Origin of the sequence: Microcoleus sp. S28C3, assembly GCF_036700785.1 — a bacterium.
Lineage (GTDB): Bacteria > Cyanobacteriota > Cyanobacteriia > Cyanobacteriales > Microcoleaceae > Microcoleus > Microcoleus asticus.
In genome coordinates, this window is record NZ_JAUBPO010000033.1 from 1 (window position 1) to 57,671 (window position 57,671).

Annotated in this window: 43 protein-coding genes and 1 pseudogene (1 of these 44 running past the window's edge); 24 read left to right on the top strand and 20 right to left on the bottom strand. The window is 46.6% G+C overall.

Going from position 1 to position 57,671, the window contains the following annotated elements; translation table 11 throughout:
* Positions 1 to 80: 80 nt before the first annotated feature.
* On the bottom strand, positions 81 to 1,805 hold the full coding sequence (locus QUA13_RS12210; RefSeq protein ID WP_333198707.1) for an AAA-like domain-containing protein: 1,725 nt from the start codon (positions 1,803 to 1,805) through the stop codon (positions 81 to 83).
* A 303-nt stretch (positions 1,806 to 2,108) separates the two neighbouring features.
* Here QUA13_RS12210 and metK point away from each other — a divergent pair, with 303 nt between their 5' ends.
* From metK to QUA13_RS12245, 7 genes and pseudogenes are all read left to right on the top strand, one after another.
* Complete coding sequence (gene metK, locus QUA13_RS12215; RefSeq protein ID WP_333198709.1) at positions 2,109 to 3,371, top strand: methionine adenosyltransferase; 1,263 nt, start codon at positions 2,109 to 2,111, stop codon at positions 3,369 to 3,371.
* Positions 3,372 to 3,573: 202 nt separating this feature from the next.
* Positions 3,574 to 4,749, top strand: coding sequence for a family 10 glycosylhydrolase (locus QUA13_RS12220; protein WP_333198711.1), 1,176 nt, complete (start codon positions 3,574 to 3,576; stop codon positions 4,747 to 4,749).
* Positions 4,750 to 5,082: 333 nt separating this feature from the next.
* The gene (locus QUA13_RS12225) at positions 5,083 to 6,999 is read left to right on the top strand and encodes a HEAT repeat domain-containing protein (protein WP_333198712.1); all 1,917 of its coding nucleotides are present in this window, start codon (positions 5,083 to 5,085) and stop codon (positions 6,997 to 6,999) included.
* 574 nt (positions 7,000 to 7,573) lie between these two features.
* Entirely contained in the window at positions 7,574 to 9,538 is a 1,965-nt protein-coding gene (locus tag QUA13_RS12230; RefSeq protein ID WP_333198714.1) for a HAMP domain-containing sensor histidine kinase, read from the top strand.
* 287 nt (positions 9,539 to 9,825) lie between these two features.
* The gene (locus tag QUA13_RS12235) at positions 9,826 to 10,413 is read left to right on the top strand and encodes a type II toxin-antitoxin system antitoxin SocA domain-containing protein (protein WP_333198716.1); all 588 of its coding nucleotides are present in this window, start codon (positions 9,826 to 9,828) and stop codon (positions 10,411 to 10,413) included.
* The gene (locus QUA13_RS12240) at positions 10,385 to 10,762 is read left to right on the top strand and encodes a hypothetical protein (protein WP_333198718.1); all 378 of its coding nucleotides are present in this window, start codon (positions 10,385 to 10,387) and stop codon (positions 10,760 to 10,762) included. Before QUA13_RS12235 ends, QUA13_RS12240 begins: the two co-directional genes overlap by 29 nt.
* A gap of 206 nt (positions 10,763 to 10,968) precedes the next feature.
* A pseudogene (locus tag QUA13_RS12245) lies at positions 10,969 to 12,051 on the top strand (IS630 family transposase).
* Positions 12,052 to 12,135: 84 nt separating this feature from the next.
* Here QUA13_RS12245 and QUA13_RS12250 read toward each other — a convergent pair.
* The 4 genes from QUA13_RS12250 to mnmG form a co-directional block, all read right to left on the bottom strand.
* Positions 12,136 to 12,378, bottom strand: coding sequence for a hypothetical protein (locus tag QUA13_RS12250; RefSeq protein WP_333198720.1), 243 nt, complete (start codon positions 12,376 to 12,378; stop codon positions 12,136 to 12,138).
* Positions 12,379 to 12,501: 123 nt separating this feature from the next.
* Positions 12,502 to 12,741 carry a type II toxin-antitoxin system RelN family antitoxin gene (locus QUA13_RS12255; protein WP_333198722.1) on the bottom strand — a complete coding sequence of 80 codons (240 nt, stop codon included), beginning with the start codon at positions 12,739 to 12,741 and terminating at the stop codon, positions 12,502 to 12,504.
* Between the two features lie 45 nt (positions 12,742 to 12,786).
* Positions 12,787 to 12,987, bottom strand: a complete 201-nt coding sequence (locus QUA13_RS12260) for a hypothetical protein (protein WP_333198724.1) — start codon at positions 12,985 to 12,987, stop codon at positions 12,787 to 12,789.
* 242 nt (positions 12,988 to 13,229) lie between these two features.
* Positions 13,230 to 15,146, bottom strand: a complete 1,917-nt coding sequence (gene mnmG, locus QUA13_RS12265) for a tRNA uridine-5-carboxymethylaminomethyl(34) synthesis enzyme MnmG (protein ID WP_333198726.1) — start codon at positions 15,144 to 15,146, stop codon at positions 13,230 to 13,232.
* Positions 15,147 to 15,348: 202 nt separating this feature from the next.
* Between mnmG and QUA13_RS12270 the strand changes: the two genes are divergently transcribed.
* The 10 genes from QUA13_RS12270 (at position 15,349) to QUA13_RS12315 (ending at position 33,227) form a co-directional block, all read left to right on the top strand.
* A complete protein-coding gene (locus QUA13_RS12270) occupies positions 15,349 to 15,558 on the top strand; it encodes a hypothetical protein (protein ID WP_445242707.1) in 210 nt (69 codons plus the stop codon).
* 168 nt (positions 15,559 to 15,726) lie between these two features.
* Positions 15,727 to 16,056: a hypothetical protein gene (locus tag QUA13_RS12275; protein WP_172188121.1), complete on the top strand. Its 330-nt coding sequence runs from the start codon at positions 15,727 to 15,729 to the stop codon at positions 16,054 to 16,056.
* Positions 16,057 to 16,254: 198 nt separating this feature from the next.
* Positions 16,255 to 17,784 (top strand): photosystem II chlorophyll-binding protein CP47, encoded by a 1,530-nt coding sequence (psbB, locus tag QUA13_RS12280; protein WP_172188119.1) that lies wholly within the window; start codon positions 16,255 to 16,257, stop codon positions 17,782 to 17,784.
* A gap of 142 nt (positions 17,785 to 17,926) precedes the next feature.
* Positions 17,927 to 18,022, top strand: coding sequence for a photosystem II reaction center protein T (locus tag QUA13_RS12285; RefSeq protein WP_083622085.1), 96 nt, complete (start codon positions 17,927 to 17,929; stop codon positions 18,020 to 18,022).
* A gap of 194 nt (positions 18,023 to 18,216) precedes the next feature.
* Positions 18,217 to 18,774, top strand: a complete 558-nt coding sequence (gene nrdR, locus QUA13_RS12290) for a transcriptional regulator NrdR (RefSeq protein ID WP_333198728.1) — start codon at positions 18,217 to 18,219, stop codon at positions 18,772 to 18,774.
* Between the two features lie 832 nt (positions 18,775 to 19,606).
* Positions 19,607 to 20,761: a 30S ribosomal protein S1 gene (locus QUA13_RS12295; RefSeq protein ID WP_333198730.1), complete on the top strand. Its 1,155-nt coding sequence runs from the start codon at positions 19,607 to 19,609 to the stop codon at positions 20,759 to 20,761.
* A 468-nt stretch (positions 20,762 to 21,229) separates the two neighbouring features.
* Entirely contained in the window at positions 21,230 to 22,639 is a 1,410-nt protein-coding gene (locus tag QUA13_RS12300) for an adenylate/guanylate cyclase domain-containing protein (RefSeq protein WP_333198732.1), read from the top strand.
* Positions 22,640 to 22,869: 230 nt separating this feature from the next.
* Positions 22,870 to 27,093 carry a chemotaxis protein CheB gene (locus QUA13_RS12305; RefSeq protein ID WP_333198734.1) on the top strand — a complete coding sequence of 1,408 codons (4,224 nt, stop codon included), beginning with the start codon at positions 22,870 to 22,872 and terminating at the stop codon, positions 27,091 to 27,093.
* Between the two features lie 754 nt (positions 27,094 to 27,847).
* Positions 27,848 to 32,059, top strand: a complete 4,212-nt coding sequence (locus tag QUA13_RS12310) for a chemotaxis protein CheB (RefSeq protein WP_333198736.1) — start codon at positions 27,848 to 27,850, stop codon at positions 32,057 to 32,059.
* A gap of 427 nt (positions 32,060 to 32,486) precedes the next feature.
* Positions 32,487 to 33,227 carry an HAD family hydrolase gene (locus QUA13_RS12315; protein ID WP_333198738.1) on the top strand — a complete coding sequence of 247 codons (741 nt, stop codon included), beginning with the start codon at positions 32,487 to 32,489 and terminating at the stop codon, positions 33,225 to 33,227.
* Between the two features lie 101 nt (positions 33,228 to 33,328).
* Here the strand turns inward: QUA13_RS12315 and QUA13_RS12320 are convergent, their stop codons facing one another.
* Complete coding sequence (locus QUA13_RS12320) at positions 33,329 to 33,820, bottom strand: N-acetyltransferase family protein (RefSeq protein WP_333198740.1); 492 nt, start codon at positions 33,818 to 33,820, stop codon at positions 33,329 to 33,331.
* 46 nt (positions 33,821 to 33,866) lie between these two features.
* Entirely contained in the window at positions 33,867 to 34,940 is a 1,074-nt protein-coding gene (gene tsaD, locus QUA13_RS12325; protein ID WP_333198742.1) for a tRNA (adenosine(37)-N6)-threonylcarbamoyltransferase complex transferase subunit TsaD, read from the bottom strand.
* A gap of 331 nt (positions 34,941 to 35,271) precedes the next feature.
* Between tsaD and QUA13_RS12330 the strand changes: the two genes are divergently transcribed.
* From QUA13_RS12330 to ilvN, 4 genes are all read left to right on the top strand, one after another.
* Positions 35,272 to 35,760, top strand: a complete 489-nt coding sequence (locus tag QUA13_RS12330) for a Photosystem I reaction center subunit III (RefSeq protein ID WP_333198744.1) — start codon at positions 35,272 to 35,274, stop codon at positions 35,758 to 35,760.
* Positions 35,761 to 35,877: 117 nt separating this feature from the next.
* Positions 35,878 to 36,006 carry a photosystem I reaction center subunit IX gene (gene psaJ / locus QUA13_RS12335; protein ID WP_172188099.1) on the top strand — a complete coding sequence of 43 codons (129 nt, stop codon included), beginning with the start codon at positions 35,878 to 35,880 and terminating at the stop codon, positions 36,004 to 36,006.
* A gap of 287 nt (positions 36,007 to 36,293) precedes the next feature.
* Positions 36,294 to 37,106, top strand: a complete 813-nt coding sequence (locus tag QUA13_RS12340; protein ID WP_333198746.1) for a carbon-nitrogen hydrolase family protein — start codon at positions 36,294 to 36,296, stop codon at positions 37,104 to 37,106.
* A gap of 349 nt (positions 37,107 to 37,455) precedes the next feature.
* Positions 37,456 to 37,974, top strand: a complete 519-nt coding sequence (gene ilvN / locus QUA13_RS12345; protein ID WP_333189202.1) for an acetolactate synthase small subunit — start codon at positions 37,456 to 37,458, stop codon at positions 37,972 to 37,974.
* 124 nt (positions 37,975 to 38,098) lie between these two features.
* On the opposite strand, the gene QUA13_RS12350 is transcribed toward ilvN, so the two are convergent.
* Positions 38,099 to 41,647, bottom strand: a complete 3,549-nt coding sequence (locus tag QUA13_RS12350) for an EAL domain-containing protein (RefSeq protein WP_333198748.1) — start codon at positions 41,645 to 41,647, stop codon at positions 38,099 to 38,101.
* A 156-nt stretch (positions 41,648 to 41,803) separates the two neighbouring features.
* Entirely contained in the window at positions 41,804 to 43,156 is a 1,353-nt protein-coding gene (locus QUA13_RS12355; protein WP_333198750.1) for a transposase, read from the bottom strand.
* A 1-nt stretch (position 43,157) separates the two neighbouring features.
* On the opposite strand from QUA13_RS12355, the gene QUA13_RS12360 reads away from it, so the two are divergent.
* Positions 43,158 to 44,159 (top strand): zinc-dependent alcohol dehydrogenase family protein, encoded by a 1,002-nt coding sequence (locus QUA13_RS12360; RefSeq protein WP_333198770.1) that lies wholly within the window; start codon positions 43,158 to 43,160, stop codon positions 44,157 to 44,159.
* A 429-nt stretch (positions 44,160 to 44,588) separates the two neighbouring features.
* Here QUA13_RS12360 and argJ read toward each other — a convergent pair whose 3' ends face one another.
* The 5 genes from argJ to rpsF form a co-directional block, all read right to left on the bottom strand.
* Positions 44,589 to 45,830 (bottom strand): bifunctional ornithine acetyltransferase/N-acetylglutamate synthase, encoded by a 1,242-nt coding sequence (gene argJ, locus QUA13_RS12365; protein ID WP_333198772.1) that lies wholly within the window; start codon positions 45,828 to 45,830, stop codon positions 44,589 to 44,591.
* Between the two features lie 323 nt (positions 45,831 to 46,153).
* Entirely contained in the window at positions 46,154 to 46,294 is a 141-nt protein-coding gene (locus QUA13_RS12370; protein WP_172188083.1) for a hypothetical protein, read from the bottom strand.
* A gap of 61 nt (positions 46,295 to 46,355) precedes the next feature.
* On the bottom strand, positions 46,356 to 46,550 hold the full coding sequence (locus QUA13_RS12375) for a hypothetical protein (protein ID WP_172188081.1): 195 nt from the start codon (positions 46,548 to 46,550) through the stop codon (positions 46,356 to 46,358).
* 601 nt (positions 46,551 to 47,151) lie between these two features.
* Positions 47,152 to 48,684 (bottom strand): right-handed parallel beta-helix repeat-containing protein, encoded by a 1,533-nt coding sequence (locus QUA13_RS12380; protein WP_333198752.1) that lies wholly within the window; start codon positions 48,682 to 48,684, stop codon positions 47,152 to 47,154.
* A 433-nt stretch (positions 48,685 to 49,117) separates the two neighbouring features.
* Complete coding sequence (gene rpsF / locus QUA13_RS12385) at positions 49,118 to 49,453, bottom strand: 30S ribosomal protein S6 (RefSeq protein ID WP_006631907.1); 336 nt, start codon at positions 49,451 to 49,453, stop codon at positions 49,118 to 49,120.
* Between the two features lie 66 nt (positions 49,454 to 49,519).
* Between rpsF and QUA13_RS12390 the strand changes: the two genes are divergently transcribed.
* On the top strand, positions 49,520 to 50,386 hold the full coding sequence (locus QUA13_RS12390) for a carbohydrate ABC transporter permease (protein WP_333189193.1): 867 nt from the start codon (positions 49,520 to 49,522) through the stop codon (positions 50,384 to 50,386).
* A 372-nt stretch (positions 50,387 to 50,758) separates the two neighbouring features.
* On the opposite strand, the gene QUA13_RS12395 is transcribed toward QUA13_RS12390, so the two are convergent.
* Positions 50,759 to 53,314 carry an HDIG domain-containing metalloprotein gene (locus QUA13_RS12395; RefSeq protein WP_333198754.1) on the bottom strand — a complete coding sequence of 852 codons (2,556 nt, stop codon included), beginning with the start codon at positions 53,312 to 53,314 and terminating at the stop codon, positions 50,759 to 50,761.
* Between the two features lie 84 nt (positions 53,315 to 53,398).
* Here QUA13_RS12395 and QUA13_RS12400 point away from each other — a divergent pair, with 84 nt between their 5' ends.
* Positions 53,399 to 53,656 (top strand): hypothetical protein, encoded by a 258-nt coding sequence (locus QUA13_RS12400; RefSeq protein ID WP_333198757.1) that lies wholly within the window; start codon positions 53,399 to 53,401, stop codon positions 53,654 to 53,656.
* A 102-nt stretch (positions 53,657 to 53,758) separates the two neighbouring features.
* On the opposite strand, the gene QUA13_RS12405 is transcribed toward QUA13_RS12400, so the two are convergent.
* The 5 genes from QUA13_RS12405 to QUA13_RS12425 form a co-directional block, all read right to left on the bottom strand.
* Positions 53,759 to 54,907: an ADP-ribosylglycohydrolase family protein gene (locus tag QUA13_RS12405; RefSeq protein WP_333198759.1), complete on the bottom strand. Its 1,149-nt coding sequence runs from the start codon at positions 54,905 to 54,907 to the stop codon at positions 53,759 to 53,761.
* Positions 54,908 to 55,090: 183 nt separating this feature from the next.
* On the bottom strand, positions 55,091 to 55,531 hold the full coding sequence (aroQ, locus tag QUA13_RS12410; RefSeq protein WP_333198761.1) for a type II 3-dehydroquinate dehydratase: 441 nt from the start codon (positions 55,529 to 55,531) through the stop codon (positions 55,091 to 55,093).
* Positions 55,532 to 55,650: 119 nt separating this feature from the next.
* Positions 55,651 to 55,788 (bottom strand): hypothetical protein, encoded by a 138-nt coding sequence (locus QUA13_RS12415; RefSeq protein WP_006631912.1) that lies wholly within the window; start codon positions 55,786 to 55,788, stop codon positions 55,651 to 55,653.
* Positions 55,789 to 56,087: 299 nt separating this feature from the next.
* Positions 56,088 to 57,344: a competence/damage-inducible protein A gene (locus QUA13_RS12420; protein WP_333198763.1), complete on the bottom strand. Its 1,257-nt coding sequence runs from the start codon at positions 57,342 to 57,344 to the stop codon at positions 56,088 to 56,090.
* Positions 57,345 to 57,477: 133 nt separating this feature from the next.
* Positions 57,478 to 57,671 carry the end of a glycosyltransferase family 4 protein gene (locus QUA13_RS12425; RefSeq protein ID WP_172188067.1) on the bottom strand. Its footprint extends 862 nt past the window's final position, so the window shows 194 of its 1,056 coding nt (coding positions 863–1,056); the start codon falls outside the window, past its right edge; its stop codon occupies positions 57,478 to 57,480.

Genomic DNA, 57,671 nt, shown 5'->3' on the forward strand with positions numbered 1-57,671 from the left:
CCTGAAGTTTGTTCGCCATATTGGATTTCCTCTACTTTTACCCTAGATTTTAGTGTACCTTCATAGTGAATTGGTATTAGCTAATTAACAGCAGTAAATCGAAAATTTAAAAGCTTACTCATAGTGAGCCGATCGCGCCCCTGCCTTTTCGAGTGATAAAGAGCCTCATCAGCCGCCAGTACGAGCGTTGCTGCATCATTTTCCTGCCCCGGAACAACGCTGGCAATTCCCAAACTAATCGTTACCACAGAATTAGGCAGACCGTCAAATCTCTCCGGCTTAAAAAAAATCTTCAAATCTTTAACTTTCACTCTAATGTGTTCGGCAACAAGCAGAGCGCTCGCCGCATCAGTTTGAGGTAAAATCACAGCAAATTCCTCGCCCCCGTAGCGAGCCGCTACATCAGCAGAACGCTGGAGCGCTCGGCGAATTGTCTGAGCTACCTCTCGCAAACAATCATCTCCAGCTTGATGTCCGTAGGTATCATTATATATTTTGAAAAAATCGATGTCGCACATAATCAAAGATATCGGCGACCCATCGCGAGCCATCTGTTTCCATTCCGCTCGCAAGCAACTGTCAAAATGCCGTCTGTTGCCAATTTGAGTAAGTTCGTCCACATTCACCAAAGCTAGCAGCCTTTCATTTTCTTGCTGCAACTCCTCCCAACCAACAGTCGAGAAACAGTCCTCGCACAAATTTTGCTCTTGAAAATACAGGCGATATAATTTGCAAGATAAGCTACAGTTATTTCCCTCTAATTTGACAAGTCCCATGCTGTTTAACTGATAGGCGATAAAAGGTTCGATGTGAACGCTATTCTTAGCACCGACAACCTGTTGGAAGGCGGATGCCAGTGCCGGCTGCTGTTGAATGGCGATCGACTGATTTTGCAAGTAGTCGCTATAAATTCCGCTGTGAGTAGGAGCTGCTGTTAACAGTTCTGCCAACTCGGCTCGCCCCAGTTCCTCCCCAGGCTCGTCCCGATCGCCCGACTGGGGATTTTGCAGCAAAATTGCCAGGTGATAGAGCGCTAAATGCACTAAATAAGGATGCCCGCCTACCATGTTCATTAATTGCTCGATCGGATAGCTATCGCTCCAGTTCAGTCCGTATCTGCGCGCCAAATCTTGGACTTGTTCAGCAGTGAATTCTGAGAGTTTAATCGGCAGTCCTATATTAAATGGAGATTGATTAAGACTCAAAGCAATATAAATTTCTGTCGAGTGAATGACGACGATGCGGAGTTTTTGCCAAGTGAGAATGTGTCGAGATTGTTCGTACCAAGAACGCAGCAGTGGCAGAAATTCTTGAGCAATATTGGCGCGTTCAAATACTAGGTTTACTTCGTTGAGTACCAAGACAACCGGACTGTCAATTTGTTCGAGCAAATAGTTCTCAAAGTAAAGAGTGCAGCTTACCTTGCTGCCCATATCTTCATCCCAAAATTCATCGAGATTTGGTTCGAGTTTGAGTTGCCGAGCGACATTGACACAAAGCCAGCGCAAAAATTTATCTAAACTACCAAAAACCGCTGCGTCGGCTTGCTGAAAGTCTACATTTACTGTGCGGTATCCACGCTCGGCTGCCGCGTGAATTATGCGCAGCATCAGCGAACTTTTGCCCATTTTTCTGGGACCTTTAATGCGAATCAGGCTCCCTGGCTTGGTAATTTCTGCGCAAGCTCGGGCTTCGGCGGGCGATCGATCGATATAAAATGCAGAGTCAATCGGTATGGGGCCGCCGGGAAATTCTAGGTCTGCAACCGTTTGGATTAAGTTCGGTGATTTTTGGATTCCTGCCATAGTCCTTCCGCGAGGCGATACGCTGACTGTATCTTACCTTTGTCAGCTTAGGGGGGTAGACTAGCGGTGTGTCCCAGCTCGATCGAGAATCCTACAAAATCTAAGTTTTTAACGACTTCCCACGACTGACTTTGCTATAGTAGTGTGACTTTACCCAATCTCAAACCCTGCTTCAACACTTCTGCAGACCGACAAAAATTCGACGGCGGCCCAGACGCCATGATTCTTGGCCATTACCTGAAAAATAATTCGTCGGTCGTCGATGTCGCGCAGGCTTCGTCCCCATCAAAGGAGGAACAATCATTGTCACGTCGCTACCTGTTTACCTCTGAATCCGTCACTGAAGGCCATCCCGATAAAATCTGCGATCAAATTTCAGATACGATTTTAGACGCCTTACTGACTGAAGACCCCAAAAGCCGCGTCGCAGCCGAAGTAGTCGTCAACACCGGCTTGATGCTGCTGACGGGCGAAATTACCACTAAAGCTCAGGTAAATTACATAGAATTAGCCCGGAAAAAAATAGCCGATATTGGCTACATCCACGCTGACAACGGCTTTTCTGCCAATAGTTGCTCAGTCTTGGTAGCTCTTGATTCTCAGTCTCCCGATATTGCTCAAGGGGTGAATACAGCCCACGAAAGCCGGGAACAATCTAGCGAAGAGGAATTAGACGCCATTGGAGCCGGCGACCAAGGCTTGATGTTCGGCTTTGCTTGCAACGAAACGCCGGAATTGATGCCTCTGCCGATCAGTTTAGCGCACCGGATTTGCCGTCAACTGGCAGCAGTCCGCAAAACCGGTCAGTTATCTTACCTGCGTCCCGACGGCAAAAGCCAAGTTACGGTGATTTACGAGGACGGCAAACCCGTTGGCATAGATACGATTTTAATTTCTACCCAGCACACCGAAACGATCGGCGACCTCACAGAAACAGCCGAAGTTCAAGCCAAGATCAAACAAGACCTTTGGGCTGCTGTTGTCCAACCCGTGTTTGCCGATATTAGCGTGAAGCCGGATGCAGAAACTCGCTTCCTTGTCAACCCCACCGGCAAATTTGTGGTCGGCGGGCCTCAAGGGGATTCCGGTTTGACGGGCCGCAAAATTATTGTGGATACCTACGGCGGCTATTCCCGCCACGGCGGCGGCGCTTTTTCTGGGAAAGACCCCACCAAGGTAGACCGCAGCGCGGCTTATGCTTGTCGCTACGTTGCTAAAAATATCGTAGCTGCTGGTTTGGCACAAAAGTGCGAAGTGCAGTTGAGTTATGCGATCGGCGTTGCGCGGCCTGTTAGCATGATGATCGAAACTTTTGGCACTGGAAAAGTTGATGACGATCGCCTTTTGGAAGTTGTGAAGCAACATTTTGAACTGCGTCCTGCGGGAATCATTCAGGCATTTAACTTGCAGAATTTGCCTGCTGAAAGAGGCGGCCGTTTCTATCAAGATGTAGCAGCTTACGGTCACTTCGGACGCACTGATTTAGATTTGCCTTGGGAGGAAACTGATAAGGCGGAACTATTGAAAGAAGCTTTGAGCCAGAAGCTGTCGGGAGTAGCTGGATAGTACAATTTTGGGGTGCGCACTGCGCACCTTATCCATAATAATATCGGGTGCTACGAATCAAGATAGGGTGTGCACCGCGCACCTTATCTATAAATAATATCGGGTGTGCACCGCGCACCTTATCTATAAATAATATCGGGTGCTACAAATTAATAACGTAGCGTGCGCACTGCGCACCTTACAACAAAAATAGAATAAATAAATGCCATTTTTTACACCTTTCCAATCAGCAATTCGCAGTTTTGCTTCTTCGATCCAACAGCGGTTGGCGACGACTGGATTTTCTGCACCAAATCCAGCAACGCTGCCAAGTTCGTTTGCGACTAACAATCCTGGTGGAATTCGCGGCGTTTGGATACCCACCACTGACTGCAAAGTTCTCACATCAAAAGAGCGAATTGCTGAGGCAATGGACTTTCTCGCCGATACGGGATTTAATACGGTTTTTCCTATAATTTGGAGCCAGGGTTATACGGCTTATCCTTCTCAGATTATGCGAGAAAACTTTGGGGTGGAAATTGACTCGCGCTATCAAGGTCGCGACCCCTTAGCAGAAATATGCGTTGAGGCAAAAAGAGTTGGTTTAAAAGTGATTCCTTGTTTTGAATACGGATTTGTGAGTTCTTACAATCGCAAGGGCGGTCATTTGCTGGCGAAAAAACCTGAGTGGGCCGCCCGTGATTCCAGCGGCAATTTACTTAAGAAAAATAACTTTGACTGGATGAATTCTCTTGACCCGGAAGTGCAAAATTTTGTGCTGGGGTTGATGCTAGAAGTTGCTAAAAATTATCCGGTAAACGGCGTTCAAGGAGACGATCGCATTGCGTTTCCCGTAGAAGGCGGTTACGACGAAAAAACGGTTAAACGCTATCGAGAAGAGTGCGGTAAAGCAGCGCCGTCGAATTGTAAAGACAAACATTGGCTGCAATGGCGCGCTGATATTATTACTAAGTTTGTGGCTCGTTTACACCGAGAAGTAAAAGCTATTAATCCTGATTTGTTGCTGTCGATGTCGCCGAGTCCTTATGAGTGGGGACTGGAGGAATATTTGCAAGATTCTAAAGCTTGGGTTGACCAAAACTTGGTCGATTTGCTTCACCCGCAGTTTTATCGCCGCGATTTTAACGCTTACAAACAATTGGTAGATAAACTGATCGAGAGACAGCTTAGCGGGCAGCAAGTAAAGTGCGTGTCGCCCGGGATTTTGTTGACGAATCGAGGCAGCAAATATAGCATAACTCCCGAGCTGTTGTTGCAAGTAATTGCTTACAACCGCTCTCGCGGCATTCAAGGAGAAGTGATGTTTTTTTACGAAGGTTTGCGAGATAACGATAACGCTTTGGCTGAGGTTTTGAAAAAAGGGCCCTATGCTCGTTGAGAGATTGTCCCGCAATCAAGCTGTTTCCGGTTGGCTGCGGTCAACCGCGCCGATCGCTATTTCAAACCAACGAGCTATAAAATGATATAGCAGAGTTAGGCTATCTAACAACCCAGCGAGGCCAAGCAGCAAGCGCTACTAATTGTCAAGCCGATCGCCCAAAAAAACCCGATAATTAATAATTGGGGAGTTGCAAAAATAGTGGCATAAGACATATTTTAGAAGTGGTGCAAGCTTTTTTGAGAAGTAGCGTTTTGTAGACGCTATATTATTTTTTATACACACAATTTAAAATAGCAATCTCAAGCGCTCGCTAAAATATTAGGTAAATCAATGAACGCCGCAGCAACCCTCATCCAACAGCTACCCGATCTCAGCGATGCTCAATTCAATCAAAAATATTTGAAACAAAAAGAAGGGATGCGCACCTTGGCGACAATATTGCCACAAGTAGAAGAGCAAAGTCTGGCTTTGCGGGCAGTAAAATTAGCCCTAAAAGTAAATTTAAAACTCGGCTCCAAGCTAGCAGGAACGGTAAAGCCAGAATTTCAAACATCCACAATAAAATTAATCCAAAAAATCCCAACTTCGCCGCTGCTCAAAATTAAACTGCTGGCCCTAACAAGTTCGGATCTGGCAATTCCGATGCTGGTGGCAACATTGAACCACAAAGAAAGTGCAGTGCGCCTTCATGGCATTCGGGCGATCGGCAAAATCGGCTCCGAAGCAGCAGTAATTGAATTAGCCCGATCGCTCGAATCCGAAGATTCCCAAGTGCAAGCTTGGGCGGCTTGGGCTTTAGGAGAAATCAACTCGAAACCAGCAGCCTCCGCACTGCTCAAAGCCCTCAACCACAAAGCCTCCGGGGTGCGCGTCTGGGCTGTTTGGGCTTTGGGCAAAATTCACCCCAAAACGGCCGTCCCCGCGCTGCTCAAAGCCCTCAAACACCAAGACTCCGAAGTGCGCTGGCGGGCGGCGGTCAACTGCGGGAAAATCGGCGTTTCTGAGGTAGTTCCCGGGCTAATAAATGCCCTCAGAGACTCGAATCACATCGTCCGCGCTAGGGCCGCGACGGCTTTGGGGAAAATCGGCAATTGTGAGGCAGTACCCAGCTTAGTAGAATTGCTCCACGACGATCCCGACTCCTATGCAGTTTCTTTGAGGGCCGCCGAGGCCTTGGGACAAATCGGCACGGAAACGGCTGTGGCCGGCCTGCTGGAAGCCCTCAACCATGACGACTCAGACGTGCGCGGCAGTGCAGTTTCTGCCTTGGGGGAAATCAGCAGCGAGGTGGCTGTGGTGGCGGTAATGCGATCGCTCTCGGATCGAGACATTTTCGTGCGCGGCAGGGCGGCGGTTGCCCTGGGGAACATCAGTACAGCCGGAGATGCTAACTTGCAAAAAATGGTGACAGCGGGACTGGCGATCGCAATTGGCGACAGCGAATCTTATGTCCGGTGGAGAGTTGCTGCTGCTTTGGGGCAAATTGGGACAGAGGAAGCTGTGGCAGGTTTGGTGCGGCTGCTGGGGGACGAAACCTCTGGAGTGCGTCACAATGCTGTTAAATCCCTGGGTCAAATTGGCTCGACGGCGGCTATTTTGGCTCTGGAAACAGCTTTAAATCGCGAATTTGCTGACGTTCGCGCCCTGGCTGCCCAATACTTGGCCGATGCCAGCACTGAGGCAGAAACAGTTGATTTTGAACCATCAATTGCCGCAGATTTATCGGATCGAAAATTGCCGAAAATCCTGATTGCTTCGCAAGCAGAAGCCAGCGAATACAGTGTCGATCGCGCTGTGGGGCGCGAGATCGAATACCTGATCTCGATCGGCAGTCCGGGCGTAGCAGATCCCAGAAATTTTCACAAAGTCCCGAACCGACTGCGGCTGGAATTTAACGACCTCGACACCCCCGTTGACGACCCCGATCAAATCTTGCCTACCCTTGAGGATGTACTGAAAATTATTGACTTCGCCGTCAAAATGTCGTCGCAGGGAGGCAGTTTGCTCATCTGCTGCCAAAGTGGAATCAGCCGTTCAACTGCCACAGCTTTGATTGTTTGTGCTGCGCTGTTGGGTCGCGGCAAAGAACGGGAAGCTTGGGCCGTTGTGCTCGCCGCCAGACCCCAGGCTAAGCCGAACCGCTGGATGGTGCACTTGGCGGATGAAGCTTTGGGTAGAGACGGTAAGCTAGCACTGGCGATCGAATTGACCGCTGCCACTCCAGAACTCGCAATTGCCAACAGTTGACTCGCAGAAACCGGGTTTCTTTTCGTAAGCCCTACAGTTATACTCTACTAACGAGACTTCACCTCAGACTTGTCTTTGCGGGGCAACGATGCCAAAAGCCGATCGCCAGGGTGCAAAAGTTCTATCGGCTGCTGCATTTATGACATTCTGTGCTACAAAGTCGTCGGATGCTCAACAAAAACCGTCAAGCAATCGTCGCATTGCTGGCAGCAAAACTCCAAAGCTGAGGAATCGGGTGCATTGTCAACAGACAATATCAGGTTGGGGGAGCTCACAGGCAAAACGCATCAGACAGAATTTTCTGGCTGTAATATTCCACGCGGGGATAATTCACTGCCGGGATAAATTTTTATTTATTTTGCCTGCTGCAGACTTTTACGAGTCGAAAAAGTAATTTGGCAACAGCCATCAACAGCCTAATTATCTATTAGACATCAACCGAATTTAAGTTTTTCCTCGGACTCGACAAGAGTTTTAGATACTTTTTCGCCGATGCCTACTAGAAAATAGACAAGCTTTTCCGTTTGGAGAATTTAAGAGCGTGGTAAATTTTAACAGAATACAGCGGTTGCATATGTCAAAAATTAACTTGCTCAAAAAAACAGGGGACGAAGCAAGTCTATCGGTTGCCCTTTGCGAAGGAAAAGGCCAAGGGAATTCCGATTTAGAACCATTTAATCAACAGGAAAAACCTGTAGGAACGCCAAAGGTTAACCCAAAAAATAGCAATGTATGTAAACAGATGCCGCTCTTTATTTCCAGACCAGTGGCTTCTGTAGAAACCGCGATCGAAAAAACATCCAGCCAAGATTTTGTACAAAAATCATCCTTAAAAATCAGCAAAAGTTGGCTATCTAAAATTGGCAGTTTGCCTATCAATCAAAAAATTGGTGGCGGGTATTTGCTGGCAATAGGAATCGGCTTTCTTGGCTCCCTGAGTGGACTGGTAATCGCCGACTACTACCAAGGACAAGGAGTAAACCAACTCAATGATGCTCACCTGCAAGCCCAATTGGTGGGCAATTTTAAAGATGCAGCGCTGGCGGCGCAATTGCAGGGAGCACAGCTAGATTCTTTTGTAGACAATTCCGCCCAACTACAACTGCAAAAAGAGCAGTTGGTCGCGAGTGTTACTAAGGCAAAAAACCTGCGCTTGCGCATAGAAAAGTTTGCCGACAGCCAACCCGCTTGGCTGGCAGCAAAGCCGGAAGTTCTCAAAACTGTACTGCAAGAGTGCACGGAAAATTTAGAATCCTACGCCGATAATCTCCAGTCAACTTTGCAGCAAATCCAGCAATCGCAACTGTCGCCTCTGGAGATAGAGTCGGCCCGAAAATTGTTGGCAACAGAAAGCGGAGAAGGTGTCAAACAGCTCAACAAAAGCCTTGAGGAATTGAGCAAAATCCTCGAAATTGCCCAGCAGCAAGAGGGGCAAGGGGGTGAAGTGATGGAAGACGCCCAAGGAATGGAAAAAGCCATAATTATTGTTAGTATGCTGCTGTCGGTAGTGGTGGCGGGAATTGTGGCTTGTCGCACCAGTCGGGCGATCGCCCAACCTGTTATCAGCGTTACTCAGGTGGCCCAACAAGTAGCCGCCGAGTCTAATTTTGACTTGCGAGTCCCCGTCACGGCACAAGGCGAAATAGGCTGTCTGGCTGTCTCTCTCAATCACTTAATTGAGCGAGTTTCGGAACATACAAAAGAATTGAAAAAAGCTAAGGAAGCAGCCGTTACCGCTAACACTGCTAAAAGCCAGTTTTTAGCAAATATGAGCCACGAATTGCGGACGCCTTTAAATGCGATTATCGGCTACAGTCAACTACTTTCAGAAGATGCTCAGGATGCGGGATGTGATGAGTTTGTACCAGACTTGAACAAGATTCAGAAGGCGGGTACGCACCTGCTATCTTTGATTAACGATATCCTCGATTTGTCAAAAATTGAAGCCGGGAGGATGAAACTCGAAATCGATGAATTTGACATCGAATCCCTGGTTGACAATGTTGCGGGTGCCGCGAAACCGTTGGTAGAGAAAAATGGCAATGTTTTAGACATAGAGTGCGATCGAACTGCGGGTATCATGCACGCAGATTTCAAAAAAGTGCGGCAGGTTTTGATGCACCTGCTGAGTAATGCTGCCAAATTCACCAAAAACGGCAGGGTGAAACTGACTGTCAGGCGCATTGAAGGAAGCAGCAAATTGAATGCAGCAGGGCGATCGGCAATTGACAATTCAATGCCTGCCGATGAAACTCCTTCTGCGGCGATCGCTTGTCCCTTGCTGAATGTTGAAGAGTCGGATTGGATTTGTTTATCTGTTAAGGATACCGGAATTGGAATGTCGGAGGAACAACAGCACAAATTGTTTGAAGCTTTTGTGCAAGCTGACTGTTCAACAACGCGACCTTACGACGGCGCGGGATTGGGGCTGACACTCAGCCGCTACTACTGTCACATGATGGGCGGCGAGATTTTGGTAGAAAGCGAGGAGGGGAAAGGGTCTATTTTCACTGTGCGGATACCTGCAGGAAATGGGTGATGTGATGTTTGAGCCAGATATGTAGGGAGTACGCCGAGGGGCGAAAATTCATGTTTCAAACCTCTGGCTTTATGTCGAAATGTTTTACTATTGTCAGTGGCGGCGATCGTTCCGGGCGCGATATTTTATTTTTTGGGAAAGTCTATTTAAAAATTTTTTGTGCGTTTTGTTACACATTTTTAAGATAAAATTGCACTATTTACTGGGTTCGTATATAATAATTATATATTGACATTTTGCAAGTTTGTTAAAAGAAAAAACGTTTATTTAAGGATGTGGATTGAGCCATGATTGACTGTCTCAATGCTGCTCGCTACTTCATTATTAGAGCTTATGAGGATGGTATAGAAGCTGAAATGACTAATATGAAGATTCAAAAGCTTTTATATTATGCTCAGAGCTTACATTTGGCGCTATACAATGAGCCATTGTTTGCAGAAGAAATCCAAGCGTGGCGCTATGGGCCTGTTTGTCCTCCTGCTTATAGATTCTACAGTGATTTTGAGGCTAAACAATTACCAATTCCTCCCAAAGAATCCTTGTCGGATTTTCCGTCTGAGAAAAAAGAACTTTTAGAAGAAATTTGGGATTACTTCGGTGGCTACCATGCTTATCGGCTGAGTGATATGACTCACGGAGAATTTCCTTGGAAGAAAGCTCGTAAAGGTTTACCACCTCAAGCAAGTTCAACGGAGCCAATTCTGCTTAATGATATGAAGGAATTAGGTTATCAAAAGCTCGATCGCATAGAACGCGATCGCCCTGCATACGAACTAGCAATGTCTGAAACTGTGAATAATGCGTTTGCTTCGGAATCCTTAAATCGTATTGGCAAAGGAGAAGTGCATGACTGGCTCAACTCCCTTCTCGATTGAAGCATCCGATAATTTCAAGCGTTCTTTCAAGAAACTTGCAAAAGTTCACAAAGATAGCTTTGTTGCGCTGATTGAAAAAACCTTGGAAGATTTGATTGACGACCAATACCCCAATAACTCTCGCAATGAACCTCTACCCGGAAAAACTCAGTTACCGGAAGACTGGACATTTCATAAATTGGAAATCAGGTTTGCAAAAGGGGCTTCGGGGCAAATTAGACTGATGTACTTGGTTAACGCTACTACTTGCACAATTAGACTGGTTTGGATTTACAGTCATGAGCAGTTTGCCAAACGCCCTGCTGATGACGATCTAAAGAGTGTGCTCAGAGAAATTCTAGATTTTTAAGTCTAAATCCTAAGCTAAAATTTGCGGTTACTTAGGCAGCGTATCACTACCGCTCCGATCGCCCTTCTCGATTTCTCATGTCGCGATCGCAACCAGCGCCACTTTTATATAATCACATAGTCTTACCTGCGTTATATAGCGATCGCAAATGATTTGTAAATCATAAATAATGTATAATGAGGATGTAAACCTAAGTAGGAGTTGAGATGTCCCGAGAGAAATCGTCAGACAAATTCAAAGAAGATGAAGCCCAAGCTTTATTAGAACTCGAAAATTTTATTGCCGGCAATCCCGACCCAAGAGAACTAAAAAGAGCTTTAGCTGTTCGGATGCTAATTGAAGGGATATGTCGCGAAACTATCCAAACTATTTTGGGAGTATCATCTCCATTTATCAGCAAGTGGAAAATCAATTATGCGTTGTATGGAATTGAAGGATTGCTCTTAAATCATCAAGGCTCGCAGGGACAGATTAAGCCAGAAGAACGAGAGGAAATTATCCAATGGTTAACCGATAAAAACCAGTGGGATATATCCGCTGTTGCCAATTATATAGCAGAGCGATATTAGATTGAATTTAAATCTCAAACCAGCTACTATCAATTTTTTAAGTCAGCGGGAATTAGCTGGAAAAAGTCTCAAAAAAAGAACCCAAAAGGTGATGAAGAGCTTGTCAAAAAAAAGCACCAAGAAATTTGTGAAACTCTCGAAGAACACCGAGAAGGTATAGAGTCTAGAAAGCTTGTGGTGTATTTGATTGATGAGTGTCACCTTCTTTGGGGAGATGCCTGTGGCTATCTTTGGGGAAGGCGCAATGAGAAAATAGAAATACCGGTGGTAAATGAGAGAGAAAAACAAACTTATTATGGTGCGATAGATTATTTAACCAAACAGTTTGTTCTGCGAGAATATGCGACTGCGAATTCCGAGAATACGGTCGATTTCTTAAAGGATTTACAATCCTTAAATCCTGAAGCGAGACACTTGATTATTTGGGATGGAGCTAGTTACCACAAATATAAAGAGATGAAGGCTTACCTAGAAGAAGTTAATCGAGGCAAACAGAAGGATGAATGGCCTTTAACTTGTGTCCTGTTTGCTCCCAATGCTCCCGAACAGAATCCCGTAGAGGATATTTGGCTCCATGCCAAAACTTGGGTGAGAAAATTTGGGAATCGCCTCAGCTCTTTTGCCTTGGTTAAATGGTTCTTCAATTTTACCATACAGCAGCAAAGATTTGACTTTCCCAAGCTACATAAGTTTGGTGATTTTGAGCCAACATTCTCATGAAACTAATGATCGATCGAACCCTCGATCGATTTATGAATGATTTGCGATCGCTATATTCCTGTTTTAGCAATTTCCAGTAGTTATCTATACCTCCTCTTTACCTTCCGTCGCCCGTTGGTCATATTCTGCAATGATGCTCCGAAGGTCATCTGCTGCAATATCCACTTGTTCAGATTTTGTGTAAATCGTCAGCAAAATGATTGCCACTGCTGTTTTGACATAGTAAATCAGACGGTAGCCACCGCTTTTACCTTTCTGAGTATCGCTATTTCGGACTCTCAGCTTGAAGACGGCATAACTAATATCCGGTATTCGATCACCGGGCAACTCCCCTGCTAAAGTTGTTCGATGACGGGTTGTATATCATTCCGAATACTGCGATATTTCTTGGCAAGAGCACGTAGATTTCGGTTGAACGTTGGCGAAACTTCAACTTGAATTTAAGGCTGCTCAGACATCTTCAATCCCTTCCCAAAGTTGAGCAACTGAGATAGTTTTTCCAGTCATGGCTTCGTGCCAAGCTTGCCGAAAATCTGCTAACACTTCTGCTTGAGATTGATAGTCTATGTCTGCCTCTTCTGGAATTAGAACAATGACTTCTACACGGCTATTTTTATCAATTATGAGAGGAAGATCTAAGGTTAGTTCTCCCTGCTCATCGATCGTTGCCATGACTTTAAGTGCTTTCATTGCTACTCCAAATAATCAGTTCAAAACCACAAAAGATTCCAGTAATCATAGAGATATCTTCGTGCGTCCCCCGAATCGACGCACATAGCCCGAACCAATGCGGACAATCCATATCTGAGCGTCTGGGTGATGCGCTTCAAGCCGATCGCACGCCAGGATTTCACTGGCGTCAAATTTAAACGATCCGGTTTCAAAATCGATCGCGACAATTTTGTCATAATTGCCTTCCTCGACTCGCGATCGCACTTGCTAGTCATAGATTTCGTCGCCACGTCGGGCAAATTCTTCTTTGCTGTCACGGGGTTGCCGGACTACCACAGGCTTAATCTCATGCCAGATTTACCATTCTCTTTGAACCTGGGCGATCGATCTTTGTGTAGTAAGGACTTTAATCTTTATTAGCCGTTTGTAGTAAGGACTTTATTTCTTATTAGCTTAAAGATTTAAGAAAGGACTGAAGTCCTTACTACAAACTGTATCAAATCGGATTATTTTCCCACACCAGCCGGTTGCTGGCGGTTTCGCACTTCCAGAAAAATCAACAAAGCATTAACATCAGCCGGATTCACCCCGCCAATTCTCGCCGCTTGGCCAATAGTCAGCGGTTTTACCTTAGCCAACTTTTCCCGCGACTCTTTCGAGAGAGTTGTAATTGCCATGTAATCCAAATCCGCAGGCAATTGCCGGCGTTCGTGTTTGGCAATGTCATCAATTTGATTTTGCTGTCTTTGCAAATAGCCGGAATATTTGATGTCAATTTCTGCACCATCTTTCTCGGCCAACTTCAGACTAGAATTGCCTAAATTGTACCGTTCCAAATCGACATAATGAAAACCAGGACGGCGCAACAAATCAGCGAGAGTAATTGAACCTTTAATCGCTTGTTGGGTGTCGGCAAAAATTGCCTTGCCAACTTCCTCGTGTTCTTTGACTCGCGTCGAGTACAAGCGTTCTTTCTCTGCCACAATATTAGCTTGTTTCCGCTCGAATAACTCCCAGCGCCGATCGTCAATCAAACCAATTTCCCGTCCCAGGGTCGTCAAGCGTTGATCCGCATTGTCCGATCGCAATAATAGCCGGTATTCCGATCGCGAAGTCAACATCCGGTAAGGTTCCCGCAAATCCTTCGTACACAAATCATCAATCAAAGTCCCGATATAACTTTGCTCGCGAGGAAACACAATCATCTCCTGATTTTTCGCAAACCGAGCCGCATTAATCCCCGCCACAATCCCCTGTGCAGCCGCCTCCTCATATCCCGTCGTACCGTTCACCTGTCCCGCGCAAAACAGCCCTTCGATCTTCTTAGTCATCAGCGTTGGAAAACACTGAGTTGCAGGCAAATAATCGTACTCCACAGCATAAGCTGGACGCATCATCTCGCACTTTTCCAAACCAGGAAGAGTCCGCAGCATTTGCAATTGCAAATTTTCCGGTAAACCAGTCGAAAATCCTTGGATATAAAGTTCAGGAATATCTCTACCTTCCGGTTCAATAAAAATCTGGTGACTTTCTTTATCCGCAAACCGCACAATCTTATCTTCAATACTCGGACAGTAGCGCGGGCCCTTCGCATCAACCCAGCCGCCGTAGACTGGAGAAAGGTGCAAATTGTCTCTAATTAACTGGTGAGTTGCTGGCGTAGTTCGAGTCAAATAACAAGGCATTTGTTCGCGTTCCACCCAAACTTCTGGATCGAAACTAAACCAGCGAACCTCTGCGTCTCCCGGCTGCGGTTCCAGGTTGGTATAATCGAGAGTACGTTTGTCAACTCTTGCCGGAGTTCCAGTCTTCAACCTGCCAGTTTCAAAGCCCAAACGATTGAGAGTTTCCGTCAAACCAACGGCGGCAAATTCTCCGGCACGTCCGGCGGGCATCGACTTATTGCCCACCCAAATCGTGCCGCCTAAAAAAGTACCTGTGGTCAGAATTACTGCTTTGCATTCAAAAGCGACGCCGAAGTATGTTTCGACTCCGATTACTTCTTCGTTTTTGCCCAAAACTAAGTCTGTAACCATCGCTTCTCGGATGGTCAAATTCTCTTGATTTTCAACAATATTATTCATCACAGCGGCGTATTCCCGCTTGTCGGTTTGTGCTCGCAGCGCCCAAACTGCGGGGCCTCTCGAAGCGTTGAGGACGCGCTTTTGCAAATAAGTGCGATCGGCCATTTTGCCAATTTCCCCGCCTAACGCATCAACTTCGTTAGTGAGTTGGGTTTTAGCCGGGCCGCCGACAGCCGGATTGCAAGGTTGCCACGCAATTTTGTCGAGGTTGAGGGTGAGGAGAAGGGTGCGACAGCCGAGGCGAGAAGTGGCGAGGGCGGCTTCGCAGCCGGAGTGTCCGCCACCAACTACGATGATGTCGAAACTGTCTTGGAATTCTACTGATGTTTGTGCGGTCATGGTCTGCGTTTGAGCGGCAAGGACTCGTACTTTATTTTAGCAGTAATGTCGAGGGTTTTGGGATTGAGTTTTTGGCAAAAATATTGATGGGTGATTTTTAACCGCAGATGAACGCAGATGAACGCGGATGGATGTCTGGTTTAATCTGAAGTTGGCTGGTCGATCGAGATAAAATTAGGGCATATTAATTGAGATGAAGATTATGCGATCGACTCCCAGAACAAAAGGGCAAAATTACGACAACCTTGTTAGGCCGGAAGGCACTTTTGAATGTTTAGAACTTCCTGGCGGAAACGAGCCACTGTTAAGAGTATTCTTTCTCGAAATGCTAGGAATTGAACTCTCATTTAAAAATCCAAGTTTGTATCTTTTACCGATTAGTCCGACAGAAACTTATTTAACAATTCTGTAGATTTATCCCCAACAGCTAGATGATTGCCTACTACTTCCCAGATATCCCTTCGCGACAAGAACGCTTATGCGCCGCTTCGCGTAACGCCTCTTCGCGGTTCAATAATTCGGTAATCTTGCAGTTTTGCGTTATGTTAGACAAAAAAATCTCAACAAGCGTACACAACAAGTGAAATACTTCTTCTTATCCGACGGCTGGAAAGTGGGGCGCGTCTGGGGAGTAGGCGGCGAGTGGAGTTACGCCGCTTGGAGACGCCACCCCGATATTGTACAACTCGACCTCTGTCTCTGGGATCAAAAAGAAAAAATGTGGCTCTACCGCGTAGAAGACGCTGTACTCATGGTAGAAGTCAAACCGACAGCCCCGATCGACCCGAACGATCCTGCCAAAAACATCGGCAACGTCGTGCTGACCAGACTCATCGATGCGGAGCAAGTCCTCGAACGCCTCGGGACGATCGCCGCCCGCTGCGAAATGGGCAACCCGCAACTAATATAACGCCCAACATATTGCAATCGGTTCTAACACTCGATACACTTCTTTAAATAACTTTCATTTTTATGCTTCCACCTTTGAAGGTAGAGGGCATTCGGCAAAAGGCAGAGTTTAAAGCCCGCAGGTAACTGCTAGGGATTCAGAATCTGATTTTGCCGTCAAAATAGACATCATCACTTACACCTTGGAGAACCGCAGTCAATGGGACTACCCTGGTATCGCGTACACACAGTCGTCTTAAATGACCCAGGCCGATTGATTTCTGTACACTTAATGCACACTGCCCTCGTGGCAGGTTGGGCCGGCTCAATGGCCCTTTATGAATTAGCAGTTTTTGACCCCACAGATCCAGTTCTGAACCCGATGTGGCGTCAAGGGATGTTCGTGCTCCCCTTCATGGCTCGCTTGGGAGTCACGGGTTCTTGGGCCGGTTGGAGCATCACCGGCGAAGGTAACGTCGATCCGGGCTTCTGGTCTTTTGAAGGCGTCGCTGTCGCTCACATCATCCTCTCGGGCCTGCTGTTCTTAGCAGCAGTCTGGCACTGGGTATTTTGGGACTTAGAACTTTTCAGAGACTCTCGCACCGGCGAACCAGCCCTCGACTTGCCAAAAATGTTTGGCATTCACCTGTTCCTCTCCGGCTTGCTCTGCTTCGGCTTCGGCGCATTTCACCTTTCGGGACTTTTCGGCCCGGGAATGTGGGTGTCCGACCCCTACGGCCTGACCGGTCACGTCCAGGCAGTGGCACCTTCTTGGGGCCCTGAAGGCTTTGACCCGTATAATCCGGGCGGCATCGTGGCTCACCACATTGCAGCGGGCGTAGTCGGCGTAATTGCCGGTTTGTTCCACTTGACAGTGCGGCCGCCGGAACGTCTTTACAAAGCCCTGCGGATGGGAAATATCGAAACTGTACTTTCTAGCAGTATTGCTGCCGTGTTCTTTGCAGCTTTTGTGGTTGCGGGTACGATGTGGTACGGTTCTGCTGCTACTCCGATCGAACTTTTTGGCCCGACTCGCTATCAGTGGGACGGAAACTATTTCCAACAAGAAATCGATCGCAGAGCTCAAGCTAGCTTGTCCGCGGGCCAAAGCTTCCAAGAAGCTTACGAACAAATTCCCGAAAAATTGGCTTTCTACGACTACGTGGGCAACTCTCCTGCTAAAGGCGGTTTGTTCCGCGCCGGCGCAATGGTCAACGGCGACGGCATTGCTAAATCTTGGCTGGGCCATCCAGTATTTACTGACAGCGAAGGTCGGGTTTTGTCGGTGCGCCGTCTCCCCAACTTCTTTGAAACTTTCCCAGTAATTTTGACTGACAAAGATGGGGTCGTTCGCGCTGACATCCCCTTCCGCCGCGCTGAATCAAAATACAGCTTTGAACAAAGCGGAGTTACCGTCAGCTTCTACGGCGGCGAACTTAACGGTCAAACCTTTAATAATCCTCTAGATGTTAAGAAGTTTGCTCGCGCCGCCCAAAAAGGTGAAGTATTTGAATTCGATCGCGAAACCTTGAATTCTGACGGGGTTTTCCGCACTTCTACTCGCGGTTGGTTCACTTTCGGACACGTTTGCTTTGCTTTGCTATTCTTCTTCGGCCATCTCTGGCACGGTTCTCGGACTATTTTCCGCGACGTGTTTGCTGGAGTTGAGTCCGACATGGAAGAACAAGTCGAGTGGGGCCTGTTCCAAAAAGTGGGCGACTTGACCACAAGAAGAGAAGAATCTCTCTAGATTTCTCCAGCCTCTGGGTAGCGGGGAACTTCCCCGGTACACAAAAACCCGGTTTCTTGAAGAAACCGGGTTTTTTTAGTTAATAATAAAACCAGTAATTAAGATAAAATAATACGGCAAGGGAAGATAGGGAAAATTTAACATGGAAAGTGTTGCTTACATTTTGATTCTGGCTTTAGCCTTAGGTGTACTATTTTTTGCGATCGCCTTTCGGGAACCTCCCCGGATTGGCAAATAATTAGCTAGACGCCTGCAGCAAGTCCAAAATCTCCTGAACCGGACTGCGGTCAGCCCGCACCATTGCATCGAATCTGGTGCGGGACTATTCCACCGGCTGCGTGTTAAGTCATTTTTCTAGTCCAGCCATTCATCAGACCCCAAGCGGTTAGATGAATGGCAATTTGCTGGCAATGCCTGTTAAAATCAGCAATCATGCGCTGTTCCTCCTGCCAACACACAAATAGCCGCGTTCTAGAGTCGCGTTCAGCCGAATCCGGTCAAAGCATCCGCCGGCGGCGCGAGTGTTTGAGCTGCCAGCACCGCTTCACAACTTACGAACGCATAGAATTCGTGCCGATTACGGTGATCAAACGGGACGGCAAGCGCGAATCTTTTGACAGGTCAAAATTAGTCAGGGGACTGATTCGGGCCTGCGAAAAAACCGGTTTGTCTTCCGGGCATCTCGAAACCCTGGCAGAAGAAATCGAGGCGCAACTCCAAGGTCGATCGCTCCGAGAACTCGCCAGTTCAGAAATTGGGGAACTGGTGCTGTTGCACCTGCGGCCGCTCAGCGAAGTCGCTTACGTCCGTTTCGCCTCTGTATACCGCCAATTTCGAGGCATCCGAGACTTTGTAGATACCCTAAATCACCTTCAGAATCCGCTCAACGAAGCTCAAGATTCCGAAACAAAGCCAGATTTTGACGCAGATTCGCCACAGCCTGATGCAGTCGATCGAGAAAGCCCCGCATCCTGCGCTACTCCCAGCTAAAATCGCTTAAATTAATTTAAAAACAGTAGGCGGGTCAGTCAATTTTAGATTGTCGATTTTAGATTTTAGATTTTAGATTTACTCGACAGATGCAATCTGGGAGCTTGAACAAGAGTCGAAAATTTTGATCTGTCCGCGACAGGAGTACGTGGTACGGTATCCGTTTTTGGGCGGGGTAAGTTAGAGAAATATTCTCTTGAGATTGAAAACCCTGTCCGTTTAGGCCCCGGATTCCAAGCAGCAGCTCGGCGACTTGCCGAAGTCTGAGCGCTTCCCCGAAGCTCTCAAGAGACGAAGAGTCCCCGTGTTCTTTTTTCTGGGTCTTTGTGCTAGGTGTGTTATGATCGTCATCGGTCTAAAATTGAGTATAACTAAACAACGTAAAAACTTAACTGGATTGGTTGAGTGATCGGTCACACCTCACGGTGTTGCAGTTTAGGAAAGCTAAATTTGAACTAAACCTAACTACAGGTGAAGAACTAATTAAATACGGTAAGGCATACCGGAATTTATGCTTCTGGAGAAACCGACCTCTACTTAAACTGGAGCAATCCTGTCGCAAGCGGCGTCGGCTCGTTCAATGAAGAATCTCAGTTTCTTTATACCTGAGAGTGTCAATGGACTCTGAATGTTAAGATTAAACCTTTTAACGCAGAGTTTCGAGTAATAGCAGTGGCAAGCCCGGACGTGCAGTTGCACAGGGAAAAAGTTAGCAAAAACTGACTTTAGTAAAAGGTTTTGAAAGAAGTTAACCGCTTTTTCACCAAAATCTCTAATATCTGCCGGCACAAACGAAAAACATGAAGGAGAGAAATCCTAGGAAACTATTCGCATGGTCAATCTCAAAACCACAGTCAAAGACATCGGCTTTACTCACGAAGATTTTGCAGCCCTACTTGATAAATATGACTATCACTTTAGCCCGGGCGATGTAGTAGCGGGTACAGTTTTTAGTATAGAGCCGAGGGGCGCTCTGATTGATATCGGTGCTAAAACAGCAGCGTACATTCCCATTCAGGAAATGTCGATCAATCGAGTCGAAAGCCCTGAAGAGGTATTGCAATCAAACGAAACCAGAGAATTTTTCATTCTAACCGATGAAAATGAAGACGGACAATTAACTCTGTCCATCCGGCGCATCGAGTATATGCGGGCCTGGGAAAGAGTGCGACAACTGCAAGCAGAAGATGCCACAGTACGATCGCAAGTATTTGCCACCAACCGCGGCGGCGCACTCGTGAGAATAGAAGGCTTGCGAGGCTTTATTCCCGGTTCTCACATCAGCACCCGCAAACCGAAGGAAGAATTAGTCGCCGAAGAATTACCATTAAAATTCTTAGAGGTAGACGAAGACCGCAACCGCTTAGTATTGAGCCACCGTCGCGCCTTAGTCGAGCGCAAGATGAACCGCCTCGAAGTCGGGGAAGTGGTCATCGGTACAGTACGCGGTATCAAGCCTTACGGTGCCTTTATCGACATCGGCGGCGTCAGCGGCTTGCTGCACATCTCGGAAATTTCGCACGATCACATCGATACGCCTCACAGCGTCTTCAATGTCAACGACGAAGTGAAAGTGATGATCATTGACTTGGATGCTGAGAGGGGCCGGATTTCTCTCTCCACCAAGCAGTTGGAACCGGAACCGGGCGCGATGGTCAAAAATCGCGAATTGGTGTACGAAAAAGCTGAGGAAATGGCAGCTAAGTTCCGCGAGAAAATGCTCGCTCAAAAGCAAGCTAAAGCAGGCATAGACGTTCCTGTAGACTCGATCGATGCTGATGATGACATCTCCGACGAAATACTCGAAGACGTGCCCTCAGCAATGGAAGAAGATCTGCCAGAAGACTTAGCACCGGAAGCAGCAGCACCGGAAGCAGCAGCACCGGAAGCAGCAGCACCGGAAGCAGAACCGGAAGCAGAACCGGAAGCAGCACCGGAAGCAGTATCAGATGTAGAGGAAGCAATCCCTCCTGCGACGGTAGAATAACATCGCAAGTCATCGCAAGTCACTGTCATTAAAAGAGGGTATTTTCCCTCTTTTTTTTGCCTTCAACGCCTCAATTAGCAACTAGCAATTACCAACCATTTAATACCACCGTCCAAAAAAATGCAACTGCAAGCAAGCTCCAAATGCTTACAGAATCAGTCATTGCCAATTATTTAATCTACAATCCTTCGACTCAGCGATCGCGCCGGAAGCTCAATTATAAATTGCTATAACATCTTGCTACAGACAGATGCAGCGATCGCTCTTTGAATTAATACCAGCAGCCGATAGCTCGGCCTAAATAAACATGGTCTTCATGCTGCTAATTTGTTAAGATTTATAGACATCAGGGACATCCGCACAGGTGCAAACTCATCCTAATTCTTAGGCAAGAACAAAGCAGACAAGCAAAGTATACAACAAAATACTTATAAATTTTTTGCCCTGACGCTCAGAGGCAAGCGGATAATGAACATAGAACTATTAAAAGAAAAGCTAGAACAGCTCAAAAAACGTCCCAATTCCAGCAAAGGAACGATCGACCAAATTGAAAAATGGTTGATCGGTTCCCACATTTTGCAGAGATTGCGGATTAACCCTTACTACGTAGCAGGCGATACAGTCAAGAATATTAAAAGAATTACTTCGGAATTTCTGCACGGAGTCAAAGCCGGTGCCTTCGATTTGCACTGGGATATTCACTGCCCGCACTGCAACATGATTACAGACGAATTCAAGGATTTGGCAGACACATCAGAAATGTCTTTGTGCCAGATGTGCGATCGCGAGTTTAAAATTGATTTGCTCGATCGCGTGGAAGTTACTTTTTCCCTAAACAAAGAAATCGAAGATCCGCAACTGCGGCCCGTCTGCGCTCCCCCTCCGGTACTCCAAAACAAACTGCAACTGGTAACACCTTTATACTGCACCGAATCCGAGACTGTCACCTTAGAAAAAGGTCGATACCGCTACTGCTGTCCCCTGACTTTAGCTAAAGGGATTTTAAAGGTTGAAGGCGAAAAAACAGAAGAGATACAAGAAATTAAACTCAAGCAGTTAGCCGGCAGAGATTTTGACAAAAAAGAACTGACCGTGCGTCCGGGAAAAGTGAAGATAGAATTAACTAATACCGATCGCAATTTGTCCGGGCTGATTTTGCATTCAGAGGAATTGCCCGATGAACTGACATTAGAACAACTGCCCCTGCGGCTGTCAGGAATCCAACTGCTTCATCACCCAGATTATAAGCGTTTGTTCGGCGATCGCGTAATATCGGAAAGAGAGCGAGTCAAGATTCGGGCGATTACTATTATGTTTACTGATATTACCGGTTCTACCAGAATGTACGAAACACTGGGAGATACTAAAGCTTACAATATTGTGCGCGACCATTTTGAAATTTTCTTTGAGTCGATCGAGAAATTTGGCGGTAAAGTCATCAAAACCATCGGCGATGCCGTCATGGCTTCCTTTATCAGCAACGAACAAGCAATTATGGCAGCGGCTGCTGCTGTGGCTCGTTTCAGAGAGTACAACTCCACTCGCGAACAAGCAGAGTGGATTCAAGTCAGAATTGGCATTCACCGAGGTACGGCTTTGCTCGTAAATCTCAATAATTCGATCGACTATTTTGGTTCTACAGTCAACAAAGCCGCCCGGATTCAAAATCTTTCTAAAAGTGACGAAGTTTCGTTTTCAGAAGATGTTTACAACGAGCAAGCATTTTTAACAGCATTAAAAGCTGCTGGAGTGTCCGAAATTCAAAAACGTGTTGAAGATTTAAAGGGAATACAAGGCGCACAAGTCGCTTATACTGCTAGAATTAGTACCGAATCTGTAATAGCGCTGTCTGCTACACAGGTCGCTGAAAGCAGCTAAGTAGGTAAACAAATATACCTGGTTATTGCCAGCCTCTACTTGCGATCGCCCCAACAGCAGATAGAGTTCTTCGATAGCCCTCAGATAATGGCTCCAACAGTGTAGCTCATCCTAAAGCGACTGGTGTTAGTATGGCAACCTAAGCTGCGATAAAAATAGTCTGAATTAATCACCCGCACGCTTACCAGATATGTATGCTGCTAAATAACTGAAGTCGAGGACTTCAAATTATGACTTCTCCTCAATTAGAACCTGAAAATACACCCGCCTCGATCGCACCGGCCGCCCTCGACAGCCAACAATTAGCCGAAACTGAAGCCCCCTTTCCCATTGTTGGGATTGCCGCCTCAGCGGGAGGGTTGGAAGCCTTCACGGAGTTACTCAGCCATTTACCGGTAAATACGGGTATGGCGTTTGTGCTGATTCAGCATTTAGACCCCAATCACAAAAGTCTGCTAACCGAGATTCTCGCCAGACAGACGCAAATGCCTGTTAATGAGGTACAAGACGGCGTAGCTGTAGAGCCCAACCAAGTCTACATTATTCCGCCCAACACCAAGATGGTGCTGTATAAAGGCGTGCTGCAACTATCACCGCGCGAGAAGATTTATGGCAAATATATGCCGGGAGATGCGTTTTTTACATCATTGGCGATCGATCGCGGGCACAAAGCAATCGCCGTAGTATTATCCGGGGGAGACGGAGACGGTTCACTGGGACTCAAGGCAATCAAAGCAGCCGGAGGCATGACTTTTGCTCAATGTCAAGACACAGCAAAATTCGATAGTATGCCGAATACCGCTGTTGCTACAGGAAATGTCGATTTCGTTCTGCCGCCGGAAAAAATTGCCGAGGAACTGGCAAACTACAGTCGCAGTCCGCTTTTATCTGGCCCGCTTTCCCTAGCAAAAGTTGAAGAATCGCCCGAAGCGGGAGATGCCCTGGCAACTATTTTTGCGCTGCTGAAATCGACCACAGGCGTTGATTTTAGCCACTACAAACCCACAACGCTCGCTCGGCGCATCCAGCGGCGGATGGTATTGTACAAGCTAGATAGCTTGGAGGATTACGCCGAACACCTCAGACAAAATTCGGATGAAGTCAAAGCTTTGTATGAAGAAATCTTGATCCACGTTACCAGTTTCTTCCGCGACCCCGAAGCCTTTAAAAAGTTAAAAAAGCTGGTTTTTCCCACAATTACCAAAAATAAATCGGCAAATTCTCCGATTCGGATTTGGGTGGCGGGATGTTCCACAGGTGAAGAAGTTTATTCGATCGCCATTTGCTTGTTAGAGTTTTTGGGCGATCGAGTTATCCCGCCGCCGATCCAGATTTTTGCCACGGATATCAGCGACGCGGCGATCGCCAAAGCGAGGTCTGGTTTCTACTTAGAAAACCAGATGGTAGACGTTTCAGCAGAACGGCGTACTCGCTTTTTTATTCCCGCCGAAGCAGGAGGTAGTTATACAATCAGCAAGGCAGTCCGCGAACTGTGTGTATTTGCCCGACAAGACTTAGGCAGCGACCCGCCTTTTTCCAATCTCGATTTAGTTAGCTGTCGCAATGTACTGATCTACTTGGCAGAGTCATTGCAAAAAAAAGTGATGCCGATTTTTCATTACAGTCTTAACCCAACAGGCTTCCTGATGTTAGGCACTTCTGAAAGTACCGGAAAATTTTCATCATTATTTACGGCACTCGATAAAAAAAATAAAATTTATGCCAAAAAGTTGACTGCAACTCGTCCCAATTTTTCCTTTACGCCGAGTTCCTATCCCGTCGCTAAAACTGCTCAACAAAAGGAAATGAATGAAGAAAAAAATTTCATAAATAGCTTGGACTTAGAGCGAGAAACTGAGCAACTGATTTTGAATCGCTATGCCCCAGCCAGCGTGCTTGTCAACGAGGAGATGAAAATCCTGCAAGTGCGGGGAGACCTCGATCCTTACTTGAGAGTGACAGCCGGAACGCCGGACTTAAACTTGCTGGCAATGACAAGGGCAGGCTTGATTTTTGATCTTCGCACCGCGATTTCTCAGGCACAAACGCAGAACGTTACTGTGAGGAAAGAAAAGGTAGTTGTTGAATCGGGCGGACGATCGACTACCGTCAATATTGAGGTGATGCCCTTCGGGCCGGACACCGCCGCACCACGCTATTTTTTGGTGTTACTTGAAGAGGTTTTACCCCCGGCGATCGACTACCGCACCGTCACTGCTGAAAGCTGCGAGCAAGGTGATTTAGCTGCGGAAAATGAGTGCCTGAAGCAGGCACTTGCCACCGCTAACCAAGAAAAAATTGAGGCTCAAGCGCACCAGCAATCGCTGATCCAGGAGCAGGAAAATCTCAACCAAGACCTCAAAATTGCCAACGAAGAAATCCTATCGAGCAACGAAGAGTTGCAAAGCACCAACGAGGAACTAGAAACTGCCAAAGAAGAGATTCAAGCCACTAACGAGGAACTCACCACCACTAACGAGGAACTTCGCAGCCGATATCTCGAACAAAGCCAGCTCAATAACGATCTGACAAACTTGCTTGCCAGTATCAATATCCCCGTCTTAATGCTGGCAAACGATTTACAGATTAGACGATTTACGCCAACGGCGCAGGGAATTTTTAATCTGATTCCCACAGATATTGGACGACCTTTTAACGACATCCGATCGACTCTTGATGTTCCTGACTTGGAACAGATGATTTTCGAGGTGATTGATACTCTCCAGACGCAAGAACAGGAAGTTCAAACTTTATCGGGATATTGGTACAACCTCCGCATTCGTCCTTACCGCACAACGGAAAACATGATTGACGGTGTGGTGATAGTTTTGATCGATATTGATGCTCTTAAACGCAGTGCCAGAACCTTGGAGTCAGCCCGAAACTACGCTGAAACCATCGTGGAAACTGTGCAAACGCCTTTAGTCACCCTAGATGCTGATTTCCGAGTGCACAAAGCAAATCGATCGTTCTATGAAACGTTTCAGGTTTCTGCCTCAGAAACAGCAAAATCTTCGCTGTTTGAGCTAGGGAACGGGCAGTGGAATATCCCTAAATTGCGATGGATCTTGGAAGATATTCTGGTTAGTGATGTTCAGCTTGAAAACTTTGAGTTGGATCACCTGTTTGAGCATATTGGGCAGAAAACTATGGTGCTTAATGCTTGTAAACTTGAACGAGAAGATCGAGCTTTAATGATTCTGTTGTCGATCGAGGATATCACTGAGCGCAAGCAGTTTGAGACGCTGCGATCGCTGTTATTGCAGCACGAACAGTTGGCCCGCCAACAAGCAGAAACTGCTAACCGAGCTAAAGATGAATTTCTGGCGAATCTCTCCCACGAGCTCCGCAATCCCCTGACTCCGATTCTGGCGTGGTCACAAATGCTGCGATCGGGGAAACTTAAGGAAGCAGACACTAATCGCGCTCTAGAGGTGATCGAGCGCAGCGCGAGGGCGCAAGCTCAGTTAATCGAAGATATTCTCGATATTTCTCGGATTACGAGCGGCAAGCTTCAACTGGTAACCCGTTCGATCGATGTGCGGTTAGTGGTGCAAGCTGCGCTGGAGGGGGTTCAATTATCAGCCGAAGCAAAAAACATTCAAGTTGTTTCGGATTTGAGTTCTGCAACTGTCTCAGGCGATATCAATCGCTTGCAGCAAGTTGTGTGGAATATCCTGTCTAATGCGATTAAGTTTACTCCGGCGGAGGGACGAGTCGAAATCACGCTATCGGCGATCGAGAATCATGCTGAATTTCGAGTCAGCGACACGGGAAAAGGGATTCAGGCAGAATTTTTGCCTCATATTTTCGATCGTTTCCATCAAGGCGATTCCAGCAGCACTAAGCCGAATCAAGGGCTGGGATTGGGTTTGTCGATCGTGCGTCACCTGGTAGAATTGCACGGGGGAACGGTAAAAGCCGAAAGCCCGGGTGAGGAACAAGGAACTACAATCATTGTGAGATTGCCGCTACTAGCGTCGTCTGAACAGTTGACACCGGCGATCGATTTAAACACAACTGCTTTGGCTGCGCCTTTGAATGCCTCTAGCGATATTGTCCCCTCTCTCAAAGGCTTGCACATCTTAGCCGTAGACGATCAAATCGATACGCGCGATATCTTAAAATTTGTGCTCGAAAGCTACGGGGCTGAGGTTTTGACAGTTGCATCTGCCAGAAGTGCGATCGCTGCTTTGACTGAGAATCCCGGCAGATATGACGTGCTAATCTCCGATATCGCAATGCCCGAGGAAGATGGGTATTTCTTAATTCGAGAAGTGCGAGCTCTTGCTGCAGATGCCGGAGGAGAAATCCCAGCGGCTGCGCTGACTGCGTATGCGAGCGATCGAGAACGCGAAATGGCGATCGAAGCTGGTTTTCAAAGGCATATGGCTAAGCCGATCAAGCCGGTTGTACTAGGATTAATGGTTGCTAATTTAGTAGGGCGATTTTAATTGTTTTGAGCTTCGACTCGGCGGTTGAAACCGCTTTTTGTCAAACCAAGCAGAGTCCCGCGCCGGACACGGCAATGCCGTTTCCCTACAAATATCGCGTACAATCTGATTTTGTAGGGACACAACACTGTTGTGTCCTGATTTTGTTGGGACACAACATTCCTCAATCTTAATATTAATCATTAAAACTCGCAGAGTCCTGCGCCGAAAACGGCAATGCCCTTTCTCTACAAATATTGTATCTTAAATTTACCGGAAAAAAACCTTATCCTGTTTTACTTTTCAAAAAAAAAAACGGTTTTATACCAGCCCTTAAAAGCCGCAGATTCCCGCGCCGGACACAACAATGCCCTGTGCCTACAAATATCGCGTACAATCTGATTTTGCAGGAAAACAACATAGTTAATTGTTATCAACTTAAGCCGATCGCCTGAAGTAACAAAAGGTAAAGCGAGCGTCCTCTGGGCGATTGCTTGCCGATCGCCAACAGTGACATACTACTTGGCATTTACTTACGAACCGTGTGTTTCAGGCAAAAAATATCTTTATATGCGCCGTTGAAAATATAAAAAACTGATGTTTTTCAATATTTTTGCTTAATTTCTTGAATCATCGTAATACTGTACTTAATCCTTAAGGCCGTTGCCTCAAGCGGGCAAATTAAGATGGTATATAGGAAAGATCGTCCGTATTAGTTACTGCCAAGTTGGCAAGATTAGTTAGCTGTTAATCTGCATTACTTAAGTTGGTTTGTATGAACTTATCTGAAGAAAATACATTGACACCGATCGACCCCAGCGCGATCGACCTAAATCCGGAACCCAAAACCGATGCCCCGTTTCCCGTCGTCGGAATTGCAGCTTCTGCCGGAGGCTTGGAAGCATTCATCGAGTTGCTGAGCAACTTACCCGCAGATACCGGCATGGCATTTGTGCTGATCCAGCACTTAGCGCCCGATCGTCAAAGCCTGCTGAGCGAGATTCTCCGCAGAAGCACGCAAATGCCCGTGAATGAGGCGCAAGAGGGCATCGCTGTAGAGCCGAACCACGTCTACATCATTCCGCCGGATACCAAGCTGCTGCTGGTAGAAGGGCTGCTGAGACTGCTGCCCCGAGAGAAGATTGATGGCAAATATATGCCCGCAGATGCGTTTTTCGACTCCTTAGCAGTCGATCGGGGCAACAAAGCGATCGGCGTAGTTTTATCGGGAGCCGATGGAGACGGCGCCTTGGGGCTGATGACAATCAAAGCAGCCGGAGGCGTGACTTTTGCTCAATGCGAAGAAACAGCAAAATTCAAGGGTATGCCGAATACCGCCGTAGCTACAGGTAATGTAGACTTCGTTCTGCCGCCTGAGGCAATTGCGCGGGAACTGGCAAATCTCAGCCACCATTCCTTTTTGGCTGGGCCGCTCCCCGTCACAATCGCTGAAGCATTGCCCGAACCGGGATCGGCCTTAGCGACTATTTTTGGGCTGCTGAAATTGAGCGCAGGCGTTGACTTCACGCAGTACAAAGCGGCCACCCTGAACCGGCGAATGCAGCGGCGCATGGTGCTGTACAAGATGGAACGATTGGAAGATTACGCTCAATATCTCCTCGACCATCCGACGGAAGTCACAGCTTTATATGAAGAAATCCTGATCCACGTCACCAGTTTTTTCCGCGACTTAGAAGCTTTTGAACGCTTAAAAGAGTACGTTTTCCCCACAATTACCCACAATAAATCGGCAGAAGTTCCGATTCGGATTTGGGTTGCAGGATGTTCTACAGGGGAAGAAGTTTATTCGATCGCCATTTGCTTGTTAGAGTTTTTGAGCGATCGAGTTATCCCGCCGCCGCCGATTCAGATTTTTGCTACGGATATCAGCGAGACGGCTATCAAGAAAGCGAGGTCTGGTTTCTATTTAGAAAACCAGATGTTAGGGGTTTCCGAAGAACGGCGCGATCGCTTCTTTGTCTCCGTAGAAGGCGGATATCGCATCTGCAAAATAGTCCGCGAACTGTGCGTGTTTGCCCGACAAAACTTAGGCATCGACCCGCCTTTCTCTAATCTCGATCTGATTAGCTGCCGCAATGTGATGATTTACTTGGCAGAACGTTTACAACAACGAGTTGTGTCAGTTTTTCATTACAGTCTCAACCGAACAGGCTTCCTGATGCTCGGCACTTCCGAAAGTACGGGCAAATCTTCGGAATTATTTACTTTAGTGGATGGGCCATCTAAAATTTATGCCAAGAAGTTAACTTCGACTCCTCCCCGGCTGCCTTTTGCGCCAAGTTTCTTTCCCCTAACCCGACCCGATAATCCGCAGCCCATGAATGCAAATTTTTCTCATAGCTTTGACTTACAGCGCGAAACAGACCAATTGATTTTAAAGCGGTACAATGCTGTGGGTGCGGTAGTCAACGAGCAGATGGAGATTGTGCAACTCCGGGGAGACACCAATCGGTACTTAAGACTCACACCCGGAACGCCGACTTTAAACTTGTTCGCAATGGCGGTACCAGGATTGTCTGTTGACCTTCGCACTGCAATTTATCAAGCGCAAACTCAGAAGGTGACGGTTAGAAAAGAACGGCTGAGGGTGCAAGAGGGGGAGGAGAGGCATCTAGTCAATTTTGAGGTGATTCCGTTCCAGCCGGCTAGCGCGGAAACACGCTACTTTTTGGTGTTGTTTGAAGAAAGTTTACCCCCAGCGATCGACCTGATAATCGACAGTTTGGATAGCTTAGAACCAAGCGATTTAGAGCGGGAAGTAATGCGCCTGAGGCAAGAACTTGCCATCGCCAAACAAGAGAAAAACATAGCTCAATCACACCTGCAATCGGTGGTAGAGCAGCAAGAAAATCTCACGCAAGACCTCAGAGTTGCCAACGAAGAAATTATATCGAGCAACGAGGAGCTACAAAGCATCAACGAGGAACTAGAAACAGCTAAAGAAGAAATTCAAGCTACTAACGAAGAACTGATTACCACTGTGGAGGAACTTCGCACTCGAAATCTCGATTTGCAGCAGGTTAATAACGACGTGACTAATTTGCTGGCCAGTATCAATATTCCAATTTTAATGTTGGGAAACGATTTGCGGATTCGCAGCTTTACGCCAATGGCACAGCGGCTGTTCAATCTGATTTCTAGCGATGTCGGGCGTCCCTTTAGCGACATCCGAGTTAATCTGGAGATTCCCAACTTGGAAGAGATGATTTTGGAGGTGATCGAGAATCTCCAGACCAAAGAACAAGAAGTGCAAACTCAATCGGGATATTGGTACGCCCTCCGCATTCGTCCTTACCGCACAGCGGAAAACCAGATTGAGGGTGTGGTAATGGTTTTAATCGATATTGACGCTCTCAAACGCAGTGCTGCCACTCTAGAAACAGCCCGCAACTATGCGGAAACAATTGTGGAAAGCGTGCCAACGCCTTTAATGGTACTGGATGCTGATTTGCAAGTGAACACCGCCAATCGAGCGTTATACGAAACGTTTCAAGTTTCATCTTCAGAAACCGCTCAAGATTCCTGGTTGGAATTTGCTACCGGGCCGTGGAGTAGCCCGGAACTGCGAGAGCTTTTGGAAGATCTTCTGGTTAATAATGTTGAGATTACCAACTTTGAGATCGAGCAGGTTTTTGGGCGGCTGGGGCAGAAAACTTTGCTGCTAAATGCTTGTAAGGTTGAACCCGAAGAGAGGGTTTCAATGATTCTGCTGTCGATCGAGGATATCACAGATCGCAAGCAGTTTGAGACAGAGCGATCGCAGTTATTGGAGCAGGAACAGTCAGCCCGCCAACAAGCAGAAAGGGCGAACCGAGCTAAAGATGAATTTCTAGCGAATCTCTCCCACGAATTGCGCAATCCCCTGACTCCGATTCTGGCGTGGTCACAAATGCTGCGATCCCGGAAGCTTAAAGAAGCAGAAACCGATCGCGCTTTAGAGGTGATCGAGCGCAGCGCGAGGGCGCAAGCTCAGTTAATCGAAGATCTTCTCGATATTTCTCGGATTACCAACGGCCAGCTTAAACTGTCTACCCGTTCGATCGATCTGCGGCTAGTGGTGCAAGCTGCGCTGGAAGGGGTTCAATTCTCAGCTTCCGCAAAAAACATTCAAATTGTTCCGCATTTGAGTTCTGTAAATGTCTTAGGCGATATCGATCGCTTGCAGCAAGTTTTATGGAATATCCTGTCTAATGCGATTAAGTTTACTCCGGTGGGGGGACGAGTGGAAATCACGCTCTCGGCGATCGAGAATTATGCTGAAGTTCGAGTCACCGACACGGGAAAAGGGATTAAGCCTGAGTTATTGCCGTATATTTTCGATCGCTTCCGCCAAGGAGATTCCAGCACGACTAAGGCGAATCAAGGGCTGGGATTGGGCTTGTCGATCGTGTACCATCTTGTTCAACTGCACGGGGGAACGGTGCAAGCCGATAGTCCGGGTGAGGGACAAGGAACTACAATAACTTTGAGATTGCCGTTGAGAGCCTCGCCTGAAGAGTTGACACCGCCAAGCGCACCTGAGCAGGCTCCATTGCCAGAGCAGGCCACAGAGACGCTCGTCGATGAGCGCCTTCCCTGTTTGGATGGTTTGCAAGTTTTAGTTGTAGATGATGAGGCTGATACCCGGGATCTCTTAAAATTTGTGCTGGAAAATTACGGCGCTGATGTTTTGGCAGTAGAATCTGCAAAAGCAGCGATGGCAGCTTTGACGGCAAAACCCGGCAGATATGACGTGCTAATCTCGGATATCGGAATGCCTGAGGAAAACGGGTATTTCTTAATTCGGCAAGTGCGAGCTCTTGCTGCCGAAGCTGGAGGAACAATCCCAGCCGCCGCGCTGACTGCGTATGCGAGCGATCGAGAACAAGAAAAGGCGATCGAAGCTGGTTTTCAAACTCATATTGCTAAGCCGATTAAGCCTATTCAACTAGGATTAATTATTGCCAATCTAGCAGGAATCTTTTAATTTATTTTGAGATTCGACTCGGCAGTTTTAACCGCTTCTTGTCACACGCATTCAGAATCCCGCGCCGGACACGGCAATGCCGTTTCCCTACAAATATCGCGTACAATCTGATTTTGTAGGGACACAACAGTGTTGTGTCCTAATTTTGTAGGAAAACAACATTCTTCAATCTTAATATTAATCATTAAAAGTCGCAGAGTCTCGCGCCGAAAACGGCAAAGCCGTTGCCCTACAAATATTGTGTCCTGATTTTGTAGGGACACAACATTGCTGTCTCCTAATTTTAGAGATCCACCACATTCTTGTATCCTAATTTTAGAGAAACACAACATTCTTGTTAGAAATCAACAATCCCTAAAAACAATTGCTAAAAAAAACACAACGTGAGAAAATAGAAAAAAATATACAAATTCAGGAGTTATGATTCTTGGTAACTATTAAATGTCGGGGCATTACCTTCTCAAATATCCAAGCCGCAATCTTTGACAAAGACGGCACTCTAGAGGATTCTCAGGAGTTTTTGAGACTGTTGGGGATGAAGCGAGCGCGCCTCGCAGACGCTCAAATTCCGGGCGTTGGAGAGCCTTTACAAATGGCTTTCGGCATCGAAAGCGGCAGCATTGACCCTACGGGCTTGCTAGCAGTGGGCAGCCGCAGGGAAAATGAGATAGTTGCAGCGGGATACATCGCCGAAACAGGCAGGGGATGGCTGGAATCTTTAACTATTGCGCGCCGCGCTTTTGACGAAGCTGACGAAATGTTTAAAAATAGTGCTGTTTCTCCTTTATTTGTCGGCAGTTTGGAAGTGCTGAAATATCTTTCGGAAGCGGGTTTGAAGCTGGGAATTCTTTCGGCCGCTACGACGGAGGTTGTGCAGAAGTTTGTGAAACACCACGAATTAGCCGACTACATTCAGTTAGAAATGGGAGTTGATTCAACCCTTCATAAACCCGACCCGAAATTGTTTTTGCAAGCTTGTGAGAAACTCGGAGTTGAACCCGCAGCAACTTTGATGGTGGGAGATTCAGCGGGCGATATTCAGATGGGTAAAAATGCGGGCGCGGCGGGCTGTATCGGGATTTGTTGGGGAAATGCGCAGGTTCGTCATTTGGAAAAAGCTGATGTGGCGATCGCATCTTTGGATGAAATTACAATTTTAGCAGATTGAGCAAACATCACATCTTTATACCCATTATTAAAAGTCAAAGCCGACGGTAGGGAAACGGCAATGCCGTTTCCTCCAAATCAGGACACGGCATTGCCGTTTCCCTACAAACAACGCAAACCGAGAATTACGACATCTCTTTCTACGCCGTCAAGTTCGGCAACTTGCGGCAGATATCCCCACCGCTGAAAGCCAAATTTCTCAAACAATCTTAAACTCGGCTGATTGTGAGCAAAAATTATTGCCATGAGAGTTTTAAGCTTCAATTCGGGACTCCGCACAATTGCCGATTGCAATAATTTTTGTCCGATTCCGCAGCGCTGGCGATCGGGTGCGACGTAGATGCTAACTTCTGCTGTATGCTGATAGGCGGCGCGTCCGTAGAAAAGCTGAAAACTCAGCCAGCCAACAATATTTTGTTCTGATTCCATTACCCAAATCGGCAAGGAATTGGGGGAGTGTATTCTGTACCACTGAAGGCGGCTTTCGACTGAGATTGGTTTTAAATCTGCTGTGGCTATTCTGCCCGGTATTGCTGCGTTGTATATTTGAACAATTGCTGGCAAATCGCTTTCTTCTGCGTCGCGGATTTTCATCGTTTGCTTGACTGTTGACTGTTGACTAATGACTAATGACTAATAACTAATGACTATTGTACAGTTCCATAATATCGCTGACAGCCATCCGCGAATTTGCTCCCAAAGTCAGCGGCGATGTGTGTCCTCGCTGCAAGTGTTCGGCCGCCGCACAGCCGATCATTGCTGCGTTGTCTGTACAATATTTTAATGGCGGAAACAATACCCGCAAGTTGTGTTTGGCTGCTGCTGCTTGTAAGTGTTTTCGCAGTCCGCTGTTTGCTGCAACTCCACCGCCGACGGCAATGGTGGTAAGCCCGAAATTTAGCGCGCAGTCGATCGATCTTTTCGTTAAACTCTTAGCTACTGTTTCCTGAAAGCTGGCCGCAATATCATTAATTGTAGAGGCAGGCAAGAAGCCTTCCCCATCCACATTGTTATTTTGTTTTTTGAGTTTCTGCACTAATTGCAAAACTGCTGTTTTCAACCCGCTAAAACTGCTGTCGTAGGGGTGGTAGCCGCCACCAGGCAGCGAAATTCTGCCTTCTGGCAGGGGGTATGCTTGGGGATTGCCAAGGGCGGCTAATTTGTCAATCAGAGGCCCGCCCGGATATCCTAGCTGCAAAAGTCTCGCGACTTTATCAAAAGCTTCGCCGGCGGCGTCGTCGCGCGTGTGTCCTACAGTTTCGTAAACGCCGCAATCTTTGACGTAAATTAAGCTGGTGTGTCCCCCGGAAACTAACAAACACAAAAACGGTGGCTGCAAGTCTGGTTCGGTAAGGTAAGAAGCGTAGATGTGCCCTTCGAGGTGGTGGACACCTAAAAAAGGTTTTTGACGGACTATTGCCAAGCTTTTCGCCGCTGTCAGCCCGACTAACAATGCACCTACTAAACCCGGGGAACAAGTCGCTGCAATGCCGTCAATTTCTGACCAACTCAGGTTTGCCTCCGAGAGACACTGGGCAATTACCTGATTTAGCATTTCTAGGTGACTCCGCGAAGCCACTTCCGGCACTACTCCGCCGTACTGCTCGTGGATTTTAATTTGCGATGCTACAACATTGCTGCAAACTTGACGATTCTTAACAATTGCTGCTGCTGTTTCGTCACAACTTGTTTCGATTGCGAAAATGGTTGCCATTAACTGGTAATTTTATTTGATAGGTTAGCTATTGCTAGCTTAACTAATTCGGCGCAAGTCCCCCGCTATACCTGTACTCAGGTTATTGTTGAGGGATCTTTGCCCGATCGACAGGTAAGGCCATCATCTGATGCAATGAAGGAATATCCTCGCGGTATTGCTAGCTCAGCACTGACCTATGAAAACGCGAATCCCTCTTTATTATTGGGCTTTGTCGCATCAATGATGGATACTTGAGACTGTCAAGAAACACGGTAATCTGGATTCCAGATCGGCAAGTTGAAATGCTTGTACAAAAACTTATTGTTTTGTAACAAAAGGAAACAATTCCATGCGACGATTGTTTGCTGCAATTTTAGTGTTGAGTGTCTGGATCAGTTTTGCTCCAGTTGCTTCGGCTTACAATTTAGTGCCGTGCAAAGACTCTCCCGAATTCAAGGAACTAGCTAAAACTGCACGTTCTACTAATGGCGACCCGGCATCCGCGAAAGCGCGGTTCGAGCGCTATTCTCAAGCTATGTGCGGCCCCGAAGGATACCCGCACTTAATCGTAGACGGCAACTTGAGCAAAGCAGGGGACTTTTTGATTCCTAGCATACTGTTCTTGTATATCGCAGGTTGGATTGGTTGGGTGGGCCGTTCTTATCTGCAAGTTACCAAAAAATCAGCAACCCCAGAGGAAAAAGAGATTATTATCGACGTTCCTTTGGCAATCAAATGTATGCTGAGCGGCGTTTTATGGCCTCTGGCAGCTCTGACATCAATCACCAGCGGTGAAATGTTTGCAAAGGACGACGAAATTACTGTTTCCCCCCGCTAAAATTGGGAAATGGAGAAGAGCTAATAGCTAACAGTTAATCACTTAACTGGGAATTAGCAATTAGCCCTAGATCGATCGGCAATTACCAACTGTCTCAAATTTTTAGGAGCAGAATTCATGCAATACTTTGTCAAGTTTCTTTCGACCGCACCAGTCTTGGCTATCCTTTGGATATCTATTCAAGCTGCGGGTTTAATTGAATTTAACCGCTTTTTCCCAGACCTGCTTTTCCATCCGATGCCTTAAGATTTGAGGGAAATTAGGTTGCAAAACCTAGGAGAGAAAAGTTGAGAGTTTTGACTTTTGAGTGATGAGTTACAGGTTAATTTAGCGCTAAAAGATCAAAACTCTCAAACCGTACCAGTTGGTGCAAGACGAGCACATAAATGGCGAAAAGCCAAGCATCTAAACTATTTAGTTATCAAATTAGTTGCTACTGACTAATGGCTAATGACTGTTGACTGATGACTAATGACTAATGACTGTTGACTGATGACTAATGACTAATGACTAATGACTAATATTGTGAATCGATGAAGTCTTATCTCGCCGCAGCAATTCAAATGACTAGCTTGCCTGACCTGCAAAAAAATTTGGTTCAGGCAGAGGAATTAATCGACCTGGCAGTGCGTCAAGGTGCGGAGTTAGTTTCCTTACCAGAAAATTTCTCGTTTATCGGAGAAGAGGAGGAAAAGATTGCTTCAGCAGAGGCGATCGGACTCCACAGCGAAAAATTCCTCAAAACGATGGCCCAGCGGTTCCAGGTAATGATTCTGGGCGGCGGATTTCCCGTGCCGACGGAGGGGGGGAAGGTATACAATACCTCTTTGCTGGTAGACCAAAACGGCACTGAAGTGGCAAGGTACAGAAAAGTACATTTGTTCGATGTGAATGTGCCAGACGGCATTACTTACAGGGAATCGAACACTGTGAAAGCTGGTGAAGATTTGCCACCGGTTTATGTGTCGCCGGAGTTGGGGACGCTGGGACTTTCGGTGTGCTATGACGTGCGGTTCCCGGAAGTGTACAGGCATTTGTCGTACAAGGGGGCTGATGTTTTGTTCGTGCCGGCGGCGTTTACCGCTTACACTGGCAAGGATCACTGGAAGGTTTTGCTGCAAGCTAGGGCGATCGAGAATACTTGTTATACGATCGCCCCCGCACAAACTGGCCGCCACTACGGCCGCCGTCAAACTCACGGTCACGCGATGATTATCGACCCTTGGGGTGTGGTTTTGGCGGATGCTGGAGAGGAACCGGGTGTGGCTATTGCAGAAATTAATCCCGATCGACTAGAACAAGTCCGCCGCCAGATGCCGTCGCTGCAACACCGGGTTTTTATGTGAAGGAATTTTGAGACCAATTGGTCTCAAAATTTCAGTCCCGTCAGCGACAAGACCTAACAACTTTTTATTCGCTCAAGTAATTGTGTAGGTTCGTACACAAAAAACTTAGATCGTGTGGGTGCGATCGACCAAAAGAACCGGTTGTGGCGGGTTTACGCTGAATCTATGACTGATATTGTCGATCGGGCGTGACTGTGGGCTCCGAGAGCTTAATATATTGTTTTTTCCCGGAGATGAACGACCAATAACTCGCGATAAAATGTCTAAGGCAGGTTCAATGGGCGTGCACTTCTGCTAAAAGGCGAATTGGCGAAAGTAGAATTGCACGAAATGCGTCTTTTTTGGATAAATGAAACACACTCTTTCGGTTTTAGTTGAAGATGAAGCGGGTGTCCTCACTCGAATTGCTGGTTTATTTGCCCGTCGGGGTTTTAATATTGAAAGTCTGGCCGTCGGTCCGGCGGAGCAAGTAGGAATATCTCGGATTACGATGGTTGTACCCGGAGATGACCAGGTTATCGAGCAGTTGACCAAGCAACTGTACAAGTTGATTAACGTGCTTAAAGTTCAGGATATAACAGAAATTCCCTGTGTGGAACGGGAGTTGATGTTGCTGAAAGTTAATGCTGCTAGCGGCACGCGATCGGAGATAATTGAGTTAGCTCAGATTTTCAGAGCCCGCGTGGTGGATATAGGTGATGATACGCTGACATTGGAAGTTGTCGGAGATCCGGGTAAAATGGTGGCGATCGTCCAGGTTCTGAATAGATTTGGGATTAAGGAAATTGCTCGGACTGGGAAAATTGCCCTAACGAGAGAGTCGGGGGTAAATACTGAGTTTCTCAAGTCTTTGGAAGCGAAAGTTTGAGTCAGGAGTCATCACTCATTAGTCATTAGTCATTAGTCAGAAAGAATCTTTGAAATTTTAACTTTTGACTTCTTATTACCAATTACCAATAACTAATGACCAATGACTGATGACTCCTGACTAATTACCATTCAGGTTGACTTTCTATCAAAAGTGTGGCTGCGATGCTGTCTACAGGCTTTGAGAAAAAGTATCCTTGTCCGTATTCGCATTGCAGTGCTCTGAGTAAATTAAGCTGTTCTATGGTTTCGATTCCTTCAGCAATTACATCCATGCCTAAATGACTGGCTAAAATTAAAATTGTCTGTACAATGGCTTCGTTTCCTTCATCTTCAGTCATGCGGCTGACAAAAGCTCGATCGATTTTTAAAGCGTCAGTTGGAAAAGTGTGCAGGCGGCTCAAAGAAGAATAGCCAGTGCCGAAATCGTCAATATATAATTGAATTTCTAATTTTTTCAATTCTGCAAGGATAGCGACTGCTGATTCGGAGTTCTCCATGATGACGCCTTCAGTAATTTCTAACTTTAAAGTACGGGGGTCAAGCTGAGTTTCTTCTAAAATTTCGCGAATGCGATCGATTAAATCCGGTTGTTTAAATTGTTGATTAGAAAGGTTGACGCTGACAGTCAACGGCGGATTTTCTGGGAATTTTTGGTGCCACTGGTGGGTCTGACTGCAAGCCGATCGCATCATCCACCAACCAATAGGTACAATCAATCTAGTTTCTTCTGCTACTAAAATAAACTCGCCGGGACAGACTAAACCTCGCTGCGGGTGATACCACCGCAGCAGCGCTTCAAAACCCCTGATTGTACCGCTAGTTAGAGAGACGATGGGCTGATAGTAAAGCTGGAATTCCTGGGATTCTAAAGCGCGCCGCAGGTCGTTTTCCAGTTGCAAAAGGGCGACGGCGCGAGTGTGCATACTTAAGTCAAAAACTTCGTGACGAGCTTTGCCCAATCCCTTAGCATGATACATGGCAGCATCTGCATCTCGGAGCAGTTCTTCAGGTCGATCGTACAATGTTCGGAACTGGACATTGGGAACAGGAGAGTCGGAAGCTAAGCAAGACAAAGAAGTTTCCCGATCGATATTTCCCAGATTCCCGGCGATCGACAGTTGGCTGGTTTCCCTTGGATACGGAGGAGGAAAACCAGAACAAACAATCCCAATGCTAGCACTGGTAAAAACTTGATACTCATTAAGGTAAAAAGGCTCTGCCAGTTCCGCTTGGACTCGTTGGGCAATCAGGATCGGATCTTCGGCGCTATTGATATTTTCCAGCAAAATAGCGAATTCGTCGCCGCCGAGACGGGCAACGGTATCTCCAGTGCGCAAACAGATTCCCAGACGCTGCGCGATCGCGATCAGCAACCGATCGCCCACTAAATGCCCCAAACTGTCGTTAACAACCTTAAAGCGATCGAGATCGATAAACAGCACCGCAAACACAACCTCGGGGCGGCGTTTTGAAAGCTCGATCGCGTGTCCCAAGCGATCCATAAATAAAGCTCGGTTGGGCAAACCCGTTAGCATATCGTGCAAAGCATCGTGTACTAACTTCTCTTCTGCTATTTTGCGGACGGTGATATCTTCGACAGTGCCTTCGTAGTAAAGCAATTTGTCGCCAGCGCCTCGAACAGCCCGGCCGTTCTCGGAAACCCAGATCGTGGTGCCGTCAGCGCGGTAAACTTGGGACTCGAATTCTGACACAAAACCGTGTTTTTCGATCTCGTGCAAAAACTCGACGCGGCGCTCGGGATCGAGGTAGAGTTGGCGATCGATGTTGCGTATGTTCGCCATCAATTCGGCGGGCGACTCGTAGCCATAAATTCTTGCCAAAGCAGGGTTAGCACTGAGGTAGCGCCCGTCAGGCGTTGCCTGGAAAATGCCTTCGATCGCATTTTCAAAGATGCTGCGGTATTTCTCTTCGGCCTGTTGCAGCGCGAATTCTGCCTGCTTGCGATCGCTGATATCGGTCAAGGTGCCGAGATAGCCCAGAACTTCCCCGCTTTTGGCAATTTCTGGCACTGCTTGCCAAAATACCCAGGTTGTGAAGTCGCCGTTGCAAAAGCGGTACTCTAATTTACAAGGCAACTTCTCTTTGACAGCGCCATACCAAACGCTCAAAACGCGATCGCGGTCTTCGGGATGCAAACTTTGCGTCCAACCTTCGCCTATTGCCTGTGGTGCTGTCAGCCCCGCCATCTCCAAAAATCGCTGGTTGACGTACAAGCAATCTCCACCAGCGTCGGCGCGGAAAATCCCGACCGGCAGGATTTTTGCCAAAGTGTAATAGCGGTATTCGCTTTCTAGCAGCGCGCTGGCAGCTACTTTCGTCTCTGTGATGTCAAACATTGCACCTTGAAGAATGACGGACTTGCTTGCTTCATCGCGAACTGCAGTCGCTCGATCGCGGAACCAGACGACTCGGCCGTTGCGGGCGATCGCGCGGTATTCTGAAACGAGCGGCCCGTCCCAAAATATCTCTTCTCCACTGGTAAATTTCTGTGTGGCGTTTTCAACTAACACGCGATCGCGGTCTTCTGGGTGAACGAGTTTGAGCCACAGGTCGGGGTCTGCCCTCCATTCAGCTACAGAATAACCCAGAAAAGTCTCGATTTGCGGGCTGATATAAAGTTTGGCAGCGGTGCGGTTGAGGGGAGAAATGTAGGTGACAGCCGGCATTTGTTCTACAAGAGCGCAGTATTTTGCTTCTACTGTGGACAGTGCTGCTTCTAGGCGCTGGCGCTCTAATTCGGCGGCGGCCCGTCCGGCAAAAATGCTGAGAATTAGTCGGAAGTTGGCAAGATGTGCTTCCGGGAGGGGTCGATCGTGGAAAATACAAATAATGCCTAAAGGTTCGCCGTAAGAGTTTTTCAACAAGACTCCCAGGAAACTGCGCGCACCTGTAACTACCAATCTGCGGTCTTCTGGAAAGGTTTCCAGGAGGCAGTCAGGACAGGAGTACATTCCCCGCTCGATCACCAGCGCTTCGGGAGTATTGGCGGTGTCGCACTCAAAGTTTGGCGGCCACAATCCGTCGCTCCAAAAACTGATAACTTGCAATCTATCGGGAGCAGCATCGGCGCGTTCCTTCGACTTAATCAATTTGGCTGCGACGGCGGTGCAAACTCCGAGTGCTGAGGCTAAGTGGCGAACTAAGGCATCAAAGAATTCTGCTCCCGCCGGCGAATCAGTACCTGCTAGGATCTCGCCCAGCAAATCTTCCTCTAGTTGCGCGGAAGCAGTTAGTTTGGGAGGATTATCTGCCTTCGGGCGATCGCGATTTTCCCCCATCGAACCCGAAATGCTCACACTTAGGGTTTGGATGCTTCCAGGCCCGACAATAGGCGAAGAATTCACAGTTGGGCGCTGTTTCTGGCGCAAGAATAGAGCGCCGCCTGTACTTAAAACTTTACCCAATAATCTCTCAGTTGGCGGCAACAGATTTGAGTTGGAGAAAATCCCACAGTTTTTCCAAATTTTCAATCCCGCAGATTTATCTGCGGGGTTTAATTCTGCCAACTGCCGTTTCTCTTCTGCCAGAGGGAGACTGGGGGGTCTTCGCTGCCACTTGAGATAAATCGCGGACGCCAAGGCTAAAGTCACCGATAATCCCAGAAGGTATGCCAGAATCTCAAAGTAAAAAAATAAATTTAGATCGAACATCGATTAGCACCGCTCAACAATTGTTGTAGTTATCTAAAGCCAATCTATTAAAAAATCACTAAGTATCGTCACGGATGGGTAACGAATACGAGGTAGGATCGCAGTGAAAGCGACAAGAGAGTTAACAGTTCACAAAAAACCGGGCAATACTTGACATTACCGAACTTTTTGTGGTTCTTTTCGTACAGGATCAACCCGTACAGGTGAAACTGCAAACACCTCTATACGGTTTCTACACTCCTCAAAGGGTGAGTTTCCGTTTATTTTTTTAATCATATTTAATAATGCTGCATTCACATTAGAATTAATCAGGGTTTGATTCAAAGACCGAAACAACCCACGTTTAACTCTCTTACGCTGGTAAGACTCTTGCTTGCCGACAGGCTCTAAATCCCAAAAGCTACACTTACTTGTATAAGATTCTTCTGTAACTGTTACCTCGATACCCACTAACTCAGCTTTGTAAGCAATCATTTCTCTGAGCTTGGCATAAGAAATTACTACAAAAGTCTGATGAGTTTTTTGGGCTAAGGCTAAATTTTGTTTCCACGCCACATTTTTTCCAATAACTAACTGCCCGATTTTCTCATCCACCAACCCCTTAACAATCAAACTGCTGGTTTGAGGAAGGTAGTTTTTTACTCGCTTGTTTCGCTTAAAGGTGATTTGCTGAATTTGGCGCGCGGTATATTTCCCTTGGTCAACTTTTGATTGTAAAAATGCTCGGCGCTTATTGAAACATTGATTGATTAATTGGAGATATTTTCCATCAGATAGAGTAGGAGTAAATGTTAGCTGATTCGATGATGTCAAAGCGACGAGGTTATCAATCTCTAAATCTATACCTGCTATGAGTTGGGGATTTAAATCCACCAACTTTACAGGCTTTTCACAAACAACCTCAACAAGGCAGATAGCTGTTTCATAAACTATCATTACCTCTATGAGGTCTTGGGCTTTTGTAACAATTATTATGTCACCTTGAGATAAATCAAGTAGCCCATTATTTTTATGTTCACCCCTTTCTCCTATCAATTGGTTATCATAATAAATTAACAAGTTACGTCCACAGGTTTGAGGTTGGTATTTTTGGATGTTAGGGGGGGATAAAAATTGATGGATATCTCGGCAATAAGCCATTATTGACTTTTTCCAAGCATCCCCATCGTGAAGAACTTGTTTGAGAACTTGATAGTTAATTTGCTCTGGTAAATATTTATAGTCGGCTGTTGGTTTTAGGATGGCATATAAATTTTTGAGACTCCTGGCACAGCCAACTTGATACCCAGACTTAAAAAAGTGTTTCCTCATGTAATAGTTACCATGATTGTAGAGATTTATGGACAGAAACGATAAGTTATCAAACTGTTTAAAAAACTGATGCTGCCGATCTATGTAATGCTTTTCAACGACAATCATAATTTTTTTTAGAAAACGAATTTTTTTTATTGCTTTGCTAAGCAATGTACAATAAAGTTCAATGATTATCTGATATAGTGTAACACCCATGATGAAAGCAATCGTTTTTGAAACCCCCGGAAGCCCGTCAGTATTGCAACTGCAAGATATCCCCGCCCCTACTATACAAACAGAAACTGATGTTTTGGTGCGGTTGCGAGCGGCGGGTATCAATCCGATAGATACTAAGTTGCGGGCGCGAGGCACTTTTTACCCCGAGAAAACTCCTCACGTTTTGGGGTGCGACGGTGCTGGAGTCGTAGAGGCTGTAGGTGCTGGTGTGCAAAGTTTCCAAGTGGGAGACGAGGTTTTTTTCTGCAACGGCGGTTTGGGCGGGTCGAGGGGTACTTATGCTGAGTTTGCCGTTGTAGACCAACGCTTTCTCGCCCTCAAGCCTGCTGCTTTAAGTTTTGCTGAGGCGGCGGCGGCACCGTTAGTTTTAATTACAGCATGGGAATCGCTGTACGATCGAGGGCGCTTGCAAGCCGGGCAAAAAGTGCTGATTCAAGCTGGTGCCGGCGGTGTCGGTCACGTCGCGGTACAGTTGGCGAAGTTGCAGGGTGCTGAGGTTTGCACTACTGTTAGTTCTGAGGAAAAAGCCAATTTTGTCAAGCAGTTAGGTGCAGATTTAGTAATTTTATACAAAAATACTGATGTTGTCGATGAAGTTTTGACTTGGACTCAAGGACAAGGAGTTGACTTGGCTTTCGATACAGTCGGGGGAGAAACTTTTTATCAAACTATTCCGGCTGTGAAGATTTATGGAGATTTGGTAACAATTTTGGAACCCGATCCAGCTTTGGGCAATTTGACCACAGCGAGAATGCGAAATCTGCGAATTAGTCTGGAATTAATGTTAACACCGATGCTGCAAAGTTTGGTGGAGGAACAGGAACAGCAGGCTCATATTTTGCAGAAGTGTGCTCGTTTGTGCGATCGCAATTTGCTCAAAATTCACGTCAGCCAAACTTTCCCTCTCGAACAAGCTCAAGCCGCTCACGAACTGTTAGAAACAGGCTCAGTAGCCGGTAAAATAGTTTTGGTAATTTCCTAAATTTCCTACCCAATCTGCTAGCTTCGCTATAGTGTCCAGTCATGGATCTAGAAACCAGGTTAAGGCCATTTTTTCTGGCTAAAAAACCCGGTTTATTGAGTTTTTGTGCGTAAGTAGCTTTTAACGCCAACCGCCATTGCGTTTGGAAACGCCGCCAGAAATTGAAAAGTTTTTTTTGACGAATAAGAACGAAGATGAAAACTTGAATAAGTTGGCGTTCGTTTTTTTTGCTCGTGTTTAAAAAACGTTGGTTGGGCGATTGGGATTGCGCCTACAAAAACAAAACCCGACGATAGCGGGTTTTGTTTTTGTGCCCGTAAAATTCGCGGTTTCTAGCCTCCCGGACTTCAACCCGCGTTCTAAATTTACTCAACCCGCTATCGTCGGGTTTTGTTTGTGTAAGCGCGGTTTCTAACCGCCCGAACTTATTTAAGTTGTATACTCCGCATTAATCTTCACATAGTCGTAACTCAAATCGCATCCCCAAGCTTTCGCAAAACCGCTGCCATTCCCGACACTAACCTGAATTAAAACCGTATCAGCTTTCAAATATTCCCCCTCCGCAGCCGCTTTCATGTAATTACTCGCAGCAGCGCGATCGAACTCTTTCGGTTGCCCGTTTTCCAGCATCAAAAAATCCCCTAATTCAATCCGCAAATTTTCTTGATCGAAAGGTACACCAGCGCGCCCAGCCGCCGCCGCAATTCTCCCCCAATTCGGATCGCGTCCGAAAATAGCAGCTTTCACCAAAGAAGAACCGACAATTGTTTTGGCAATTTTACTCGCAGAAACTTCATCCAGCGCGCCGCTAACTTGCACTTCCATCAAACAAGTTGCACCTTCGCCGTCACGGGCGATCGCCTTTGCTAAATGTACGCAAACTTCTGTCAGCATCGCCTCTAATTTTTCAGCATCCGCCCCCATTTCTGTAATCGCTGGTGTGCGAGATTGACCGTTCGCCAAAGCAATTAGCGAATCGTTGGTACTGGTATCTCCGTCAACAGTAATTTGATTGAAACTTCTGTTAGCCGCCCGACTCAGCATTTCTTGCCACAAATGCGACGACACTGCTGCATCGCAAGTTACAAATGCTAGCATTGTTGCCATATTCGGGTGAATCATTCCCGAACCTTTGCAAATGCCGCCAATGCGGACGGGTCGATCGCCAAACATAGTTTCCAAGGCGATCGTTTTCGGCACTAAATCAGTCGTACAAATAGCCTTAGCAGCCGCATCGGAACCAGTTTCCGATGCCTCAGCAACTAATCGCGGAATTCCCGCCCTCAGCGGGTCCATTTTAATCCGCTGTCCGATGACGCCTGTCGAGGCCAAAAGAATTGATTCTGGAGGAATATTCAGCGCTTCTCCCAATAATTTGGCACTTTCGAGGGCATCGGCCAAACCTTGTTCGCCAGTAGCAGCATTAGCTTGTCCCGCATTGCACAAAATTGCTTTCGCGCTTGGTTTCGCTTGCAAACGCTGGCGGCAGTAGTCCACGCAAGCGGCCCGGACAGTGGATGTAGTAAAGACTCCTGCGGCGATCGCGTCCACCTCTGACAAAATTAAACTTAAATCCGGCAAGCCTGAAGGCTTCAAACCCGCTGTAATTCCAGATGCTCGATACCCTCTGGGTGCTGTAACTCCGCCGTCAATTTCTTTCCAGTCCGACATCATGACCTCCCTAGTAGCCTTCAATCTGCTGAAAGGGGATTATACCATTTTAGATTTTAGATTTTAGATTTTAGATTTTAGACTTCGGCGTGAGGGCTCAGTCGAACGATTTTAGATTTTAGATTTTAGATTTTAGATTTTAGATTCTTTTGAACCCAATTTTTCATTCCCATTCCCAATTCCCAATTCCCCATAAAACTAATCGCGGCTTCCAATCTAGAGTTAGAACTCAAGAAGAAGTCGCGATGGTTTTGTAATTGACATTATTAATTTTTAGCTGGCAAACAAACTCGATTCAACTATCTCGCCGTTGAAAAAAGGAGTTATTTGCGATCGATACTCGCTGGAGAGCCAGCATCTAAACCAACTTCAGCAGCCACACGGCTCAGCATGGATTCCTGACGGTTTTTGACGACGTGTTGATGGCGCATCATCAGGGTGCGGGCTTGTTCTTGAGTTGACATAACTAATTTCTCCAAATTATAGGTAATAACTTCGTAGACAATTGTCGAAATTGAGCTTGCCCTAGCTCATAGTGGCGTTGCTGCGATCGTAACTGGCTTGAAAGCTGGGCTGCGGTTTGCCTTGAATGTGACCCCAGTAGTGCGAATCTTCCATCCCGACTTCGGTGGCGGTGCGGTTGAGCATGGATTGCTGCCGGTTCTTCACCAGTTGGTGGTGGCGCATCATCAGAGAGCGAGCTTGATTTTCGGTAGACATATGCGGTTCCTCCGTATTCTTTAGATTAATGTTGGGCTGTTTTTTTCTTCTCTTCTATCACTATAACAGACAATTCTGTATCTAAAGCTACCAAATCAAAATTGTCATAAAACTTTACAATTGGGCTATTGGGCGAGAAGGTCGATCGAGGGTGCAGGGAGTGCGATCGGGCTTGGGCTAGTGGATTCAGGCCCAACCTCCAGCAGCCGTTGGCAAAATTTGACAATATTCATCTTCTAAGAGCCACATTTTAGCGGCTTCGTAATTGCTAGTGGCAAAAATAACTTTATAGTTTGGTTCAAAGTTATGGATGCAGAATTTGGCCTCTCAAGGGAGTCGAAGTTGCCTTAGTTAACAGTAAATTTAATAAGTAGCTAAGTAGGTAGGCGCTGTAAAACACAATTATGTTAAGGATTGTAAAGTATCCTTAGCCCTAAGCGTGGCTAAGTTAGCCCTGTTTACATATTGTTACATAGCTCGGTTTAATCCCGCTTACCTACTTAAATCATTATTATTGAGTTGTGTAATTAATTTTGTTTAGGTACTTAATACAACTATTAACAATTAATTATTACAGACACAACTTATTTTAATGAAGGGTTTATTGGGGTAAATCAGGAAATTGAGGTGGGAACTTACCCTGCCACCAAAAATGGGGTTTTTCTCCATTGGGAAAAGCTCCAACTCTCATCTGAGATGTTTGAGAATTAGCAGTTAATGGGGTTGGGTTACTGACCGGAGATTTTAAGTAAAAATTCCCTTCTTCAGGATTAATAAATTGAGGTTCTTCTGTGACCGCAGCAGTTCCATTCGTTCCATAGATATTCGCATAGTTATCAGGAAGCCATCCAGCATAAATCGGACGGGTGGTATTATTTTCTCCAAAGATTAAGTTCTGGCTAATCTCAATATCTTTTTGACGCAAAATCTTTTCGATGTCAGAGTTAGCCGCCAAATAGCGATCGCTATAACCGATTTGAAAGCCCCTATTTTTGCTAAAAATATTATTCTTGATTTCAACATTTTGAAGATTATTAGAAAATAAATATAACCCTCCCGTAATCCAAAAAAAGCTTTCTCCTGGGTTCGGTTTACCATAACCATTATGATGAACCGTGTTATTATAAATTTTAATATTATGCCGTAACCCATCATTTCCCCATCGGGCAAAGAGAATTCCGGTTCCCCAGTTATCATAAATTAAGTTATGATGAAATCGAATATTTTTTGCTTCTGAACCTCCTTCTACTGCTAAAGCAAATCCTGCCCCATTACAATCATGAACAACATTATTAAAGACCTCAACATCTTCTAAGACTCCCACCCAACTATCCACATATAATCCTTGTCGTGCCATGTGGTGAATATAGTTATGATGGACGGTTCCATATTTACTCTTTTCTTTAACATCAATTCCTTCTTTTTTCCCATCCTTAACTAAGTTATAAGCAACTTCAAAATTTTCAACCCCACCGATTGAAATTGCTTCATGGGGAGCTTCTGAAAAATCATTTAAAAAGTCAGCCATCTTCAGGTCGTTTGCATTAATAACCGTATTTCCTATTACTTTATAGCGATCGCCCCCCCAAACACCAATACCTGGGGAAAACGTATTTTCTGTTTTATTATTATAAAGGTTAATAAAATGGCTATTTCTAACTGTAATCCCAGAATTATGAGAATTAATAACTTCTAAATCTTCGACTTGAATATAACTAACATTTTGTAACAAAAATGCACCTTGATCGTGAGGATAATGGGATTTCTTACCAGAAGGAGGCTCTACTTTAACTGCATCCGCATCAATAATAACCCGTTCTTCAGGATAGGCTCGATAAGTAATCCAAGCCTTTTCTGTCCCTGAATTTTTAGCTTGAATTTGTTCTGTGAGGCGATAAGTTCCCTCCCGAATATAAACTGTTTCACCCGCTTTTAAGACCCACGCTGCGTGATTAATTGTTGACCAAGGATGCTCAAGTGAACCGTTATTTGTATCACTGCCATTTGGTGCAACATAAAAACCATGAGGATGGATTTGTGATAAACTTCGCGATGTCCAGCACTCGCCACTAATCGCCAATAGAAATCCTGCTAATACTAACGTGATGAACCTATGAACGGTTTTTCTCATCATGAAGTTTTTTTAGGTAGCATTTAATCCTCACTGTTTAAACATTAAAGCACTTTCGTAATTTTGTAAATCTAGTAAGTAGGTAGGCGCTGTAAAACACAATTATGTTAAGGATTGTAAAGTATTCTTAGCCCTAAGCGTGGCTAAGTTAGCCCTGTTTACATAATTCTACATAGCTCGGTTTAATCCCGCTTACCTACTTATAATTTCAATTAACATCAAGTCCCGCCCTAAAGAAACTATGCTGTACCCACAATTGCAGAGAACCCCCTAGCCCCTTTTTCAGGAGGATGCCAGGGGGAGCGAAAGGCTCTGACGTTAGTTTTTCAAGTTGTGTGTACAGGGTAGCCCTTAAGAAAGGCGTGCCCGGGAATAAGCGGCCCTAATCGTCAAACAGTAGACAGGTGCTACATCAGACGTTAAGTTGACACGAATGCTACTCGGCGACTTCCGCTTCCGCTTCCGCTTCAGGTGCATCTGGCACATCTTGCTTGATTGTCAAATAGCGAATCACTTCTTCGCTCAGACGCATCGCGCGCTCCAGGGTAAAAATTGCAGCGCCCGGAGCTGTATAGTTCATTTGAACGTATACTCCGTCCCGGTGCTTGCCGATTTCGTAAGCCAAACGGCGCTTGCCGCGGTGCTGAGTTTCGATGCTTTCAGCACCTTGATCGCGCAAAATAGTTTGATATTTAGCGATCGCCTGGTCTGTCATTTCCTCACCCAAATCTGGGCGCAGAATGTACATAGTTTCGTAAATAAACGGTTTCATGGCAATAATCCCCTTATGGACAACAAGGCTTCTCACGAAGCAAGGACTTATAATCATATCCCAACAATGAACAATCTCAAAACCAAAAAACCAAATTCCCCAAACAACACTCCCTCGCGGTGGAGCACCCTGTGGACGTACAGCATCATGAGCGCGATCGCACTTTTAATGCTCTTTCCTTTGCTGTGGCTTCTGAGTACCTCCCTCAAATCCCCCACGGAAAACATTTTTCAATTTCCCCCGCAACTGTGGCCGCAACAGCCCACCCTCGAAAACTTCATCAAAGTTTGGCAAACCAACCCCTTCGGCCGCTACCTGTTCAACAGCACCCTGATTGCCGGCCTCACAGTTAGCATCAACGTCCTCTTTTGCGCCCTCGCCGCTTACCCCTTAGCCAGACTCAACTTTCGAGGCCGCGAAGCCATCTTAATCACAATCGTTTCCACAATCATGATTCCCTTCCAAATAGTCATGATTCCCCTATACATATTGACAGTACAACTCGGGCTAAAAAATAGTTATTTAGGCGTAATCTTTCCCGGACTAGCCTCAGCCTTCGGCATCTTTTTATTACGACAAGCATTCCTAGCAGTTCCCAAAGAACTAGAAGAAGCAGCCCGCATCGACGGCTGTACAGAATTAGGCATTTGGTGGCACGTCATGATTCCGGCAATTAAGCCAGCTTTAGTTACTTTAGGAATTTTTGTATTTATCGGTTCTTGGAGCGACTTTCTGTGGCCGCTGCTAGTTTTAGACAGGCCAGAATATTACACGTTACCTTTAGGGGTAGCCAATTTAGCCGGGACATTTTCTTTGGATTGGCGTTTAGTTGCGGCGGGTTCCATTATTTCTATTGTTCCAGTTTTAGGACTATTTTTGCTTTTGCAAAAATACATTGTGCCGACAGAAACCGCCACCGGAGTCAAGGGATAGAATCAAGATAAACAATCGGCATTTATCTGCGTTCATCTGCGGTTAAAAATTCAAATATTTTGAACTCACAACTCACCAAATTTATTTGTTATGTAGGAACGGTCAGAAATTCGCTGGATTGTTGACCGCGCTGGGGTTGTAGATACTATCATCGCTTTTGCAAATGCGATCGATGCCCAAGACTGGCAAAAATTGCGATCGCATCTAGCAGACCAAATAGATATCGACTATTCAGAATTCCCAGGAATCAAACAAACTGTAGTAATTATCAGCGATAATACTCAAGTGCATGGCGCTTTGCGGGACACATCGCAATAAAATCTAATGCACAACTCAAATGCGATCCTAGGTTTCACAATTCAAAATTTCCTCCTACCTGGGAGTGAAAACTGCACTAGGATAAGCAATCCGCTTGTGATTAAACTGTTCCCAAACCCGCACAAAAATCTCCGCAATTAGAGACATATCCTCCCGAGTCAAACCCGAATCGAGCAACTGATTATCCTGCCAGCGAGCCCTCAAAATCCGATTAACCATATTCAAAGCCTCTTCATGAGTAGCATCCTTGAGCGATCGCAAAGCAGCCTCGCAAGAATCCGCCAGCATCAGAATCCCCGTTTCCCGCGACTGCGGAATCGACCCGTCGTAGCGAAAATCCTCCTCCCTCACTTCCCGACTTTCGATTGTTAACTTTGAATTATCCGGATCTGCCAAAGCCGTCTTTAAATCTTCTGCTTCTTTTGCAGCAATTTGCTGCGCTTGGTGGTAGAAATAAGCAATTAACATTGTACCTTGGTGTTCGGGAATAAACGCCTGAATCGCCTTCGGCAATCGATGCTTCCGCGCCATCACCAAGCCCTCGGTAACGTGCTTTTTAATAATCTCCGCGCTCGCCCAAGGGTCATTAATTTGATCGTGTTTGTTGGCCCCGCCCATTTGATTTTCACAAAACCCGAGGGGGTCGTGCATTTTTCCAATATCGTGGTATAATGTGCCAGTTCTGACCAGCTCAACATTGCAGCCGAGCTCCCGAGCCGCCGCCTCCGCCAAACTCGCCACAAACAGCGTGTGCTGAAAAGTCCCCGGAGCCTCGGCAGCCAACTTCTTCAACAGCGGGCGGTTGGGATTGGCAAGTTCCGCCAGCCGGATCGGCGTAATCAAGTCAAAAACGTGTTCCAAATAAGGGCTGATGCCGATCGCCACAACGCTCCAAGCCAAACCGGCCAAACTTTGCGCGCCCACAGTACCGAGCACGACGTACCAAATCGCACCGGCAGCCGCGCTGGCAATCAAAGTCCCCACCAGATAAACCGTTCCCTGAGTCAAACCGACAGCCACTCCCAGAAGAGCCAATTCCTCGCGAGATCGCAGCCGCCCCGCCATAAAAGCGCCCAGCAATCCCCCCGCCCCGCTAGCCACCAAATGAATCAACTCTACATTTAAGCCAACGGGCAGCAGCGCCGATAGCAGCCCCACCACAGTCACTCCCACCGCCGAACCGTAGAAGCCTCCCGCTAAAATCCCGATCGCGGGCAAACTCGTCCAAGGCAGCCCCAAACTCACCAGCACCGGGGCGCTCAAAGTCAGCAGCAGCAATAGCAAATGATCTCTGCGGCGCAAGCGGTAGTGCCTTTCCACCAGCAGTACGATCGCAATTGCCCCTCCGACTAAACAAACAAAACCCGTCAGCCCCAGCCAATTTACCCCCCGCCGGCTCAAACCAAAATAGTCCAGCAACACGAAATCTTGCTGCGCGATTTCTGTTCCTTCTGCAACAATTATCTCGCCCTGCTCTACTGCGATCATCACCGGTTTGACCTTTTGCGCCGCTAATTCAGCTAGCTGTTTGGTTTCCTCGGGATCTCTCACCAGATTTGGCTGCAAAATCGCTGTTAAACCCTCAATCGCCAAAGCTTGGGACTCTAACGGCACTTCATCTGCCACTTGCAGCTTCACAGCTTCTTTCAAAATTTCTTTTGGCAACCCCTGCAAGATACCTTGAGCCAACATCCTTTTTGCCGCGCGACTCATACCCGTTTGGGTTTTCTGCCAAGCTGCTTCGGACAAATCAAACAGCGAAGTATCGTAAATTTGTGGGAGTCCTAAAACCGACGGCTTTTCCAGCGCCTCCACAGCATTGAGATAGCGTCGGCGAGCCGAGGAAATACTCTCTGTCAGGCTTTGAAAGTCTGCCGCCCGCACCGATCGGCTGTAAGCTTGCAGTTGAGCGACAGCATCCTGCTGAGACTTGTTCTGCGTCTGCCCAGCAATTGCGGGGGAATCCAAACTCAACCGCTCGGAAGTTGCACTGTTGTCCCCCGCTTGCGCCAAAATAGATCGCCACTCCCACTCGGGACAGCCCCGCAAGTAAACCTGAGCCGCATTTGAGAGCGCCGAGGGACTCACAAACGGAAACGGGCCTACCGCCCCCCGCAGCTCGCTCCCCTGCTGCAAAAGTTGTTGCAATTCTTGATAAATTTGTTGATCGACCGCAGGATCGAGCATTAATATCGCTACAGCCCCGATCCGCGCTGCTTTCCGCTGTTCTTCAGTAGTTTTGTAATCGGGGATGCTAGCACTAGCAGGAGCCTTAATCGTCTCAGGAGCTTTCGTCCCCACATCCAGTTTCGGCTGGTTGTAGAAGCGGTGGCCCAGAGTGCTGCTTAGGGAAACTACCGCTACGAGCGCCAACATTGGGGAACGAGCTTGATTTTTGAGGCTTGATTTTGAGGTTTTACTTGTAAATAAACTCGTAAAAGTCTCGGGCAGAACCAATTTCTGGCGCGACAAGCGGCTCAGGAGAGGCCCGCCAGCGCGTGAGGTATCTGCTTTGCTGCCGCCATTTTGCACTTTAGCAATATGTTGGCGCAGTGAGCGCGCAGCCCCTAGCTGCTCAATCTGCCGCATCAATGAGGAGAGCGTATTCATTTGTGTCGAAGATATATCACTGTTATCCAGCAGCTTTGTCAGAAATTCTGACGGTGCATCTTGATTGAGTTTATCCGAACTACCGTGGCTGAATATTCAACCGCCCAGGCTACTTTGCCTGACTATCGGCTGCTGTTGGGTTTTCTGACTGTTTTCCTAACTTTAGCCAACAACGCAAGCAGCTTCTTTGCTTCCCTTGTCCATCTTGAACAAAACTCGCGCGCCAGGGCTAAAAACCTTGTTTCTCCGTTGATTATTCGTTTCCCAACCCCATCTTCTCGTAGAAACCAGGTGTTTTGGGGCAAGCGCGTCCGATTTAATTTTTTACTTTTTAATCTTTAATTGTCGCTCTCCTTCGGCTTGCGTTTTTGACTTGTTAATTGCTAATTGCTAATTTCTCATTGCTAATTAATACTTTCCCCTCCCTGTTAAAAGCTCAAAAATTTATACTTTACGAGGTCTAATGACATAAGGTGCAGCCACCGCTCGGGCTAGCGCTGCGGAATCCATGCCGGCATCGGGCCTGTAAACTCCTGCCCAAACAGCAAACAGGTTATTTGCTAACTCTACAATTTTTGCATCGCTGCCCGTTCCCCAGAGCGAGGGTTCTTCGCCACAGGCCAAAGCCTGCGGTTCAACCGTAACCGAAGATACCTGTCGCCATTCTACAGGAATCGCAGCAGCACCGTTGTAAGCTCCAGACAAAGCTCCTGTCAAAGCGCAGGTGAGTTGTGTGGCTATGCCACAGCGGGCAGCCCGCACCACTGACAAGCGCAAGTCTTCTGGGGTGTTCAAGAAGCAGTAGAAAGCTAAGGCAATGGGAATAAAATTTTCTGGGTTGACAATTGACTCCGTTTGTAGTTTTTTCTCGCCTTTGCCCTGTGTTTCTCTCAAAGCTGTGGCGCTTTTGCAAAGATGAGTTGCGGCTGTTTCTAAATCGGCTCCCTGTTTTAGTAGTATTTGCACTTGCAGCAGCAGCTCTGTTAAGGCATTATCTGTTTTCACGTAGGCAATTGTTTGCTCGATTGCTGTCGCGGGGTCAAGTCTATCTTTGAGAGTTCTGGCGATCGCATATCCTACTGCTAAAATTGCTGTATCCCATTCTGGCTTGTTGGCGTTGGGCCAAACCTCTATCGCCAGCATGATTTTTTCTCGCAGCTTGGCTTTATTTTCGTGAAAAAACATCGCAGCAGGCAGCGCAGCAATGGCAGCTTCAGAAGGGTTAAGCAGGCTTTGAAACTCACTGCTTAGCGGAGGATAGATTTCGGAATTGGCAAATGCTTGCCAAGTATCGCGCCAATCTTTTAAATCTAAACCCCTACCCCGAATTAAACTTTGAGCGCACGCCACCGCAAGTCTCCCGGATTCGGATGATTGTTTGCCAGTTGGGATTTTGCTGTTGGGAGAATTCAACGCCAATGTTGGCCCACTCAGTGTCAATTGTTGGTGTTTCGTCAGTTGTAAAATCGGCGGCAAGTCTCCTGTTTGGGAGGGAATACCCACGAGTTGCCTTTGGTATTGCAGACCTATAGAGTCTCCTAAAACTGCGCCCAGGATGGTTCCTTGAAACTTGCTCAACAGGGAATGCCGCATTTTAATTTAACTCAAGTTCCTAGTAATTGGTAATTGGTAATTGGTAATTTATAATTGGCAATTTATAATTCTTCTTGGTTTCCCTTTTTGCCTAACTCTTCTGATTAATTTGAATGACAACCAAACATATAAGGGCTGGTTTTCCATATAAAACCTGCCCTCCTCTGAACAATCAGTTAATTTTTAATTTTCCATCAGGTAACTAACTAGAGCTTGCAGCCCCAGCCGGTAACTTTCTGAGCCAAAACCGCTGATTTGCCCGATCGCCACCGCTGCGATAAACGAGTGATGGCGAAAAGCTTCCCGCCGGTAAATATTGCTCAGATGAACTTCTACCGCAGGGATATTCACCGCGGCGATCGCGTCTCTAATTGCCACACTCGTATGAGTATAAGCTCCAGCATTAATCAATAAGCCTTGGTGCTGCCCTAACATCGAGTGAATTGCATCCACCAAGACCCCTTCATGATTCGACTGCTGAATTGAGACTTTCACCTGGAGGGCTTGCGCTTCTCGTTCTAGCAACTTGTTGATATCATTTAAAGTCGCAGAACCATACACTCCAGGTTCTCGCTGACCCAATAGATTCAGATTAGGGCCGTGAAGTACCAGGATATTTAACAATTTTAAAATTTCCAGCGCAACAAAAGTTATGAGAGTTTTGACTTTGGATTTACAACCAGTCTGTAACCTCAAAGCTCAAACCTCAAACCTGAAACCTCAAACTTCAAACCCACTCCCGACTACCTGCGATTCCTGGGTTGGTTGACAGGAATACGAATCGGTTCGAGTTCCGGTTCAGGTTCGGGACTCAGCAGTCCTTCTATCAGCTTGCGAACCCATTCTTTAATTTGTTCCAGCACCTTTTCAATGTCTTCCATTGAACGGATAGCTCCTTTTTTTATAGTCTAGATTGCTAAACCGACGGCTAAATATCTGAAAATAAGCAAGCACGACTTTGAAACCAAAGGTCAAACTTGCTTTCTCGCTTGCTGGTTATTTTGAGCAATGGAGAGAGTCAGTATATTGGCCAATCAGTCCTATCTTATTATCATAACGAATCTTTACAGATAATCAAGAGGCCAGCGGAATATTACCGAACTATCTCGGAGTAGAGAGTGTTAAATAAAGCTTAAGCTTACGGCTGACTGTTGACAATTGACAAAACGCTGGATATTTTTTACGCTTTTGCAAACAATAATTTACGCCGGAGCCGATCGAGCGCCGTACAGCTACTCAGATTCCGAATCCAATCGCGCCCTCGGGCATCGCCAAAGCGGTATTCAAAACTTTCTGCGTCGCCGTGGGGGCCCGCTAAACCGACATACACCAATCCGACAGGTTTAGCGTCTGTGCCGCCTCCGGGCCCGGCGATGCCTGTAATGCTCAATCCCCAATTGGTATTGAGGCTGGCGCGCACCCCCGCAGCCATTTGTTTGGCCACTTGGTGGCTGACTGCCCCAAACTCGGCTAAATCTTGCGGATTCACACCTAATAATCCTTCCTTGACCCGATTGTCGTAAGAAATAATCCCGCCTAAAAAGTAGCAAGAACTGCCGGGAACACCAGTCAGCATCGCCCCCAATCCTCCTCCGGTGCAGGATTCAGCCACGCTGAGAGTTTGCCCCGCATCCAGCAACAATTGACCGACAATCGAAGCGAGGGTATCGCTATCAGCACCGTAACAGTCTAAGCCGGCAATTTGCCGCAATTGTTGTTCGATCGGCTCAATCAAATTTTTAGCAGCCACTTCCGACTCCGCGCGGGCTGAAATCCGCAGTTTGACTTCGCCGTGATTGGCGTAGGGAGCCACAGTAGGATTAGTTAAATTCAGAAAACTCTCTACTTTTTCGGCCAATGCCGACTCAGCAATGCCCCAAAATTTCAATGTGCGGCTGTAAATAGTTTCGCTGCACCAGCCGCCATTTTTCAGGTAAGGAACGGCAGTTTCTCGCCACATCAAGTGCATTTCCGCCGGTACGCCGGGAAATGTCATCACTGTCACGTTGTGAACCGGCTGCCAAATAATGCCCGGTGCAGAACCGCTGCGGTTTGGCAGAATGTCCGCAGTTTCTGGAATTAAAGCTTGTTTGCGGTTGCTGGGACTCATGGTGCGTCCCCGCTGGGCAAATTTGTATTCGATATCTGCGATAATTTCCGGCTTTTCTATTAAGGGAACCCCAAAAAAATCGGCGATCGTTTCGACTGTCAGGTCGTCTGGTGTGGGACCGAGGCCTCCGGTGAAGAGCAAAATCTGCGATCGGCTGACGGCGATTTCTAACACTTGTTTGATGCGTTCTGGATTGTCCCCCACCACTGTTTGATAGTAGTGAGGGATTCCCAGACTCGCTAATTCTTTGGCTAAAAACTGGGCATTGCTATTAAGAATATCGCCTAACAGCAATTCAGTGCCAACACAAATAATTTCAGCAACCATGCAATTTTAGATTTTAGATTTTAGATTTTAGATTGGGGATTGGGGAATTGGGGGATTGGGGAATTGGGGATTGGGCATGGAGCATTAGAAATTATTTTTCTTCCTTCTTCCTTCTTCCTTCTTCCTTCTTCCTTCACCTAGCGTGTCTCCAAACTTTCCAGCTAGCATATCCCAGCAAACTTGTTGCACCCATAGCGTAAATTACGCCGCTCGGAAGCGAAAAAGCTAAGGCTAAACTTCCTACCCACAGTGTCAGCGAGTAAATAAATAAAACCGCAAATCGATGGGATAGTCCGGCTTGTAGAAGTCGGTGGTGGAGGTGGCGCT

What these genes read in the sequence shown, in the direction of transcription:
- QUA13_RS12210 (WP_333198707.1), bottom strand. Translation starts at nt 1,805, where the DNA reads ATGGCAGGAATCCAAAAATCACCGAACTTAATCCAAACGGTTGCAGAC.
- QUA13_RS12220 (WP_333198711.1), top strand. Translation starts at nt 3,574, where the DNA reads ATGCCATTTTTTACACCTTTCCAATCAGCAATTCGCAGTTTTGCTTCT.
- QUA13_RS12225 (WP_333198712.1), top strand. Translation starts at nt 5,083, where the DNA reads ATGAACGCCGCAGCAACCCTCATCCAACAGCTACCCGATCTCAGCGAT.
- QUA13_RS12230 (WP_333198714.1), top strand. Translation starts at nt 7,574, where the DNA reads ATGTCAAAAATTAACTTGCTCAAAAAAACAGGGGACGAAGCAAGTCTA.
- QUA13_RS12235 (WP_333198716.1), top strand. Translation starts at nt 9,826, where the DNA reads ATGATTGACTGTCTCAATGCTGCTCGCTACTTCATTATTAGAGCTTAT.
- QUA13_RS12240 (WP_333198718.1), top strand. Translation starts at nt 10,385, where the DNA reads ATGACTGGCTCAACTCCCTTCTCGATTGAAGCATCCGATAATTTCAAG.
- QUA13_RS12255 (WP_333198722.1), bottom strand. Translation starts at nt 12,741, where the DNA reads ATGAAAGCACTTAAAGTCATGGCAACGATCGATGAGCAGGGAGAACTA.
- mnmG (WP_333198726.1), bottom strand. Translation starts at nt 15,146, where the DNA reads ATGACCGCACAAACATCAGTAGAATTCCAAGACAGTTTCGACATCATC.
- QUA13_RS12270 (WP_445242707.1), top strand. Translation starts at nt 15,349, where the DNA reads ATGCGATCGACTCCCAGAACAAAAGGGCAAAATTACGACAACCTTGTT.
- psbB (WP_172188119.1), top strand. Translation starts at nt 16,255, where the DNA reads ATGGGACTACCCTGGTATCGCGTACACACAGTCGTCTTAAATGACCCA.
- QUA13_RS12285 (WP_083622085.1), top strand. Translation starts at nt 17,927, where the DNA reads ATGGAAAGTGTTGCTTACATTTTGATTCTGGCTTTAGCCTTAGGTGTA.
- nrdR (WP_333198728.1), top strand. Translation starts at nt 18,217, where the DNA reads ATGCGCTGTTCCTCCTGCCAACACACAAATAGCCGCGTTCTAGAGTCG.
- QUA13_RS12295 (WP_333198730.1), top strand. Translation starts at nt 19,607, where the DNA reads ATGGTCAATCTCAAAACCACAGTCAAAGACATCGGCTTTACTCACGAA.
- QUA13_RS12300 (WP_333198732.1), top strand. Translation starts at nt 21,230, where the DNA reads ATGAACATAGAACTATTAAAAGAAAAGCTAGAACAGCTCAAAAAACGT.
- QUA13_RS12305 (WP_333198734.1), top strand. Translation starts at nt 22,870, where the DNA reads ATGACTTCTCCTCAATTAGAACCTGAAAATACACCCGCCTCGATCGCA.
- QUA13_RS12310 (WP_333198736.1), top strand. Translation starts at nt 27,848, where the DNA reads ATGAACTTATCTGAAGAAAATACATTGACACCGATCGACCCCAGCGCG.
- QUA13_RS12320 (WP_333198740.1), bottom strand. Translation starts at nt 33,820, where the DNA reads ATGAAAATCCGCGACGCAGAAGAAAGCGATTTGCCAGCAATTGTTCAA.
- tsaD (WP_333198742.1), bottom strand. Translation starts at nt 34,940, where the DNA reads ATGGCAACCATTTTCGCAATCGAAACAAGTTGTGACGAAACAGCAGCA.
- QUA13_RS12330 (WP_333198744.1), top strand. Translation starts at nt 35,272, where the DNA reads ATGCGACGATTGTTTGCTGCAATTTTAGTGTTGAGTGTCTGGATCAGT.
- psaJ (WP_172188099.1), top strand. Translation starts at nt 35,878, where the DNA reads ATGCAATACTTTGTCAAGTTTCTTTCGACCGCACCAGTCTTGGCTATC.
- QUA13_RS12340 (WP_333198746.1), top strand. Translation starts at nt 36,294, where the DNA reads ATGAAGTCTTATCTCGCCGCAGCAATTCAAATGACTAGCTTGCCTGAC.
- ilvN (WP_333189202.1), top strand. Translation starts at nt 37,456, where the DNA reads ATGAAACACACTCTTTCGGTTTTAGTTGAAGATGAAGCGGGTGTCCTC.
- QUA13_RS12350 (WP_333198748.1), bottom strand. Translation starts at nt 41,647, where the DNA reads ATGTTCGATCTAAATTTATTTTTTTACTTTGAGATTCTGGCATACCTT.
- QUA13_RS12355 (WP_333198750.1), bottom strand. Translation starts at nt 43,156, where the DNA reads ATGGGTGTTACACTATATCAGATAATCATTGAACTTTATTGTACATTG.
- QUA13_RS12360 (WP_333198770.1), top strand. Translation starts at nt 43,158, where the DNA reads ATGAAAGCAATCGTTTTTGAAACCCCCGGAAGCCCGTCAGTATTGCAA.
- argJ (WP_333198772.1), bottom strand. Translation starts at nt 45,830, where the DNA reads ATGTCGGACTGGAAAGAAATTGACGGCGGAGTTACAGCACCCAGAGGG.
- QUA13_RS12370 (WP_172188083.1), bottom strand. Translation starts at nt 46,294, where the DNA reads ATGTCAACTCAAGAACAAGCCCGCACCCTGATGATGCGCCATCAACAC.
- QUA13_RS12375 (WP_172188081.1), bottom strand. Translation starts at nt 46,550, where the DNA reads ATGTCTACCGAAAATCAAGCTCGCTCTCTGATGATGCGCCACCACCAA.
- QUA13_RS12380 (WP_333198752.1), bottom strand. Translation starts at nt 48,684, where the DNA reads ATGATGAGAAAAACCGTTCATAGGTTCATCACGTTAGTATTAGCAGGA.
- rpsF (WP_006631907.1), bottom strand. Translation starts at nt 49,453, where the DNA reads ATGAAACCGTTTATTTACGAAACTATGTACATTCTGCGCCCAGATTTG.
- QUA13_RS12390 (WP_333189193.1), top strand. Translation starts at nt 49,520, where the DNA reads ATGAACAATCTCAAAACCAAAAAACCAAATTCCCCAAACAACACTCCC.
- QUA13_RS12395 (WP_333198754.1), bottom strand. Translation starts at nt 53,314, where the DNA reads ATGAATACGCTCTCCTCATTGATGCGGCAGATTGAGCAGCTAGGGGCT.
- QUA13_RS12405 (WP_333198759.1), bottom strand. Translation starts at nt 54,907, where the DNA reads ATGCGGCATTCCCTGTTGAGCAAGTTTCAAGGAACCATCCTGGGCGCA.
- QUA13_RS12415 (WP_006631912.1), bottom strand. Translation starts at nt 55,788, where the DNA reads ATGGAAGACATTGAAAAGGTGCTGGAACAAATTAAAGAATGGGTTCGC.
- QUA13_RS12420 (WP_333198763.1), bottom strand. Translation starts at nt 57,344, where the DNA reads ATGGTTGCTGAAATTATTTGTGTTGGCACTGAATTGCTGTTAGGCGAT.